The sequence below is a fragment of the Paraburkholderia sp. Cy-641 genome, from assembly GCF_011752945.1.
GTDB lineage: Bacteria > Pseudomonadota > Gammaproteobacteria > Burkholderiales > Burkholderiaceae > Paraburkholderia.
Genome location: NZ_VWWM01000052.1, coordinates 1 through 57,671, shown reverse-complemented (window position 1 = coordinate 57,671; position 57,671 = coordinate 1). Strand labels below are relative to the sequence as shown.

The 57,671-nt window shown below is 64.8% G+C and carries 43 protein-coding genes, 1 tRNA gene and 2 pseudogenes (1 of these 46 running past the window's edge); 22 read left to right on the top strand and 24 right to left on the bottom strand.

The window, feature by feature from the left end:
* Nucleotides 1-18: the start of a LysR family transcriptional regulator ArgP gene (locus F3J20_RS24535; RefSeq protein WP_167040349.1), read on the bottom strand. Its footprint begins 876 nt before the window's first position; the window shows 18 of its 894 coding nt (coding positions 1-18); its start codon is at nucleotides 16-18; its stop codon lies beyond the left edge, outside the window.
* 114 nt (nucleotides 19-132) lie between these two features.
* On the opposite strand from F3J20_RS24535, the gene F3J20_RS24530 reads away from it, so the two are divergent.
* Nucleotides 133-762: a LysE/ArgO family amino acid transporter gene (locus F3J20_RS24530; protein WP_167040351.1), complete on the top strand. Its 630-nt coding sequence runs from the start codon at nucleotides 133-135 to the stop codon at nucleotides 760-762.
* Nucleotides 763-843: 81 nt separating this feature from the next.
* Here F3J20_RS24530 and rfbC read toward each other — a convergent pair whose 3' ends face one another.
* The 5 genes from rfbC to F3J20_RS24505 form a co-directional block, all read right to left on the bottom strand.
* Nucleotides 844-1,395, bottom strand: a complete 552-nt coding sequence (rfbC, locus tag F3J20_RS24525) for a dTDP-4-dehydrorhamnose 3,5-epimerase (RefSeq protein WP_167040478.1) — start codon at nucleotides 1,393-1,395, stop codon at nucleotides 844-846.
* Between the two features lie 106 nt (nucleotides 1,396-1,501).
* On the bottom strand, nucleotides 1,502-2,494 hold the full coding sequence (locus tag F3J20_RS24520) for a helix-turn-helix domain-containing protein (protein ID WP_167040353.1): 993 nt from the start codon (nucleotides 2,492-2,494) through the stop codon (nucleotides 1,502-1,504).
* Between the two features lie 834 nt (nucleotides 2,495-3,328).
* On the bottom strand, nucleotides 3,329-9,214 hold the full coding sequence (gene uvrA, locus F3J20_RS24515; protein WP_167284785.1) for an excinuclease ABC subunit UvrA: 5,886 nt from the start codon (nucleotides 9,212-9,214) through the stop codon (nucleotides 3,329-3,331).
* A gap of 468 nt (nucleotides 9,215-9,682) precedes the next feature.
* Complete coding sequence (locus F3J20_RS24510; RefSeq protein ID WP_167040355.1) at nucleotides 9,683-10,600, bottom strand: LysR family transcriptional regulator; 918 nt, start codon at nucleotides 10,598-10,600, stop codon at nucleotides 9,683-9,685.
* A gap of 50 nt (nucleotides 10,601-10,650) precedes the next feature.
* Nucleotides 10,651-11,541 (bottom strand): LysR family transcriptional regulator, encoded by an 891-nt coding sequence (locus tag F3J20_RS24505; RefSeq protein WP_167040357.1) that lies wholly within the window; start codon nucleotides 11,539-11,541, stop codon nucleotides 10,651-10,653.
* A 121-nt stretch (nucleotides 11,542-11,662) separates the two neighbouring features.
* Here F3J20_RS24505 and F3J20_RS24500 point away from each other — a divergent pair, with 121 nt between their 5' ends.
* On the top strand, nucleotides 11,663-12,406 hold the full coding sequence (locus F3J20_RS24500) for an SDR family oxidoreductase (protein WP_167040359.1): 744 nt from the start codon (nucleotides 11,663-11,665) through the stop codon (nucleotides 12,404-12,406).
* A 76-nt stretch (nucleotides 12,407-12,482) separates the two neighbouring features.
* Here F3J20_RS24500 and F3J20_RS24495 read toward each other — a convergent pair whose 3' ends face one another.
* Together F3J20_RS24495 and F3J20_RS24490 are read right to left on the bottom strand one after the other, a co-directional pair.
* The gene (locus tag F3J20_RS24495) at nucleotides 12,483-13,508 is read right to left on the bottom strand and encodes an aldo/keto reductase (RefSeq protein ID WP_167284782.1); all 1,026 of its coding nucleotides are present in this window, start codon (nucleotides 13,506-13,508) and stop codon (nucleotides 12,483-12,485) included.
* Between the two features lie 90 nt (nucleotides 13,509-13,598).
* Complete coding sequence (locus F3J20_RS24490) at nucleotides 13,599-15,347, bottom strand: tetratricopeptide repeat-containing glycosyltransferase family protein (RefSeq protein ID WP_167284781.1); 1,749 nt, start codon at nucleotides 15,345-15,347, stop codon at nucleotides 13,599-13,601.
* A gap of 212 nt (nucleotides 15,348-15,559) precedes the next feature.
* Between F3J20_RS24490 and F3J20_RS24485 the strand changes: the two genes are divergently transcribed.
* Nucleotides 15,560-16,549 (top strand): chemotaxis protein, encoded by a 990-nt coding sequence (locus F3J20_RS24485; protein WP_167040365.1) that lies wholly within the window; start codon nucleotides 15,560-15,562, stop codon nucleotides 16,547-16,549.
* A 39-nt stretch (nucleotides 16,550-16,588) separates the two neighbouring features.
* Here the strand turns inward: F3J20_RS24485 and F3J20_RS24480 are convergent, their stop codons facing one another.
* Together F3J20_RS24480 and F3J20_RS24475 are read right to left on the bottom strand one after the other, a co-directional pair.
* On the bottom strand, nucleotides 16,589-17,695 hold the full coding sequence (locus tag F3J20_RS24480) for an asparaginase (protein WP_167284780.1): 1,107 nt from the start codon (nucleotides 17,693-17,695) through the stop codon (nucleotides 16,589-16,591).
* Between the two features lie 142 nt (nucleotides 17,696-17,837).
* Nucleotides 17,838-19,100, bottom strand: a complete 1,263-nt coding sequence (locus F3J20_RS24475) for an MFS transporter (protein WP_167284779.1) — start codon at nucleotides 19,098-19,100, stop codon at nucleotides 17,838-17,840.
* Between the two features lie 364 nt (nucleotides 19,101-19,464).
* On the opposite strand from F3J20_RS24475, the gene F3J20_RS24470 reads away from it, so the two are divergent.
* Nucleotides 19,465-20,397, top strand: a complete 933-nt coding sequence (locus F3J20_RS24470; RefSeq protein WP_167284778.1) for a hypothetical protein — start codon at nucleotides 19,465-19,467, stop codon at nucleotides 20,395-20,397.
* A 108-nt stretch (nucleotides 20,398-20,505) separates the two neighbouring features.
* Here F3J20_RS24470 and F3J20_RS24465 read toward each other — a convergent pair whose 3' ends face one another.
* Nucleotides 20,506-21,435 (bottom strand): LysR family transcriptional regulator, encoded by a 930-nt coding sequence (locus F3J20_RS24465; RefSeq protein ID WP_167040373.1) that lies wholly within the window; start codon nucleotides 21,433-21,435, stop codon nucleotides 20,506-20,508.
* Between the two features lie 117 nt (nucleotides 21,436-21,552).
* Between F3J20_RS24465 and F3J20_RS24460 the strand changes: the two genes are divergently transcribed.
* Nucleotides 21,553-22,296, top strand: a complete 744-nt coding sequence (locus tag F3J20_RS24460) for an SDR family oxidoreductase (RefSeq protein WP_205192724.1) — start codon at nucleotides 21,553-21,555, stop codon at nucleotides 22,294-22,296.
* Between the two features lie 60 nt (nucleotides 22,297-22,356).
* Nucleotides 22,357-23,253 carry an SDR family oxidoreductase gene (locus F3J20_RS24455; protein WP_167040377.1) on the top strand — a complete coding sequence of 299 codons (897 nt, stop codon included), beginning with the start codon at nucleotides 22,357-22,359 and terminating at the stop codon, nucleotides 23,251-23,253.
* 95 nt (nucleotides 23,254-23,348) lie between these two features.
* Here F3J20_RS24455 and F3J20_RS24450 read toward each other — a convergent pair whose 3' ends face one another.
* The 3 genes from F3J20_RS24450 to F3J20_RS24440 form a co-directional block, all read right to left on the bottom strand.
* A complete protein-coding gene (locus tag F3J20_RS24450) occupies nucleotides 23,349-24,710 on the bottom strand; it encodes an MFS transporter (RefSeq protein ID WP_167284776.1) in 1,362 nt (453 codons plus the stop codon).
* Nucleotides 24,707-26,095, bottom strand: coding sequence for an MFS transporter (locus F3J20_RS24445; protein ID WP_167040381.1), 1,389 nt, complete (start codon nucleotides 26,093-26,095; stop codon nucleotides 24,707-24,709). The genes F3J20_RS24450 and F3J20_RS24445 overlap by 4 nt, the downstream gene beginning before the upstream one ends.
* A 205-nt stretch (nucleotides 26,096-26,300) precedes the next feature.
* On the bottom strand, nucleotides 26,301-27,392 hold the full coding sequence (locus tag F3J20_RS24440) for a porin (RefSeq protein ID WP_167040383.1): 1,092 nt from the start codon (nucleotides 27,390-27,392) through the stop codon (nucleotides 26,301-26,303).
* Nucleotides 27,393-27,727: 335 nt separating this feature from the next.
* Here F3J20_RS24440 and F3J20_RS24435 point away from each other — a divergent pair, with 335 nt between their 5' ends.
* The 12 genes from F3J20_RS24435 (at nucleotide 27,728) to F3J20_RS24380 (ending at nucleotide 40,218) form a co-directional block, all read left to right on the top strand.
* The gene (locus tag F3J20_RS24435; protein ID WP_167040387.1) at nucleotides 27,728-28,306 is read left to right on the top strand and encodes a UbiX family flavin prenyltransferase; all 579 of its coding nucleotides are present in this window, start codon (nucleotides 27,728-27,730) and stop codon (nucleotides 28,304-28,306) included.
* Between the two features lie 202 nt (nucleotides 28,307-28,508).
* Nucleotides 28,509-29,696 carry an FAD-dependent monooxygenase gene (locus F3J20_RS24430; protein WP_167284775.1) on the top strand — a complete coding sequence of 396 codons (1,188 nt, stop codon included), beginning with the start codon at nucleotides 28,509-28,511 and terminating at the stop codon, nucleotides 29,694-29,696.
* A 65-nt stretch (nucleotides 29,697-29,761) separates the two neighbouring features.
* Nucleotides 29,762-30,298: a VOC family protein gene (locus F3J20_RS24425; RefSeq protein WP_167040482.1), complete on the top strand. Its 537-nt coding sequence runs from the start codon at nucleotides 29,762-29,764 to the stop codon at nucleotides 30,296-30,298.
* Nucleotides 30,295-31,650: a fumarylacetoacetase gene (gene fahA, locus F3J20_RS24420; protein WP_167284774.1), complete on the top strand. Its 1,356-nt coding sequence runs from the start codon at nucleotides 30,295-30,297 to the stop codon at nucleotides 31,648-31,650. The genes F3J20_RS24425 and fahA overlap by 4 nt, the downstream gene beginning before the upstream one ends.
* Nucleotides 31,651-31,653: 3 nt before the next feature.
* On the top strand, nucleotides 31,654-32,418 hold the full coding sequence (locus F3J20_RS24415) for an alpha/beta hydrolase (RefSeq protein WP_167284773.1): 765 nt from the start codon (nucleotides 31,654-31,656) through the stop codon (nucleotides 32,416-32,418).
* A gap of 119 nt (nucleotides 32,419-32,537) precedes the next feature.
* Entirely contained in the window at nucleotides 32,538-33,341 is an 804-nt protein-coding gene (locus F3J20_RS24410; protein WP_167284772.1) for a xanthine dehydrogenase family protein subunit M, read from the top strand.
* Nucleotides 33,342-33,368: 27 nt separating this feature from the next.
* On the top strand, nucleotides 33,369-33,830 hold the full coding sequence (locus tag F3J20_RS24405) for a carbon monoxide dehydrogenase subunit G (RefSeq protein ID WP_167040397.1): 462 nt from the start codon (nucleotides 33,369-33,371) through the stop codon (nucleotides 33,828-33,830).
* Nucleotides 33,831-33,863: 33 nt separating this feature from the next.
* Complete coding sequence (locus F3J20_RS24400) at nucleotides 33,864-34,373, top strand: (2Fe-2S)-binding protein (protein ID WP_167040399.1); 510 nt, start codon at nucleotides 33,864-33,866, stop codon at nucleotides 34,371-34,373.
* Nucleotides 34,370-36,721, top strand: coding sequence for a xanthine dehydrogenase family protein molybdopterin-binding subunit (locus F3J20_RS24395; protein WP_167284771.1), 2,352 nt, complete (start codon nucleotides 34,370-34,372; stop codon nucleotides 36,719-36,721). Before F3J20_RS24400 ends, F3J20_RS24395 begins: the two co-directional genes overlap by 4 nt.
* Entirely contained in the window at nucleotides 36,711-37,436 is a 726-nt protein-coding gene (locus F3J20_RS24390; RefSeq protein ID WP_167284770.1) for an enoyl-CoA hydratase/isomerase family protein, read from the top strand. The genes F3J20_RS24395 and F3J20_RS24390 overlap by 11 nt, the downstream gene beginning before the upstream one ends.
* 55 nt (nucleotides 37,437-37,491) lie before the next feature.
* Nucleotides 37,492-39,057 (top strand): UbiD family decarboxylase, encoded by a 1,566-nt coding sequence (locus F3J20_RS24385; RefSeq protein WP_167284769.1) that lies wholly within the window; start codon nucleotides 37,492-37,494, stop codon nucleotides 39,055-39,057.
* Between the two features lie 225 nt (nucleotides 39,058-39,282).
* Nucleotides 39,283-40,218: a LysR family transcriptional regulator gene (locus F3J20_RS24380; RefSeq protein ID WP_167040405.1), complete on the top strand. Its 936-nt coding sequence runs from the start codon at nucleotides 39,283-39,285 to the stop codon at nucleotides 40,216-40,218.
* 104 nt (nucleotides 40,219-40,322) lie between these two features.
* Here the strand turns inward: F3J20_RS24380 and F3J20_RS24375 are convergent, their stop codons facing one another.
* A complete protein-coding gene (locus tag F3J20_RS24375; RefSeq protein WP_167284768.1) occupies nucleotides 40,323-41,351 on the bottom strand; it encodes an XdhC family protein in 1,029 nt (342 codons plus the stop codon).
* Nucleotides 41,352-41,582: 231 nt separating this feature from the next.
* Complete coding sequence (locus tag F3J20_RS24370) at nucleotides 41,583-43,190, bottom strand: hypothetical protein (protein WP_167284767.1); 1,608 nt, start codon at nucleotides 43,188-43,190, stop codon at nucleotides 41,583-41,585.
* A 786-nt stretch (nucleotides 43,191-43,976) separates the two neighbouring features.
* Between F3J20_RS24370 and tssF the strand changes: the two genes are divergently transcribed.
* Entirely contained in the window at nucleotides 43,977-45,806 is a 1,830-nt protein-coding gene (gene tssF, locus F3J20_RS24365; protein ID WP_345889918.1) for a type VI secretion system baseplate subunit TssF, read from the top strand.
* A 5-nt stretch (nucleotides 45,807-45,811) separates the two neighbouring features.
* Here tssF and F3J20_RS24360 read toward each other — a convergent pair whose 3' ends face one another.
* The 4 genes and pseudogenes from F3J20_RS24360 to F3J20_RS32245 all read right to left on the bottom strand — a co-directional run.
* Nucleotides 45,812-46,063: a PAAR domain-containing protein gene (locus F3J20_RS24360; protein WP_167284784.1), complete on the bottom strand. Its 252-nt coding sequence runs from the start codon at nucleotides 46,061-46,063 to the stop codon at nucleotides 45,812-45,814.
* A gap of 8 nt (nucleotides 46,064-46,071) precedes the next feature.
* A complete protein-coding gene (locus F3J20_RS24355) occupies nucleotides 46,072-46,428 on the bottom strand; it encodes a lysozyme inhibitor LprI family protein (RefSeq protein WP_167284765.1) in 357 nt (118 codons plus the stop codon).
* 15 nt (nucleotides 46,429-46,443) lie between these two features.
* Nucleotides 46,444-47,754 (bottom strand): annotated as a pseudogene (locus tag F3J20_RS24350) (lytic transglycosylase domain-containing protein); the annotation flags it as partial.
* A pseudogene (locus F3J20_RS32245) lies at nucleotides 47,751-47,996 on the bottom strand (hypothetical protein); the annotation flags it as partial. The pseudogenes F3J20_RS24350 and F3J20_RS32245, both read right to left, overlap by 4 nt.
* A 602-nt stretch (nucleotides 47,997-48,598) precedes the next feature.
* On the opposite strand from F3J20_RS32245, the gene F3J20_RS24345 reads away from it, so the two are divergent.
* Together F3J20_RS24345 and F3J20_RS24340 are read left to right on the top strand one after the other, a co-directional pair.
* Nucleotides 48,599-49,819 (top strand): transglycosylase SLT domain-containing protein, encoded by a 1,221-nt coding sequence (locus F3J20_RS24345; protein ID WP_167284764.1) that lies wholly within the window; start codon nucleotides 48,599-48,601, stop codon nucleotides 49,817-49,819.
* A 516-nt stretch (nucleotides 49,820-50,335) separates the two neighbouring features.
* Nucleotides 50,336-50,974: a glutathione S-transferase family protein gene (locus tag F3J20_RS24340; RefSeq protein WP_167284763.1), complete on the top strand. Its 639-nt coding sequence runs from the start codon at nucleotides 50,336-50,338 to the stop codon at nucleotides 50,972-50,974.
* Nucleotides 50,975-51,326: 352 nt separating this feature from the next.
* Here F3J20_RS24340 and F3J20_RS24335 read toward each other — a convergent pair.
* The 4 genes from F3J20_RS24335 to acs form a co-directional block, all read right to left on the bottom strand.
* Nucleotides 51,327-51,417: transfer RNA gene (locus F3J20_RS24335), tRNA-Ser, on the bottom strand.
* A gap of 70 nt (nucleotides 51,418-51,487) precedes the next feature.
* Nucleotides 51,488-53,518, bottom strand: a complete 2,031-nt coding sequence (locus F3J20_RS24330; protein WP_167284762.1) for a sodium:solute symporter family protein — start codon at nucleotides 53,516-53,518, stop codon at nucleotides 51,488-51,490.
* 4 nt (nucleotides 53,519-53,522) lie between these two features.
* The gene (locus F3J20_RS24325; RefSeq protein ID WP_167284761.1) at nucleotides 53,523-53,927 is read right to left on the bottom strand and encodes a DUF4212 domain-containing protein; all 405 of its coding nucleotides are present in this window, start codon (nucleotides 53,925-53,927) and stop codon (nucleotides 53,523-53,525) included.
* Nucleotides 53,928-54,145: 218 nt separating this feature from the next.
* The gene (acs, locus tag F3J20_RS24320) at nucleotides 54,146-56,128 is read right to left on the bottom strand and encodes an acetate--CoA ligase (RefSeq protein WP_167284760.1); all 1,983 of its coding nucleotides are present in this window, start codon (nucleotides 56,126-56,128) and stop codon (nucleotides 54,146-54,148) included.
* A gap of 472 nt (nucleotides 56,129-56,600) precedes the next feature.
* Between acs and F3J20_RS24315 the strand changes: the two genes are divergently transcribed.
* On the top strand, nucleotides 56,601-57,494 hold the full coding sequence (locus tag F3J20_RS24315) for a DMT family transporter (RefSeq protein ID WP_167040423.1): 894 nt from the start codon (nucleotides 56,601-56,603) through the stop codon (nucleotides 57,492-57,494).
* Nucleotides 57,495-57,671: the final 177 nt, after the last annotated feature.

Genomic DNA, 57,671 nt, shown 5'->3' with positions numbered 1-57,671 from the left:
CAGCGCATAGTCCAGCATTAGCGTTCCTTAATCGACATTAAGTAAATTAGCTTCTCTTATGAGACGCGAAACCGCAGACTAGCGCGGTTCGGATTTTCCGTCCATTCCGTCTCTTCGTTTTCTGGATCGTTTATGAACTGGCTGTCTTTTTCTCATGGCGTTGCCCTGTGCGCCTCGCTGATCGTGACGATCGGCGCGCAGAACGCCTTCGTGCTGCGTCAGGGCATCATGCGCTCGCACATCGGCAAGATCGTGCTGCTGTGCACGCTGTCGGATTTCATTCTGATCGGCGCGGGCGTCGGCGGCGCCTCGGCGCTGATGGAGCGCTACCCGGTATTCGTTCACGCGATGCTCTATGTCGGGCTCGCGTATCTCGCGTGGTTCGGCATCAGCGCGCTGCGCCGCGCGCTGCGGCCCGGCCATGCGGTGCTCGACGGCGCGGCGGCCGACGGCGCGAACGGCGCAACGCCCGCGCAAGGCGCGCTGCCGATCGTCCTGATGACGCTCGCATTCACGTGGCTCAATCCGCACGTGTATCTGGACACCTTCCTGCTGATCGGCACGGCCGGCGCGCGCGAACCGGAAGGCGCGCGAGTCGCGTTCGCGATCGGCGCGATGACGGTCAGCGCGGTCTGGTTCCTTGCGCTCGGCTACGGTGCGCGGATGCTCGCACCGCTGTTTCGCCGCGCGACCGCATGGCGCGTGCTCGATGGCGCGATCGGCAGCATGGTGCTGCTGCTGGCGGTGACGCAGTTGCGTTGAGCGTGGGTGCGCCGTCGGTACACATTACGCGCTGCGCGCGGGTGCATGGGGGGCACGTCGAACCGCGCTGCGGTTCTCCCCTCACGCGATGTTTTCCGCCTCGTAGAGACGCCGGCCCGCGGCGTCCTTGCTGCCGAGAATCGGCTTGAAGTCGATCGGCCACTTGATGCCGATGTCGGGATCGGACCACAGCAGGCAACGCTCGAGTTCGGGAAACCAGTACTCGGTGGTCTTCCACACGCACTCGGCGACCTCCGACAGCACGACGAAACCCTGCGCGAAGCCGGGCGGCACCCAGATCTGCCGCTGGTTGGCGTCGCTCAGATATTCGCCGCTCCATTTGCCGAAGTTCGGCGAATTGAGGCGCACGTCGACCGCGACGTCGAATACCTCGCCGCGCACCACGCGCAACAGCCGCCCCTGCGGGCGCTGCACCTGGTAATGCAAGCCGCGCAGGACGCGGTAGACCGCGCGCAAGTGGCGGTCCTGCACGAAGTTGAAACCTTGCGCGACGTCGTCCGCAAATTCGTCGGCGCTGAAGCTCTCGAAGCAGAAGCCGAGTTCGTCGCCGAACACCTCCGGCTCGATGAGCTTCACCTCCGGCAATGCCGTCGACATGACCCTGTTGCCCATCGCCACTGTGCTCGCAAAAACGCTGGCTAGCGAAGACGCGGCCGCGCTCGACAGACGAAGCGCGGCCGCGTCGCGGGCGTGCGCGCCGGCACGCCAGGCAGTCATGTTACGCCTCGGTGGCGGCCCGGCTGCGGGCGCGATACTCGGTGGGCGACAGCGCCATGCGTTTGCGGAAAATCTTTGCGAGACGGTCGCCGTTGCCGGTGCCGCTGCGCCGCGCGATCTTGTCGACCGGCAATTCGGTCTCGGTCAGGAAGTTGCACGCAATGCGCAGCCGCACCTGCAGCAGATAATCCGACGGCGTGACCTGCATCTCGTGCTTGAAGCGGCGCAGGAAATTGCGCTCGCTCATCGCGGCGACCTGGGCGGCGTCGGCCACCGACACCGGGCGATCGCAGTTCGCCTCCATCCAGCGCGCGGCCGCGCGAATTTTTTCGGCGACGCTGAGCGTGCCGCCCTCGGCCGGCAGCGGCACCCACGTCGCGGCCATGCCGGGCATCACGCGGTCGGCGACGCTGCGCGCGAGTTCGGCGCCGAGATCGCGCTTGATGAACATCAGCGCACTGCGCGCGCAGTCGTTGCGGTCGTCGGCGGCGCTGAACGCGGCTTCGCCCGCGGCGGCGGCCGGATAACGGCCCATCATGCCGTCGTGCTCGGTCGGCCCGGCGGCTTCGAGCACGAGGCGGCCTTCGCCGATCGTCTCGATCGCCCGCGTGCGCGACTGCACCGCGCGCAACCAGTTGAGCAGGCGCTCGTCGCGCGCGGCCGCATGCGCGCCGTAGCCGCCCGCGATGAACAGCACGTCGAAGCCGCTGCCGAAGCGCGTGTCGATGCGGTCGGTCCAGATTCGCGCCGACGAGGAACTCGCGACGTTGCCGCCCTCCATCGACAGAAACTGCACTTCGTAGGGCGGGTCTTCGCCGCTGCGCGTATCCGCCAGTTCATTCGCGCTCTGGAACATCTCGACCACGGTGCCGGGCCCGAGCAGCCAGAAACCGTCGAACAGCAGAATGCCGATTCGCCGCGCTGCAGTACGGACATTCAAGGCCGGCGTGTGAAGCCATGTAATTCTCGTTGTATCAAGGTGCATTTGCGGCATGATCTTTCCCTAAACGGTCATACGTGGTGGACCCCGATGCCCCGTAACCGGACGGAACGAGAGAATGAATTATCACGGCCCGAATCAGCAACGATGCCGCTTAAACGATTAGGGTAATGTTAGCGGAATAGACCGCTATAGTAAATTTGAAAAATCTAATTTCCTCATGAAAGGCAATGTATGAGGAAATACGCTATTGATCGTTCGATATGAGTACGCCGCGCAGCCGCGCCGCCACGGCCAGCCAGCCTGATCGAGGCATTGCAGCACCCTGACGGATTCCCATATTCTGGCGTAAAGCCTTTACACAAGGCATTTTCGCGGATTCGGACAAACTTGCCGATAATGCGAAGCCGGCCGATTCGCGCACGGTCGCCCTCTTACCGAACGGCGCGAAATTGTTTCAAACATGAATCGAAAAATGACTCGATAATGACTGTCTAATCTGCATTTTTATTCGCAAATCGGGAATTAATAGCCCGAGCAATGGTCCGTATCGCCGATATATCCGCTCATCGTCAATTGGCATTTCAATTCGGATTTATTAGATGTCTGGAAATGTTTCAATTCTGAAACATCATGGCGCTTTTTCGTCTGATCTGAACGGATGAATACACTAACGCACTTAATAATCAGATGATTAGCTGCAATGCAGCAAAAGACGCCGGTTGACGCGTGAAAAAATGCGGTTGCAACCTCGAAACTTGCAACCGCACACAGCATGACCGCCGGAAAAACCAGGGGCGCCGCCGCAAAAAACGGCTTAGGCCGCGGGCGGGCGAGACCATTCCGGCCGCCTGCCCACGAACCGCGCCACCCCGCCCGACGTCGGGATCAGCCGTTCGTCCCCTCGCCGGCCAGTTCCGCTGCGCTTCGCGTGCGCGCCAGCACAGGCCTGAGCGCGGCGCCCGTGTGACTCGCCGCAATGCGCGACAGGCCTTCGGGGTCCGTCGCGGCGACGATCGTTCCGCCGCCCACGCCGCCTTCCGGGCCCAGATCGATGATCCAGTCCGCTTCGGCAATCACGTCGAGATCGTGCTCGATGACGACGACGCTATGCCCGCCGTCGACGAGACGATGCAGCACGCGGATCAGCTTCGCGACGTCGGCCATATGCAGACCGACCGTGGGCTCGTCGAGCACGTACAGCGTGTGCGGCGGCTTCTGGCCGCGCCGCGTGATGTCGTCGCGTACCTTGCTCAACTCGGTGACGAGCTTGATGCGCTGCGCCTCGCCGCCCGACAAGGTGGGCGACGGCTGGCCGAGCGTCAGATAGCCGAGCCCGACGTCCTTCATCAGTTGCAGCGGATGCCCGATGCTCGTGATCGACGCGAAGAACTCGACCGCTTCGTCGATTTCCATCGTCAGCACGTCGCCGATATTCTTGCCGCGCCACGTAACCGCGAGCGTCTCGGGATTGAAGCGCTGCCCATGACAGACGTCGCACGGCACCTTCACGTCGGGCAGGAAGCTCATGCCGATCGTGCGCACGCCCTGCCCCTCGCACGCGGGACAACGCCCTTCGCCGGTATTGAACGAGAAGCGCGACGCCGTATAGCCCCGCGCGCGCGCCTCGAGCGTGCCCGCGAACAGCTTGCGGATCGCGTCCCACACGCCGATGTAGGTCGCCGGACACGAGCGCGGTGTCTTGCCAATCGGCGTCTGATCGACTTCGAGCACGCGGTCGATGCTCTCCCAGCCGGTGACCGAATCGCAGCCCTGCCACGTATGCGTGACGTCGAGCGGCGCGCGCGGCGCCGAGCGCGCAAGCACGCTCGAACGCCGGTTCGCGGCGGGCTTCTGCTCGGCCGCAGCGCGCGCCCGGCGCGTAGCCGGCGACGACAGCACCGAACGCCCCACTGCGTCGAGCAGATTGGTCATCAGCACATCGCGCGCGAGCGTCGATTTGCCGGAGCCGCTGACGCCCGTCACCGCGACGAGCCGCGCAAGCGGAATGCCGACCGTGATGTCGCGCAGGTTGTGCAGCTTGCCGCCGTGCACGGTCAGCCAGCTCCCGGGCACGGCCGCCGCGCGCTTGCCCGGCGCAACGACTGCGCGGCGCGGCTGCAACGGATGCACGATCGGCTGCGCGAGGAAACGCCCGGTCAGCGAATCGGCTTGCGCGGACAGGTCCGCGACGCTGCCCTGCGCGATCAGCGACCCGCCGCGCTTGCCCGCGCCCGGCCCGATATCGATGATGTGATCGGCGCGCCGGATCGTGTCCTCGTCATGCTCGACGACGACGAGCGTATTGCCCTTGTCGCCGAGCTTGCGCAGCGCGTTGAGCAGAATCTGGTTGTCGCGCGGATGCAGGCCGATGGTCGGCTCGTCGAGCACATAGCAGACGCCCTGCAGGTTGCTGCCGAGCTGCGCGGCGAGCCGGATGCGCTGCGCTTCGCCGCCCGACAGGCTCGGCGCCGCGCGGTCGAGGCTCAGATAGCCGAGCCCGACCTCTTCGAGAAACTGCAGACGGCTGCCGATTTCGCTGACCACGTCGCGCGCGATTTCCGCGTCGCGCCCCGTCATTTCGAGCGTGCCGATCCACGCGCGCGTGTCGGACACGGTCCATTGCGCGACGTCGACGATCGCGTGCGAGTCGAACGTGACCGCGCGCGCGACCGGGTTCAGACGCGTGCCCGCGCAATCCGGACACGGTTCGTCGGCGAGCCCTTCCGGCTCCTGCTCCTCGGACGGCAAGCTCTGCTCGCGGCCGCGATTGTCGTCGACGACGATCGTGTCGTCGTAGGCGGCACGCTGTTCGCGCGTGAGCGACAGGCCCGTGCCGACACAGCTCGTACACCAGCCATGCTTGCTGTTGTACGAGAACATGCGCGGATCGAGTTCGGGGTAGCTCGTGCCGCACACCGGGCACGCGCGCCTGGTGGACAGCACCTTCACGTCGCCAAGCTTCGCGGTGGAGCGGCCGCCGGCGATCGCATCGTGCAAGCCGTCGAGCGGCGCAAGCAGATGCATGACGCCCTTGCCGATGTCGAGCGTCTGGTCGAGCGCCGCGCGCAGTTCGGCTTCGTGATCGGCCGACACGACGAGATCGGTCACCGGCAATTCGATCGTATGCTCGCGGAAGCGGTCGAGCTTCGGCCACGGATCGACCGGCACGAACTCGCCGTCGACACGCAAATGCGTATTGCCGCGCGCCTTCGCCCACTTGGCGAGATCGGTATAGACGCCCTTGCGGTTCACGACGAGCGGCGCAAGGAAACCGACGTGCTGCCCCTTGTGATCGCGCAGCAACTGCGCGGCAATCGACTCGACGCTTTGCGACGTGACCGGCGTGCCGTCGTGCACACAGTGCTGCAAGCCGAGCTTCACATACAGGAGACGCAGGAAGTGCCACACCTCCGAGGTCGTCGCGACAGTACTCTTGCGCCCGCCGCGCGAGAGGCGCTGCTCGATCGCGACGGTCGGCGGAATGCCGTACACGGCATCGACCTCGGGCCGCCCGGCCGGCTGCACGATCGAGCGCGCATAAGCGTTGAGCGATTCGAGATAACGCCGCTGGCCTTCGTGGAACAGGATGTCGAACGCGAGCGTCGATTTGCCCGACCCCGACACGCCGGTGATTACGTTGAACTTGCCGTGCGGAATGTCGACGTCGAGCGCCTTGAGGTTGTGCTCGCGCGCATTGACGATGCGCACCACGTCCTCGCCTTCCACGGCCCGGCGCGCGCGCGCCGCGCTCAGTGCCTTCTGTAGCGGCACGCCGTGCGAACCGGCTTCGTCCGCCGTGCTGCCCGCGGCGCTCATTGCGTCCATCGCGCGGTCGTATTGCAGCAGCGCCTCGCCGGTATGCGATTCCGCGCAAGCCTTGACCTCGTCCGGCGTGCCCGCGCACAGCACGCGGCCGCCGCCGTCGCCGCCTTCGGGACCGAGGTCGATGATCCAGTCGGCCGCGCGGATCACGTCGAGATTGTGCTCGATCACGATCAGCGAATGGCCGCTCGCGAGCAGCTTGCCGAACGCCTGCATCAGCTTCGCGATGTCGTCGAAATGCAGGCCCGTGGTCGGCTCGTCGAACATGAAGAGGCGCTTCGGCAATGCCTGCTTCGCGCCGCGCGCGCTACGCGCCTGCGCCGATTCCGCGAGAAAGCCCGCCAGCTTGAGGCGCTGCGCCTCGCCGCCCGATAACGTGGGCACCGGCTGGCCGAGCTTCACGTATTCGAGGCCCACGTCGACGATCGGCTGCAGCACGCGCAATACTTCGGCATCTCTCGCGAAGTAAGCGGCGGCCTCGCTGACGGTCAACTCCAGCACGTCGGCAATGCTCAGCGCACGCGCCGGCTCCCCTCGCTCGATCTTCACTTCGAGCAGTTCCGCGCGATAACGCCGGCCGTCGCAATCGGGGCAGCGCAGATACACGTCGGAGAGGAACTGCATTTCGATATGCTCGAAGCCCGAGCCGCCGCAGGTCGGGCAGCGGCCGTCGCCCGAGTTGAAGCTGAACATGCCGGGGCCGTAGCCGCGCTGCTGCGCGAGCGGCGCCTTCGAGAACAGCTTGCGAATTTCGTCGAACGCGCCGACGTAGCTGGCCGGATTCGAGCGCGCGGTTTTGCCGATCGGCGACTGGTCGACGAACACGACGTCGGTGACCTGGTCCGCGCCCTTGAGCGCCTTGAACGCGCCCGGCGCTTCGGTGGCGAGGCCGAAATGCCGCGCCATGGCCGGATACAGCACGTCCTGCAGCAGCGTCGATTTGCCGGAGCCCGACACGCCCGTCACGCAAACGAGCCGCTCCAGCGGAATCTCCACCGTGACGTCGCGCAGATTGTGCTCGCGCGCGCCTTCGAGCACGATGCGCGGCGTGCCGGCCTCGACCGGACGGCGCGACCAGTGCGCGGCGTCCGCAACATGCCGGCGGCCGCCGAGGTATTCGCCCGTGAGCGTGCCCGACGAGCGAATCGCCTGCGGCGCGCCGTCGAAGATGATCGAGCCGCCGCGCTCGCCCGGCCCCGGCCCCATGTCGATCAGCCGGTCGGCCGCGAGCATCACCGACGGATCATGCTCGACCACGACGAGCGTATTACCCGCGTCGCGCAGCCGGTGCATCGCCTCGACGATGCGGTTCAAGTCGCGCGGATGCAGGCCGATGCTCGGCTCGTCGAGCACGAACAGCGTCTTGGTGAGCGAGGTGCCGAGCGCCGTGGTCAGGTTGATGCGCTGCACCTCGCCGCCCGACAGCGTGCGGCTTTGCCGGTCGAGCGTCAGATAGCCGAGGCCGACGTCGCACAGATACTTCAGGCGCGTGCGCACTTCGGCGAGCAGCAGCTTCAGCGCGTCGTCGAGCAGCGCGCTCGGCAAGGTGATGTCGTCGAAGAAGCGGCGGATGCGCTCGATCGGCATCAGCATGAGGTCGTGCACGGTCAGGCCCGGCAGCGCTTCGAGCTGGGCGCGCGACCAGTGCACGCCGTGCGGCATGAAACGCCGCGCGAGCGCGAGCACGTCGTTGGCATTCGCCTTGCTGCCGAGACGCCAGAGCAGCGACTCGGTTTTCAGACGCGCGCCGCCGCAGGTTTCGCATGGCGTGTAGCTGCGGTACTTCGACAACAGCACGCGGATATGCATCTTGTACGCCTTCGATTCGAGATACTCGAAGAAGCGTTTGACGCCGTACCAGTGGCTTTGCCATTTGCCGTTCCAGTCCGGCGAACCGTTGATGACCCAGTGGCGCTCGGCGTCGGTCAGCTCGCCCCATGGCGTGTCGCGGCGGATGTCGGCCTTCGCCGCATAGCGCATCAGATCGTCCTGGCACTCCTTCCATGCGGGCGTCTGCATCGGCTTGATCGCGCCTTCGCGCAGCGTCTTGCGCGCGTCGGGAATCACGAGCCCGAGGTCGACGCCGATCACGCGGCCAAAGCCGCGGCAGACGTCGCACGCGCCATAGGCCGAGTTGAACGAGAACAGCGCCGGCTGCGGGTCCGCATAACGCAGATCGCTTTCGGGGCTGTGCAGGCCGGTCGAGAAGCGCCAGATGTGCGGCTCGGCGGCCTGCCCCAGCGGCTCGTCCGGCGCGGCCGGCAGCACGTAGATATTGACGCGCCCGCCGCCGCGCTTGAGCGACGCCTCGATCGCCTCGACCACGCGCGCCTTGTCGACCGAGCGCAGCCGGAAGCGGTCGGCCACCACGTCGAGCAGCTTGCGCCGGCCGGTGGGCGACTCGACTTCGCGCTGCGCCTGCACGCGCGTATAGCCGCTCGCCGACAGCCATTGCTCGACTTCCTGCTCGGACGCCGATTCCGGCAGCTCGACCGGAAACGTGACGACGAGCCGCGGCTCGTCTTGCGCGGTGCGTTCGAGCAGTTCCGCGTAGATCGTCTCCGGCGTGTCGTGTCGCACCGGCAGCGCGGTCTGCCGGTCGAACAGCTCGGCCGCGCGCGCGTAGAGCAGCTTCAGATGGTCGTTGAGTTCCGTCATCGTGCCGACCGTGGAGCGCGAGCTGCGCACCGGGTTGGTCTGGTCGATCGCAATCGCGGGCGGCACGCCGTCCACGCGATCGACCTGCGGCCGGTCCATGCGGTCGAGGAACTGCCGCGCGTAGGCGCTGAAGGTTTCGACGTAGCGGCGCTGGCCTTCCGCGTACAGCGTGTCGAACACGAGGCTCGACTTGCCCGAGCCGGACGGCCCGGTGACGACTGTCATTTCGCCGGTGCGCACGTCGAGATCGACGTTCTTGAGATTGTGCTGGCGCGCGCCGCGAATCCGGATGGTGCCCTGGGGTTTGCCGTGCGTGCCGCCGGTGGTGCCGTGGCTTGCACCGACGCCTGATTCCTGAGCTGTGTCGTTAGATGACAATTTTTCCGACCGTCTGAATGAGTGGAATGGGTGGGCCACCTCTCACGGCCCTATTGCAGCCTTCTCGCAACCGTCTCGCAGCCTTCTCGCAGCCTTCTCGCGGCCACGTAAGTCCGGTGCGGCCCCGGTCACGCGCCGGGCAGTCCCGCGCCGAACGCGGGAGCCTGCGCGGCGCACCGCAAGCCTGGTTGCAACGGGATACTATACTGTATGTTTATACAGTTTTCCATGACGCGGCCCGGCCCGCTTGCGAGCCTTGCCGGATCGGGATGGCGGGCGGGCAAAACCCTGCCCGCGACACGGGCACGACACGGGCACGACACGACACCGCTTCCAGCCAACCGCGCACGCCATCCGCGCGCAACCGGTCCCGCGCACCGCCTAAGCCGTCAGATCGAGCCCCCGCACGAGCCGTTCGGCAAGCCGCGGCTGCCGCAACTGGTCGAGCCACCACGTCAGCGCGCGCCCCTCGTGGTCGCCGCGCCACGCGACATAGAGCACGTTCGGCTCGCGCGGATCGGCGGTCTCCTTTTCGATCAGCTCGCCGCGTTGCAACAGCGACGCCACGCGCTCGCGCGGCAGCCAGCCGACGCCGAGGCCGTCGCGCTGCGCGAGAATCTTCGCGCGCATGCCCGGCAACGCGAGCGAGGCCTGGCCGCCGATCACGCCATACGCGCGGCCCGCGCCCGCGCGCGACGAATCGGCCACCACCACCGCGCGATGCGCGCTGATCCGCTCGCGGCTGAGCGGCTCCTCGGCGGCCGCGAGCGGATGACGCGGCGACACCGCGAACACCCACTCCATCACGCCGAGTTCGAACCAGCGCAGGCCGGCAATCGCGGGTGGCTCGTTGGTCGCGCCGACGATCAGGTCGGCGCGGCCGTCGCGCAGCGCCTCCCATGTGCCGCCGAGCACTTCGTGCGTGAAGCGCAGCCGCACGCCAGAGCCGAGCGCATCGAACGCGCGCACCACCGGCATCAGCAGCTCGAATTCGAGGACTTCGTCCGTCACGACCCACAGCCGGTCTTCCCAGCCGCTCGCGATCTGCTTCACGCGCTGCGTCATGCGCGCCATGTCGAGCAGCAGACGCGCGGCTTCGTCGGCGAGCAGCTGGCCGGCCGGCGTCAGTTGCAGCCGGTAGCGGCGCCGGTCGAACAGCAGCGCGTCGAAACGCGCTTCCAGTTGCCGCGCGGCATGCGAAACCGTCGAGGGCGCCTTGCCCAGCCGCGCCGCCGCGCGCGACAGGCTGCCGGTCGCGCGGATCGCGTCGAGCAGGGCCAGTTCGTCTTCCGACAGCATGTGCGATTCCCTCGAATGAGTGCGCCGCCGACGATGGTAGCGCAAGCCGCTCAGCCCACCGCCTCGAAAATATCCCTGAGCCACTGCGCGAACGCGCGCACCCGCGACGACAACTGCCGGCTCTGCGGATACAGCACCGACACCGGCAACGTCGGCGGCGGAAACTCGGCGAGCAGGATGCGCAGACGCCCCGCCGCGAGGTCCGCCTCGACGCGATAGCGCGGCACCTGGACGATGCCGAGCCCGGCGAGCGCGGCGCCCGCGTAGAGATCGGCGCCCGTCACCGAGACCGCCGACGGCAGCATGATCGCGCGGTCGTGTCCGTCGACGCGGAATTCGAGCGGCACCGGCTTGCCGGTCGCGCTCGACACGTAGTTGACCGCGCGATGCGCGGACAGCGCCGCGAGGTCCGCCGGCTCGCCGTACGCGGCAAGGTAGGCCGGACTCGCGACCGTGACCTGCTGCAGCTGCGCGACGCGCCGCCCGACCATCGACGAATCCTGCAGATTGCCCGCGCGCAGCACGCAATCGACGCCCTCGCGCACCAGATCGACGAAGCGGTCGTCCTCGCCGATCACGAGCTCGATGCCGGGAAAGCGTTCGAGAAACGCGGGCAGCGCCGGCACCACGAAGTGCCGCGCGAGCGTGCCCTGCACGTTCACGCGCAACAGCCCCTTCGGCGCGAGATTCGAAAACGAGCCCTCGGCCTCCTCCATGTCGGCGATCAGGCGCACGCAGCGCTCGTAGTACGCCGCGCCGTCGGGCGTGAGCCGCACCGTGCGCGTGGTACGCTCCAGCAGCCGCGCGCCGAGCCGCTCCTCCATGCGCTGCATCAGATTGGTGACGGTCGCGCGCGGAATGCGCAGGTCGTCGGCCGCGCGCGTGAAGCTCTGCCGCTCGGCAATCCGCACGAACACCCGCATTTCCTCGAAACGATCCATAATCGACGCTCACCAATTATTAAAGCAAATGGAATGATGATGGCGAGTCTAGCGCGATTATCTACGCGCCGAAAGCGCTCATGATTCCCTCTCCATCACCCCTACTGTGAGGACACGCATCATGAACACGAGCAACACGAGCCGGGTCGCCATCGTCACGGGCGCCTCGCGCGGCATCGGCAGCGCGATTGCGCAGCGGCTTGCGAAGGACGGCTTCGCGGTCGCCGTCAACTACGCGTCGAGCGCGGGCGAAGCCGAGGCGCTCGTCGCCGCGATCAGGGACGCGGGCGGCAAGGCGGCCGCAGTGAAGGCAGATGTCTCGAACCCCGACGACGTGCGCCGCATGTTCGAGCACACCGAGCAGCAGCTCGGCAAGGTGGACGTGCTCGTCAACAACGCGGGCGTGATGAAGCTCGCGCCGATCGCCGAGGCTCAGGACGCGATGTTCGAGCAGACTTTCGACATCAACGTGCGCGGCACCTTCAACACGCTGCGCGAAGCGGCCGCGCGCCTGAACGACGGCGGCCGCGTGATCAATTTCTCGACCAGCGTGCTGGCGCTGAACCTGCCGGGCTACGGGGTCTACGTCGCGACGAAAGCGGCCGTCGAGGCGTTCACGCGCGTGTTCGCGAAGGAACTGCGCGGGCGCAACATCACGGTGAACGCGGTCGCGCCGGGTCCGATCGCGACCGCGCTGTTCCTCGAAGGCAAAACCGAGGAGCAGATCGCCAACTTCGCGAAGATGCCGCCGCTGCAACGGCTCGGCGAGCCGGACGACATTGCGTCGGTGGTGGCGTTTCTGGCCGGGCCCGATGCGGCGTGGGTCAACGGCCAGGTGTTGCGGGCGAACGGCGGGCTGGTTTGATAGCTGAGTTGATAGCGGTTTTTTGATAACGGGTTTGACGGCGCGGTGCCTCCGGTTCGAGCGCCGCGCCCCTCGCTCAAACCGCCTTCGGATTGCGCTCCGCGAATCCTTCCTGATGCCAGTACGGATAGGCGGGCCGCACGGCGCTCGCCGCGTCGAGCCTCGCGACCTGCTCCGGCGTCAGATTCCAGCCGACCGCGCCGAGGTTCTGCCGCAACTGTTCCTCGTTGCGCGCGCCGATCAGCACCGTCGCGACGGTCGGCCGTTGCTGCAGCCAGTTCAGCGCGATCTGCGGCACGGTCTTGCCGGTCTCGGCGGCGACTTCGTCGAGCGCATCGAGCACGCGGAACAGATAGTCTTCCGGCACCGGCGGCCCCATGTCGGCGGTCTTGTGCAGCCGGCTCGTTTCCGGCAGCGGCTGGCCGCGCCTGAGCTTGCCGGTCAGGCGCCCCCAGCCGAGCGGACTCCACACGACCGCGCCAACGCCCTGATCGGCGCCGAGCGGCATCAGCTCCCACTCGTAATCGCGGCCGATCAGCGAGTAGTAGGTCTGATTCGCAACGTAGCGCGGATAGCCGTAGCGGTCCGCGAGATCGAGCGACTTCATCAGATGCCAGCCGGAAAAATTCGACACGCCGGTATAGCGGATCTTGCCCGCGCGCACGAGGTCGTCGAGCGTGGACAGCACTTCGGCGATCGGCGTTTTCGCGTCGAAGCCGTGCAACTGGAACAGGTCGATGTAATCGGTTTGCAGGCGCCTGAGCGCCGCGTCGACGGCCTCGATCAGATGGAAGCGCGACGAGCCGACGCTGTTCGGCCCGTCGTCGACACGGAAGGTCGCTTTCGTCGAGATGATGGCCTTGTCGCGCTTGCCCTTGAGCGCCTCGCCGAGCACCGATTCGGACACGCCCCTCGAATAGCTGTCGGCGCTGTCGAACATCGTGACACCCGCGTCGAAGCAGATGTCGATCAGACGCCGCGCTTCGGCGACGTCGGTCGCGCCCCACGCCTGAAAAAATTCGCCCTTGCCGCCGAACGTACCCGTGCCGAAACTCAACACCGGCACCTTGAAACCCGATGCACCCAGATGTCTGTATTCCATTGAAGAATCTCCGTGGCATTGCCGTCGATGAACGGGGGTTCAGTCTACGCGCTGCGTGGCAACGCTGCGCCCAACGGGCATACGCTGCGACTACGCGCCGCGCCCCGCTCCGCTTATCCCGGCCAGCGCCTCGCGCACCGCGTCGATCACGCTGTCCCAGTCGCCGAGCGCCGGCTGCCTGAAGAGGCGCGCGTGCGGATACCACGGCGTGTCGCTGCGTTCGAGCAGCCAGCGCCAGCAGGTGTCGAAGCGGTTCAGAATCCACACGGGCCGGCCGAGCGCGCCGGCCAGATGCGCGGTGGACGTGTCGACCGAGATCACGAGATCGAGATTGGCGACGAGCGCGGCCGTGTCGGCGAAATCGTGCAGCAGGCCCGTGTAATCGGCGACACGGTCGCGAAGCGCGCTCTCTGCGAGTTGCTGGGCGGCCACGCCCTTCTGCACGCTGAAGAAGCGCACGTTCGGCACATCGAGAAGCGGCGCGAAACGCTCGAACGCGAGCGAACGGCGCGCGTCGATCTTGCGCAGTTCGGCGACGTGCGCGCGGTTTTCGCCAGCCCAGACGAGGCCGACCTTCAGGTGCTTCAGTTGCGTCTCTGGTTGCTCCGCCGCATCGGCACCGGCATCGATGCGTTCGCGCCATGCGCTCACCGCCGCGGCATCGGCGAACAGATAAGGTGTGGCCGATGGAATGCTCGTCTCGTCGGTGCGCAGCGCAAGCGGCAGGCTCAGCAGCGGACAATGACAATCGAACGGCGGCAACGGCTGCCCCGCTTCGATCAACTGGTCGACACCGTCGAGCGTCGACAGAAGCCGCCGCAGCGGCGCCGGCACTTCGAGCACGACCTTCGCGCCGAGCCGCGCGACGCTCGACGCATAGCGGCAGAACTGCAGCGTATCGCCGAGACCCTGCTCCGCGTGCAGCAGAATCGTCTTGCCGTCGAGCGGAAAATCGCCGAGCCATGAAGGCTGCGCGAACTCGCGCTTGCCGGCCTGGATGCGGCGGCGCTCCCAGCGCCATTCGTAGGCCCGCCAGCCCGCCTCGAAGCGCCCCATCTGCAACAGACACAGCGCCTGATTCCAGTGCGTTTCCGCCGCGGCGGGATTCAGCGCGAGCGCGCGCTCATAACTTGCCAGCGCGTCTTCGTGACGGTTCAGATCGATCTGCGCGAGACCGAGGTTGTTCCATGCATCGACGAAACCCGGCGCCAGGTCCAGCGCACGCCGATAACTGCGCTCCGCTTCGAGAGGCCGGTTCAGATCGCCGAGCGCATTGCCGCGATTGCTCCACGCGTCGGGGTAAGCCGGCTGCAACGCAAGCGCGCGTTCGCAGCTGTCGAGCGCGTCGGCCGCGCGGCCGAGATCGCGCAGCACGCACGCGCGATTGTTCCAGGCCACCGCGAAATCCGGCGCGAGCGCAAGCGCGCGCTCGAAGCTCGCCAGTGCATCGAGCGGCCGGCTCAGTGCGGCGAGCGCATTGCCGCGATGATTCAGCGCATCGGCGAACTTCGGCTGCAAGGCGAGCGCGCGTTCGGCGCTCGCGAGCGCTTCGCCGTGACGCTGCAAGACATTCAGCGCGTAGGCGAGATTCGAATGCACGGCTGCCTGCTTCGGGTTGACGGCCAACGCCTTGTTGAGCAGATCGGTACCTTCCTGCACGCGCCCCGTCTGCAATGCAAGCTCGCCGAGCCAGCGCAACACGTCGCCATGTTTGGGCTTGAGTTCGAGAATCTCGCGATACAGCTCTTCCGCTTCGACGAGCGCGCCATTGTGCTGAAGCGCGACGGCTTGCCGAAGCATGTGATCCAACTGTTGCGGCAGACTGGCGGGCTTGCTCATGCGGGACGGGAATCGAAAGTTCGCAATATCGTGAAGCGGTATCGCGACGCAAGCGTCTTGCTGGACGCGGCGCACGGCAAGACCGCGAGAAGCGCCCGATTATCGCTGAATTTTCCGCAAGCGCCGCCGATAACCCGTAGACAAGCCAGGCGCCAGGGCACCCCGACGACAACATGGCGCACGACTCGCACCGCAACCCTGGAGAGAATCCGATGGCAGACGAACACCGTGCCAACCACGAGCGCAACACCGAACGCAGCAACCTGACGAGTTCGAACAAGTTCGAACTGCTGCTGTACCGCCTCGGCTGCGTGCCGGGCAGCGACGCGCACGAGCTATATGGCATCAACGTCTTCAAGGTGCGCGAAATCTCGACGATGCCGCCCGTCACGCCGATCGCGGGCGCCTCGCCGTTCGTGATGGGCGCGGTCGACATTCGCGGGCAGATCATTCCGGTGATCGACCTGCCGCGCCTGATGGGCTGCGAACCGACGCGCGGCCTGAACATCCTGCTCGTGACCGAGTTCGCGCGCTCGACCCAGGCGTTCGCGGTCGAGGAAGTCGACGACATCGTGCGGCTCGAATGGAACCAGGTGCTGTCCGCCGACGGCGCGGCGAGCGGCAAGCTCGTCACGAGCATCGCGCGCATCGACGGCAATACCGGCGATTCGCGGCTCGCCCAGGTGATCGACGTCGAGCAGGTGTTGCGCGACGTGTTTCCGTCGCAACACCCGAGCGTCGATCCGAAATCGGTCGGCGAAGTGCTCGGCATTCGCCGCGGCGCGAAGATTCTCGCCGCCGACGACTCCGGCTTCGCGCGCAAGCTGATCGAGCAGGCGCTCAGCGCGATCGGCGCGGACTACATCATGACGAAGACCGGCGAGGAAGCGTGGGCCGCGTTGCAGCAGGTCGCGCGCGAGGCGCAACAGAACGGCACGCGCGCGAAGGACAGCATCGCGCTCGTGCTGACCGATCTGGAGATGCCGGAAATGGACGGCTTCATGCTCACGCGACAGATCAAGGCCGACGAGCGCACGCGCGATATTCCGGTCATCATCCACTCCTCGCTGACGGGCGCGGCCAATGAAGCGCACGTGAAGAACGCGGGCGCCAACGGTTATGTCGCGAAATTCGCGGCGGCCGAACTGGCCGATGCGATCCGTCATGCGCTGGGCGGCGCGGCCGCGAAAGCGGCGGCTTGACCACCTCCGCCGCGCGCACCGCCGCGTGCCCTGGTGCACTTACCGGTGCGCGGTCAGCCCGACCGACAACACCATGCGGCCGATCTCGACACCCATCGTATTGAGCCGCTTCGGCGCATGAAAACCGTCGAGCTTCGCGCGCTGCTCCGCCGTCCCGAGATCGAGCAGCGCGAGGAGTTCGGCGCTCACCGCATAGAGCGCGGCGACGTTGCCGTCCTCGATTTTCACGGCGATACCGAGCGCGCCGTTCGCGCCGAGGCGCGCGGTCTGCGGCGACGCGCGCACGCCGATCGCATAGCTGCCGTCGGCGCCGAGCTTGCCGACCAGCGCGCCGCCGAAGGCCTGCATCAGCAGCGTGCAGAAACGGCCCTCGCCGCCCACCAGTTCCGGGTATGACGTCATCGCGCGATAAATGCGCGCGAGCGCGACCGTGCGCGGCGTCACGTCAGTTGCCCCCGAGGTTGCCCCTGAGGCGACTTCGTCTTCGGCCGCGGCGAGCTTCGCAAACAGACGCGCGAGCCGGTCGAGCGGAAAGGCCGGCGTCGGCAGATTGCAGCCGTCGATCGCCCATTGCACGCCGTCGTCGGGCAGATCGCAGACGCTCGCGACCGTCTGCTTCACGCGCACCTGCAACGGATGCCCGGGTAGTTCGTACCCCGCGAGCGCCGCACCGATCGAACGCGCGCCGGCCAGCATGCCCGCGTGCTTGCCGGAGCAGTTGCTGCACACGCCGCTGGGCGTGAAGCCGCGCCGCAGCCAGTCGGCGTACACCGCTTCCGACAGCGGCGGATGACCGCCGCAGCGCAGGTCCGCCTCGCTCGCGCGCGCCTTCGCGAGCATGCTGCGCGCGCGGTCGATATGGCGCGGCTCGCTGCTGTGCGATGCGCACATCAGCGCGAGATCGGCGTCATCGAAACCGCAGTGCTCGAGCGCGCCGGTCTCGACGACCGCGAGCGCCTGTGCCGGTTTCGCCGCCGAGCGCGCGAGCGTCATACGCGCGGGATCGCCGAACGAGTACAGCAGGCGGCCGCTCGCATCGACGACGGCGACATGCGCGAGATGCGTGTTCTCGACCGACGCGCCGCGATAGATCGTCGCCGCGACCGGCGCAGCATGTGCAACGGGATGCCCCTCGGACAGGCTCATGCGTGGTCTCCTCCTGTTGGCTCACCCGGTGCGTCGGCACGATGGATGAACTCGCGGTTTTATCGATGTTTCGCTCGACACGCGGCGCAAGCCCGACGCCCGGGCAGCAATACTCAACAGCACGCGGCGCACGCCGCAACACTCAGGCGCTCGCCGCCAGTTCCTCTTCGCGCTCCAGCTTCCGCGTGCGCCGCAGTTCCGGAAAAAGCCGCATCCACAGCAACGCGATCGCGATCGTCGCGACGCCGCCGACCAGCACGGCCGGTTGCGCGCCCCACCAGCCCGCGGTCAGGCCCGATTCGAATTCGCCCAATTGATTCGAGGTCCCGATGAACAGCGAATTGACCGCGTTGACGCGGCCGAGCATTTCATCGGGCGTGCGCAACTGCACGAGCGAAAGCCGCACGACGACGCTGATCGTGTCCGATGCGCCGAGTATCATCAGCGCGATCAGCGACACGATGAACTGATGCGAGAGCCCGAACATGATCGTCGCGATGCCGAACGCGATCACGCCGCCGAACATCGCCGCGCCGGGCCGCTCGCGCAGCGGGAAATGCGCGAGCCAGATCGTGCCCGCGAGCGCGCCGATCGCGGTGCCCGAGCGCAGCAGGCCGAGGCCGATCGGCCCCGCGTGCAGCACGTCGCGCGCGAAGATCGGCAAAAGCGCGGTCGCGCCGCCGAACAGCACTGCGAACAGATCGAGCGAGAGCGCGCCGAGAATCACGGGCTCCTTGCGAATGAACGCGATGCCCGAGAAGATCGATTCCAGCGTGACGGGCGCGCGGCTCGCCGGCTTGAGCTGCAGCGGAATGGTCCACACCGCGACGGCGGCGGCCGCGAACGACAGCGTGCAGGCAAGATAGGCCGCACCCGGTCCGACGCCGTACAGCAGGCCGCCGAGCGCGGGGCCGGCGATCTGCGCGGTCTGATTCGCGGAGGTGGACCACGCGGTGGCCTTCGGCAACTGGCCGCGCGGCACCACGGCCGGCAGCAGCGACGACACCGCCGGCGATTCGAACGCGCGCGCCGCTCCCGCGCAGGCGGCCAGCACGTAGATGACCGGCGCGCTGATCCAGCCGCCGAACGTGCCGAGCGCGAACAGTAAGGCGGCGACGCCTTCGAGGCTCTGGCAGACGGCGGCGATGCGGCGGCGATCGTAGCGATCGGCGACGTGGCCGACGACGAGCGTCAGCAGGAACATCGGCAGGAATTGCGCGAGGCCGACGAGGCCGAGCGCGAATGCGCTATGGGTCAGCGCATAGACGTGCCAGCCCATCGCGACGGCGAGCATCTGGAACGACAGCGAGGACAGGATGCGGGTGCACCAGAAACGCTGGAAAGGCGGGTGTTTCGGCAGGCTGAAAGACGGGGAATCGGCGGGATCGACGGGGGCGGGTGACATCGGTGACTGGTTCGTTACGTGATGCGCGGTAGGTAGCTCGCGATGGCTCGCGGTGGCCTGAATGGGGCGGCGCTAGTTTAGAGCAAGACGGCATGACGTGCCGGAAGCGGGATCGGGCGGGGCCCGCCGGACTGGCGTTCCGCTCCGCTTCCTGCCCCGCCGGCGCCGCGCGCGGAACTCAGGTGCGCCGATTATGGCACGGCCGAAAACGGGCGCGCGCAACGAGGCTGCGCGGATTCACGAAGTCCTCATTCAATCTCGGGTACGCTGCGGGATGCGGCTTGTGCAATAGCCGCCTCGCAGTAAGCGGACTTGCTCCGGCAAGACGACGAAGTTTCAATCATCTGGATGGAGGGTATCGACTGTGGCTACCGAGAATGGCGGTTCGCTGTATGTCCTGCAGGCACGTCCACCGGCGATCATCGCCCTGTGGCCCGACGGTTCGCACGAAGTGGTCGTCGCGAATCTGACGCGCACGCCCGACGGCATCAAGGTCGACGTCGAGAACCAGATCGTCTATTGGACCAACATGGGCAGCGGCATCCATCTGATCGACGGCGATCCGGTGCCCGGCGCGGTGCCGCCGAACGACGGCACGATCGAAAGCGCGAAGCTCGACGGCAGCGAACATCGCGTGCTGGTGCCCGCCGGCGTCGCGGGCACGCCGAAGGAACTCGTGCTCGACAAGGAAGGCGGCTTTCTGTACTGGTGCGATCGCGAAGGCATGCGCGTGATGCGCGCGCGCACGGACGGCAGCGAAGTCACCGAACTCGTGCGCACCGGCAACTTCCCCGCCGATACCGGCGACGCGACGCGCCATTGCGTGGGCATCGCCCTCGACAAGCCGAACGGCCATCTCTACTGGACGCAGAAGGGGCCGCCCGATGCGGGCGAAGGCCGCATCTTCCGCGCCGGCCTCGATCTGCCGGCCGGCGCGCAGCCCGATGCGCGCCCCGACCTCGAATGCCTGCTCGATCAGTTGCCCGAACCGATCGATCTCGATATCGACCATCGCGACAGCATGCTCTACTGGACCGATCGCGGCGACGACACGCACGACGGCAATACGCTGAATCGCGCGAAGATCACCGCGGCGGGGCTCGCCGATCACGAGGTGCTCGCGCGCGATCTGCAGGAAGGCATCGGCGTGTCGCTCGACCCGCGCGGGCGCCGTGCCTTCGTGACCGATCTCGGCGGCAACGTGCGGGAGCTGAACATCGACACGAAGCACGAATCGCATTTCACGACGATCGCGCACCTCGGCGCGCTGACCGGAATCGATTACGCGGATCTTTAAGCGCGACCGGCCGGGACGACCCGCGGTATCCGGGCCGTCGTCCCGGCTTGCCGGGACACGCGGGCGCGGCACCACGCGCCCGCCATGTGCAACGCAGCTCTCTAAGCCCTAATCGCTGCCGTCGCGCCGCAGCCTCAGCACGGTCGTCATGTACTCCGTCGCGAAGTCGATAAACGCTTTCACGCGCAGCGGCATTCTGCGCTGCACGGGGTAAATGATCTGCGCGGGCAGCGACTTCGCGCGCCATTGCGGCAGCACCCGCACGAGGCGCCCCGAGACCAGGTCTTCCTCGACGAGCCATTCCGGCAGCACCGCGATGCCGAGTCCCATGCGCACCGCCTCGCGCATGCTCGTCACGCCCTCGGTGATGAACACGGGCTCGACCTGCAGAATCTGCGTCGAATTCCGCGAATACAGCGTGACCTCGCGCGCGCCGCCGAACTGATCGCTGGCGAGCGCGATCCACGGCAGCGCGTCGAGCCCTTCGGGCCGGGTGGGAATCGGGTGGTCTTTCAGAAACGGCGGAGACGCGACGAGGTAGCGCCTGATCTCGCCGAGCGAGCGCGCCACGACGCGCTCGTCAATCAGTGCGCCCGCGAGAATGCCGGCGTCACATCCCTCTTCGATCATGTGCAGCGGCCGGTTCGAATACCCCAGCTCCATGCGCACGGCCGGATGTGCCTGAATAAAGCTGCTGATGAGCCGGCTGATGACGGACTGGCCGAAATCGATCGTCGAAAACACCCGGATATTGCCGCTCAGCTCGGTCTGGTCGTTGCTGAGCCGCTGCGCCGATTCCTCGGCCAGCGACAGCAAGGCCCGCGCGTCGGCCAGCAACTGATGCCCGACTTCGGTGAGGCTCATGCGATGCGTATCGCGACGCAGCAGCACGGCGCCGCATTGATCTTCGAGCGAGCGCAACTGGCGGCTCAAGGTGGGCTGGCTCAGGCGCAGCTTGCGCGCCGCAGCGGAGATGCTGCCGCTGTCCACGATGGCGACGAAGGCGCGCAACAGGTTGAGGTCGTCGAATATGCTCATACGCTGGAAGCATAACCCATATACTGGTCATACGGCTACCGTGGAGGTCCGGACGGCGCGATGATTCACCCATCGCATCGATCACAGATCAATCACCCCGTCAGAAGGAGCCTCACCATGACCACCCAAGCCAAAGTCGCCATCGTTACCGGAGCATCGCGCGGCATCGGCGCCTCGATCGCGAAGCGCCTCGCTGCGGACGGCTTCGCCGTCGTCGTCAACTACGCGGGCCGCGCGGCCGACGCGCAGGACGTCGTGGCATCGATCGAAGCCGCGGGCGGCCGCGCCACCGCGATTCAGGCCGACGTCTCGGTGCCCGCGCAGGTCGCCGCGATGTTCGACCAGGCCGTCACGCTGTTCGGCGGCGTCGACGTCGTCGTGAACAACGCGGGCATCATGCAGCCGGGTCTCGTGCCGCTCGTCGATACCGACGACGCTCTGTTCGACCGCCTCATCGCGATCAACCTCAAGGGTACGTTCAACACGCTGCGCGTGGCCGCGAAAAAACTGCGCAGCGGCGGGCGCATCGTCAACTTCTCGAGCAGCGCGACGGCACTCGCGATGCCGGGCTATTCCGTCTACGCCGCCACGAAGTCGGCCGTCGAAACGATGACGAACATCTTCGCGAAGGAACTGCGCGGCCGCAACATCACCGTGAATGCGGTCGCTCCCGGACCGACCGCCACCGAGCTGTTCCTCAAGGACAAGACGCCCGAGCAGATCGAGCGCCTCGCGAAGATGCCGCCGCTCGAACGCCTCGGCCAGCCCGACGACATCTCGGCCGTGGTCGCGTTCCTCGCCAGCGACGCGGCCAGCTGGGTCGACGGTCAGACGCTGCGCGTGAACGGCGGCATCATCTAAGCCGTCCTTCGCGTCGCCTCGACTCATCACCCTGAACTCATTGCAAGCAAGGAGCCCGACATGAAAAACATCATCGTCGTGACCGGTGCATCGAGCGGCTTTGGGCGCCTGAGCGCCGAAGCGCTCGCGAAGGCCGGCCATATCGTCTACGCGTCGATGCGCGCCACCACGGGACGCAACGCGCCGACCGTCGCGCAGATGGCGGCATTCTCGCAACAGCATGGTGTCGATCTGCGCACCGTCGAACTCGACGTGCTCTCGCAGGAATCGGTCGACGCCGGCATTGCGCAGATCATCGCCGAACACGGCCGCATCGACGTCATCGTCCACAACGCGGGCCATATGGCCTTCGGTCCCGCCGAAGCGTTCACGCCGGAGCAATTCGCGCAGCTCTACGACGTCAACGTGCTCGGCACGCAGCGTGTGAATCGCGCGGTGCTGCCGCAGATGCGCAAGCAGAAGCGTGGTCTCGTCGCCTGGGTGTCGAGCAGCAGCTCGGCGGGCGGCACGCCGCCCTATCTCGCACCGTATTTCGCGGCGAAGGCGGCGATGGATTCGATCGCGGTTCAATATGCGCGCGAACTGTCGGGCTGGGGCATCGAGACGTCGATCATCGTGCCGGGCGCCTTTACTTCCGGCACCAACCACTTCGCGCATGCGGGCCGTCCCGCCGATGAAAGCGTGCTCGAAGCGTACGAAAGCGGACCGAACGCCGGGCTCGGCGAGCGCATCCAGCAGGCCTTCGCCGCGATCGTGCCGGCCGATGCCGATGTCGGACTCGTGGCGCAGGCGCTCGTCGACGTGGTCGATGCGCCGGCGGGACAGCGGCCGTTCCGCGTGCACGTGGACCCGGCGCAGGACGGCGCGGACGTCGGCTTTGCCGTGCTCGATCGCCTCAGGGCGGAGATGCTGCAGCGAGTCGGGATGGCGGAGTTGTTGAAGCCGCGGGTGTATTGAGCCTGTGTTTTAGACCGCTCGCAAAGAGGCAACGGCATGCGCCGTTGCCTCTTTGTTTTTTTGGGTGATCCGCACCGAAGCGGACGGCATTCCGGTCACGCAATCGACCGGCCCATCACGCGCCGCCGGTTCCAGCCGAGCCACACCGCCAGCAAAGCGATGAAGACGAAAACGCCGGACACGTTCGCGAAGAGGCTCGCAACCGGCAGATTCATCGCCAGCAGCACGCCGCCAAGCACGGACCCGATGACCGACCCCAGCTTGCCGACGCCGATCGCCGAGCCGACCCCGGCCGAGCGCAGCAAGGTCGGATAAAGCATGCCCGCGACCGCATAGAGCGCGAACTGGCTGCCGATCACGCAGACACCGCTCGCGAACGACGCGGCATACAGCCAGACAGCCGGCATCGGCATGCCCAGCGATACGCACACCGGCAAACCGAGCAGCGCGAGCAGCAGGATCACGACAACGCCGTAGCGGTCCACGTAGCGGCTCAGCGCGAGCGCGCCAACCGTGCCGCCGACCGGAAACATCATCGCGGCCTTCGCCGCGTGAGCCGCCGGCAGCGCGCTCATGCTGAACAGGATCGGCAGCCAGTTCTGCAAAAACTGCAACGCTAGCGAATTCAGAATGAAAAGCGCCCACAGCAAAGGCGTCACGGAAACGAGGCCGTTGCCGAACAGCGCAAGCGGCGTCGCCCGGATACGCTGTTCGTCGTGGACGAGGTAGCGCGCGTACGGGCCAGGGTCGGCGGCGTCCGAACCGAGACGGCGCACGATGCGGGCGATCTCCCGTGGGGCGCGTCCGTTGAGAATCAGAAAGCGGATGGACTCCGGCAACACGGCGAACGACACGACGGCCACTGCGACGGCCGCCACTCCGCCAAGCTCGAAAAGAACCGGCCAGCCGAAGCGCGGCAACAGCCAAGACGCGATCGCGCCGCCACCGCCGGCGCCAATCGAGAAGCCTGAAAACATCAGCGTGATCCATGTCGCGCGGCGCGCCTTGGGCGCGTATTCGGAAACCAGCGCAACGGTATTCGGCACCACGCCGCCCATGCCGATGCCGGCCAGAAAGCGCAGTACGGTCAATTGATCGAGCGAGGTCGCGAAGCTGCACGCAAAGGTCAGGATGCCAAACCACAGCGCGCCGTAGATGATCGTCAAACGTCGTCCTATGCGATCGCCCATGAAGCCGAGCAGTAACGAGCCCACCAGCACGCCGGCGAGACCGTAGCCGAAGACATGGCCGAATTCCGCGGGCTTGACGTGCCACGCGTGAATCAGCGTCGGCGCCGCATACGCTGCGGCAACCTGATCGTAGCCGTCGATCAGCACGATCAGAAAACACCATGCGATCAGGCGCAGCGCAAAGCCGCGCAATCTTTGCTGCTCGATGAGGGCCGAAACGTCGATAGCGCGCCCGGTCTGCGGGACCGTTCGTGAGAGGCCGTTCATCGCGAATCGCCGAGTGCCGAACGCATCTCCTTGACGCGCGCGTCCTCTTGCTTGTGCTCGTCGCCGAATCGCGCGCGATACAGCACCGCGAGCACGGCCGAGAAAATCGCCGCGACGAGGAACAGCCCGGACGCGGCGTAGAACATCCGCGCAATCGGCAGATGCATCGACAGCAGAATTCCGCCGATTACGGGCCCCGATACCGAGCCGATCTTGCCGACCGAAATCGCACTGCCGACGCCCGCCGAGCGGAACGACGTCGGGTAGATCATGCCGGCCACCGCATACAGGCCATATTGCGCGCCGACCACGCAGAAGCCGGTCGCAAACACGGCGAACATCAGCCACGCCTCGGACATGCCATGGCCGAGGAAGGCGACGACAGGACAGCCGATCGCCGGCAGGGAGATGATCGCGAGCACACCGTGACGGTCGACGAAACGGCACAGGATCAAGCCGCCGAGCACGCCGCCCACCGAGAACATCGTCGTGATGAGACCGGCGCTCTGCGGATTGATGCCGACGCCTTCCATCAGGATCGGCAGCCAGTTCTGCAGAAAATACAGCGCCATCGAATTGACGATGAAGACGATCCACAGGAGCGGCGTGATCGCACGCAGGCCGTCGGAGAAAATCAGCTTGAGCACGAAGCGCTTCTTTTCCTGCACTTCGCCGGGCACGAACAGCGCGTCGGCCGGCAGCGCAAGCTCGGGACGCAGGCGCGCAACGAGCTGGCGCACCGTTTCGATGCTGCGCCGGCGCACCACCAGCAGCTTGGCCGACTCCGGCAACATCACCGCCAGCAGCAGCGCGACCGCGAGCGAGCCGATACCGCCCACCACGAACATCACGGGCCAGCCATAGCGATGAATCAGCGCGGACGAAACGATGCCGCCCGACCCCGCGCCGATCGAAAAACCGGAGAACATCAAGGTCACCCAGGTGGCGCGCAATCTTTTGGGCGCGTATTCGGCGACCAGCGCGACCGAATTCGGCACCACCCCGCCCATGCCGAGCCCGGCAATGAAACGCAGCAGCATCAGGTCCTGCAACGAAGTCGCCCAGACGGACAGGAGCGTCAGCGCGCCGAAGAACAGGCTGCCCGACACGATGGCGCGCTTGCGGCCGAAGCGGTCGCCGAAATAGCCGAAGATGAACGAGCCGATCAGCGTGCCGAACAGCCCCGCGCCGAAGACCGCCCCGAAGCCGCCGCGCGCGACATGCCACTCCTTGACGATGGCCGGCGCGGCGAACGAGACCGCGGTCTGATCGTAGCCGTCCATCAGCATGATGAGGAAGCACCAGAACAGCAAGCCGATGGCGAAACGTCCTGTCTTCTGCTCTTCGATGAGTGTCGAGATGTTAAATGTACGGTCTGCTTGCATGTGCGTTCCAAAATGCCGGTCAGACGGCGGCGCTGCCGCGCGCCGCCCCTCTGTTCTTACTTCCCGTCGACGCCATCGCCGGGAGCCTCAATATACGGCCCGCGAGCGGGCGGCAGAATCAAAAAATCCCGATGATCCCATCGAAATAGCTGAAGAACGTTGCACCGCGCGGCCTGCCCGCCAGATGGCCGGCGCGCGCGACGCGTCAAAACATCTGATTGATACCGATGCGCCCAACCGTCTGCGCACTCGAACTCGACGTCTGGTAACCGAACTGCTGCGCGTGGGCATTCGGGCCCGACGCGCGCTGCACGCCGACGCCCGCGTAAATCTGCGTGCGCTTGGACAGGTAGTGCGTGAGAAACAGGTTGTACTGGTTGTACGTGAGCCCGTCGAACATCGAGCGGTTATACGAAATGCCGAGGATGTAGAAGCGCTTGCCGCCGCTCAGGTCGATGTTGACGCCGGCCTGGTAGTTGCGCTCCGAGATCGAGCCCTGCGAGTTTTCGAGCTTCACGTCGGTGAAAGTAAGGTGCGGCACGAAGTAGCCCACCGCAACGGAGCCGCCGAGCGCAATCGTGCTGTAACGATCGGCGTTGAACAGCGTGCCCGGCTTGAGCGTCTGCCCGAGCACCGAGGTCACGCCGAAGATACCGTTCAGATCGGCGGTGCGGTCGTGCGACATCGAATACGCCGCGCCCAGTTTCACCGCGCCGTTTTCGTAGTGCGCGCCGATGCTGTACTGACGCCCGTCGCTGAAATTCGGCTGATTGCCGAAGCTGTTCATCACGCCGGCTTGGAAGCCGCGGTAATTGATCGTCTCGTAGCTGACGGAATTGTCGAGCGCCCGCGTGTTCGCGAGCCCGTCCAGATTGCCGACCGTATAGAACGACGAGATGCCCGGCACCGAGTTGTTCAGCGCGCCCACGTACTGGTACACGTAGTCGGGAATGTGCCCGAGGCTCAGCGAGCCGAAGCGGTCGTTGCTGATGCCGACGTACGCGTCGCGGTTGAAGAAGCTCGTCGGATTGATCTGCGCGCCGGTGTTGGTCAGAAAACCCGATTCGAGCCGCGCAAACACCGTGTTGCCGCCGCCGATGTCTTCCTTGATCAGGAACCCGAAGCGGTCCGGCGTGCGCTTGCCCGCCGACTGCTGATACAGATGCGACCCGTGCGAATTCGAAACGAAATCGACACCCACATCGACGCTGCCGTACAGCGTCACCGATGATTGCGCGAACGCCGGGCACCCCAGCACGAACGCACAGCTACCCAACAACAAGCTCGTCGTTTTCAAAAAATGTCTCCAATGTCTTTCTTATCGCCGACCGCCTGTTTGCGGACCGATCCCCACCTGGCCTGCGCGCGGGCCCGTTCGCCGCGCGCCTGGCTGTCTCTTTAAGCTGCCTTGAGTTACCTTTACGCCAGAGGTTGCCGAGAGTGTAGCCAATGGATTCAGGCTTTTGAATCGTGAATTCTTTATCAATCCATCGAACAAAACGAATAAAGTCTTTAACGATCGGTAAAAACACCAGGAGAGCGCGATTAATCAATGCGCGCGCTTCTATTAGATGAAACCCGGTGCTAACATCCGCCGCGTCGAGATTATGGATTGGCGTTCGGGAGACTCCTATGAATGGGAAAGGCATGCCGCCGCGGCGCATGGTGGTCGGAATCAGCGGCGCCTCGGGCGTCATCTACGGCGTGCGGCTGCTGCAGCTTCTGCGCAAGCTCGAGATCGAAACCCACCTCGTGATGAGCCGCTCGGCGCAGGTCACGCTGGCCCACGAATCGGACTACAACGTCGCCGACATCCGCGCGATGGCAAGCGTTTGCCACTCGAACACCGACATCGGCGCGTCGATTTCGAGCGGCTCGTTTCCGGTGCTGGGCATGATCGTCGCGCCCTGCTCCATCAAGACCCTCGCGGAAATCAGCACCGGCATGACGAGCGGCCTGCTCGCGCGCGCCGCCGACGTCACGCTGAAGGAGCGCCGCCGTCTCGTGCTGATGGTGCGCGAAACGCCGCTGCATCTGGGCCATCTGCGCAGCATGACGGCCGTCACGGAAGCGGGCGCGATCGTCTATCCGCCCGTGCCCGCGTTCTACGCGAACCCCGAGTCGCTGACCGACATGGTCGACCACACGCTCGGCCGCGTGCTCGACCTGTTCGGGCTCGACAGCGCGACGGTGCATCGCTGGGGCATGTAAGCGCGCGGCCGGCTTATCGCCGGCCGTGCGCGAATTATCAAAATTCAGTGATGATTCATTCGGATTAATTTGCTTCTTTCGTGCGATTCGCTGGATTAAAGTAATTCCCGATTCCAGCGGATTTACCACTGACAAATATTATCGATTGCCTGATAGGCAATTTCGATAAGAATCGCCCATTACGAAAAGGTCGAATCGTCGAATGAAGATAGTTATTGCAGGCGCCGGTATCGGCGGATTGACGGCCGCCGCCGCGTTATTGAAAAAGGGTTTCGACGTCACGGTGTTCGAGCAGGCCCAGGAACTCAAGGAGATCGGCGCCGGCGTGCAGCTGAGTCCGAATGCCACGCGCGTGCTGTATCAGCTCGGCGTGGGCGATGCGCTCGACGGGCTCGCGTGCGAACCGCTCGGCAAGCGCGTGCGTCTGTGGAACACCGGCCAGAGCTGGCGTCTGTTCGATCTCGGTACGCAATCGCGGGCACTCTACGGCTATCCGTACTTCACGCTGCATCGCGCCGACCTGCACCAGAAGCTCGCCGATGTGGTCCGCGCGCTCAAGCCCGACGCGATCCGCCTCAATCACAAGGTGGAAAGCTTCTCGCAACAGGACGGCAAGGTGCGCGTGCAGGCCGTCGGCGGCGAAACCTGCGAAGGCGATCTGCTGGTCGGCGCGGACGGCGTGCATTCGCGCGTGCGGCGCGCGCTGTTCGGTCCCGACGAACCGGTCTTCTCCGGCGTGATGGCATGGCGCGGCGTGATCGACGCGAGCAAGCTGCCCGAGCATCTGCGCGAGCCGTACGGCGCGAACTGGGTCGGCCCGGGCGCGCACGTCATCCACTATCCGCTGCGCGGCAACAACCTGATCAATTTCGTCGGCGCCGTCGAGAAGTCGGGCTGGCAGGTCGAATCGTGGTCGGAGCGCGGCACGCTCGAAGAATGTCTCGGCGACTTCGCGGGCTGGCACGACGACGTGCGCACGCTGATCTCCGCGATCGACATTCCGTACAAGTGGGCACTGATGGTGCGCGAGCCGATGCCGCGCTGGAGCCTCGGCCACGCGACGCTGCTCGGCGATGCCTGCCACCCTACGCTGCCGTTTCTCGCGCAGGGCGCCTGCATGGCGATCGAGGACGGTTATCTGCTCGCGCGCTGCCTCGAACGCCATGCGCGCGACGTGCCCGCGGCGCTGCAACGCTACGAGGCGCTGCGGCTCGAACGCACCGCGAAAGTCGTGCGCGGGTCGGCGGCCAATGCGACGCGCTTTCACAATCCGCAGCTCGCGCACGCGGAAGGCGCGGCCGCGTATGTGGACCGCGAATGGAGCGAGGAGCGCGTGAAGGAGCGCTACAACTGGCTGTTCGAATACAACGTCGACACGCTCGAAGTTTGATCCGCACGGGCGCCGCCTCCGACGCGGCCCCGTACGACCCCGCCCAACAAGGAGACACCGTGTCCATCGCCCCTACTCGCCCGGCGCCCGTGCTCGGCCTGCATCACTTCGCCTGGCGCTGCCGCGACGCCGAGGAAACGCGTCACTTCTACGAAGACCTCCTCGGCCTGCCGCTCGTTCACGTGATCCGGCTCGACCACGTGCCGAGCACGGGCGAATACTGCCCCTACGTGCACCTGTTCTTCGAAATGGCCGACGGCTCGAACATCGCCTTCTTCGATCTCGGCGACGCCACGGCCGCGCTGCCGTCGCCGAACACGCCCGCGTGGGTCAATCACATCGCCCTGCGGCTCGGCGCGCCCGAACAGCTCGAAGCGATGAAGGCGCGCCTGCTCGAGCACGGCATCGACGTGCTCGGCGTGACCGACCATCACTTCGTTCGCTCGATCTACTTTTTCGATCCGAACGGCTTGCGTGTCGAACTGACGGTGCCCGTCGCGCCCGCCGAGGAACTGGCAGGCTATAGAATGCGGGCCCGGCCGGCGCTCGACGCCTGGACCGCTGAAAAGAACCAGGCCGTTCCGGAGACACGCGGCGCATGAGCACGCTCAATTTCACGCATGATCCGGCGCGGCACAGCTGGATCGAATCGGCGAATGCCGCCGACACCGATTTCCCGATCCAGAATCTGCCGTTCGGCACGTTCGAGCGCGACGGCGAACAGCGCACCGGCGTCGCGATCGGCGATCGTGTCGTCGATCTGCGCGCACTGCAGCGTATGGCGCTGCTCGACGGCGACGCGGCGCTTGCCTGCGCATCCGCCAGCGAGGCGACGCTCAACGCATTGATGGCGCTCGACGTCCGCCATGCGAGCGCCCTGCGCGGCGCATTGTCGAACCTGCTGAAACACGACGCGCCCGCGCGTGCGCGGCTCGAAGCGTCGCTCGATGCGGTGCTGCCGCGCATGAGCGAGGTGACGCCGGCGCTGCCTTGCACGATCGGCGACTACACGGACTTTCTGACCTCGTTGCATCACACCGAGCGCCACGGCCGCTACAAGGGCCTCGCCGTGCCGCTGCCGCCCGCCTTCAAGTCGCTGCCGATCGCCTATCACGGCCGCGCGTCGTCGCTGCGCGCGAGCGGCGGCGAGGTACGGCGGCCGCACGGCCAGTATCGCGACGCGCACGGCAACGTGTGCTTCGGGCCCGCGCCGATGCTCGACTTCGAACTCGAACTGGCCGCCGTGATCGGACGCGGCAACGCACTGACGCAACCCATTCCGGTCGACGAGGCACGCGCGCATATTTTCGGCTACTGCCTGCTCAACGACTGGTCGGCCAAGAGCATTCAATGGTTCGAGCAGGTGCTCGGACCGTTCCTCGGCAAGAGTTTTCATTCGAGCGTGTCGCCGTGGATCGTCACCGAGGAAGCGCTCGCGCCGTTTCGCAAGGCCCCGCCTCGGCGCGCGGCCGACGACCCCGCGATCCTGCCGCATCTTCACGGCGCACACGACCAGCAGCACGGCGGCCTGCATCTCGAACTGTTCGCGCATCTGTCGACGGCGGCCATGCGCCGCGAGCGCATCACGGCGGCGCGCATCACGCAGACTCACCTCGACAATCTGTACTGGACGTTCGCGCAGATGGTCGCGCATCACACGAGCAACGGCTGCAATCTGCGCACGGGCGACCTGCTCGGCAGCGGCACGATTTCAGGCGCGAGCGATGCCGCGCGCGCCTGCCTGACCGAACTGAGCGAAGCGGGCAAGCAGCCCATCGCGCTGCCGGGCGGCGAATCGCGCATCGAACTCGAAGACGGCGACGAGATCGTGCTGAGCGCGCGCGCGAGCGCACCGGGCGCCGTATCGATCGGCTTCGGCGAATGCCGCGGACGCATCGCGCCGGCCTTGCCCTACCCTCAACCGGCAGACGCCGCCGCGCACGGAGCGCACTGAATCATGACGACGCTCAACGGTTTCACGCAATTCGGCGACGGTCCGCATAAAGTCATCGTGCTGAACGGCTGGTTCGGCAGCTCGGTCGACTGGCACGCGCTCACGCCGGCACTCGATCCCGAGCGCTTCGGCTACGCGTTCTTCGACTATCGCGGCTACGGGCTGTCGCACGAGATCGACGGTGCCTTTAGCTTCGACGAAGTCGCCGGCGACGTGCTCGCGCTCGCCGATCATCTCGGCTGGCCGCGCTTCAGCCTGATCGGCCATTCGATGGGCGGCATGGCGATGCAGCGCGTCCTGCTCGCCGCGCCGGAACGCATCGTGAAGATGGCCGGCGTATCGGCGGTACCCGCGTGCGGCTCGCGCATGGACGACACGCGTCTCGCGATGTTTTCCGCCGCCGTCGACGACGTCGCGAAGCGCGCGGGCATCATCCACTTTTCGACGGGCAGCCGGCACGCGGCGCGCTGGAGCGCCAATCTCGCCCAGCAATCGCAACGCGAGTCGCGGCGCGAAGCGTTCGCCGCCTATCTGCCGCACTGGGCCACCGGCGACTTCGCCGCGCAGGTCGAGGGCAACCCGACGCCCGTGAAGCTGTTCGTCGGCGAACACGATCCGGCCATCACCGTGGACCTGATGACGCGCACGTGGCTGAAGTGGTATCCCAACGCCACGTTGGAAAGCTTGCCCAATGCGGGACACTATGCGATGTACGAAGTGCCGGTGGCACTCGCCACCGCACTGGAGAACTGGCTCGCCGAGCCCTAACGAACGAACCAACGAACCAACGAACCAACGGACCGCCCATGCGGCAGTCAGGCATGCCCGTACGGACGCAGCGACGAACTGACGGACCAACAAACGACGGGCATGCCGCAGGAGACACTATGTACGACACCACCTATCTGCGCGCGACCTCGCTGGCCGAGGCGGTCGGCTGGCTGCGCGAGCATGACGAAGCGCGGCCGCTATCGGGCGGCATGACCCTGATTCCCACGCTCAAGCAGCGCCTCGCGGCACCGTCGCATCTGATCGATCTCACGCGGATCGACGCGCTGCGCGGCATCGAGGTGCGCGGCGACGTCCTGCGCATCGGTGCGCTGACCAAGCATGCCGAAGTGGCCAACTCGAACGTCGTACGCGAAGCAATTCCGGCGCTCGCTCATCTGGCGAGCCTGATCGCCGATCCGCAGGTGCGCAACCGCGGCACGATGGGCGGCTCGGTCGCCAACAACGATCCCGCCGCCGACTACCCCGCCGCCGTGCTCGGTCTGAACGCGCACGTCGTCACCTCGTCGCAGCGGCGCATTCCCGCCGACGCGTTTTTCATCGACACGTTCGAGACCGCGCTCGCCGCCGACGAGCTGATCGTCGCGATCGAGCTGGCGATTCCGCGCCGGGCCGCCTATGCGAAGTACCGGCATCCGGCGTCCGGCTACGCGGTGGCCGGCGTGTTCATCGCGCAGTACGACGACGCGATGCGCGTCGCCGTGACCGGCGCGGGCGCCTCGGTGTTCCGCTGGTTCGACGCCGAGACCGCGTTGCAGCAGAACCTGGCGCCCGCGGCGCTCGAACCGCTGTCTGTCGAGCGCGACACGCTGCCCGACGACGACAACGCTTCCGCGTCGTATCGCGCGCATCTGATCGAAACTTATACCCGCCGCGCACTGCAGGCGCTGCTCGCGTCGTAACGGCGCGCGCTCATCGAGGAGACAAGGATGGAATTCACCGGATCGCAAACCATCGCGGCATCGCGCGAACAGGTATGGCAAGGACTCAACGACGCAGCCGTGTTGCAGGAATGCGTGCCTGGATGCGAGTCGTTCGAGGCCGATAGCGAAGACCAGTACAAGGCGGTCGTGGTGGCATCGGTCGGGCCCGTGAAGGCGCGCTTCAAGGGCACGCTCGAACTGTCGGAACGCGACGCGCCGAACGGCTACCGGATCGTCGGCCAGGGCGAAGGCGGCATCGCGGGCTTCGGCAAGATGACCGCCACCGTGACGCTCGCCGATGCCGAGGACGGCACGCTTCTGACCTACGTGGCCGAAGCGCAGGTCGGCGGCAAGCTGGCCCAGATCGGCTCGCGCCTCGTCACCTCGGTGGCGAACAAGCTCGCCGCCGAATTCTTCAAGCGTTTCAACGCGACGATGAGCGCGGCCAGCCAGAACGCCGGCCAATGAGCGCTTCGCAAGCACAGGACACACAGGTGAACCATGGTTGAAGTCCAATTGCAGGTCAACGGCGCGGACGTCCGGCACGAGGTGCCCGACAACACGCTGCTGGTCGAATTCCTGCGCGAGCACTTGCGCCTGACCGGCACGCACGTCGGTTGCGATACGAGCCAGTGCGGCGCGTGCACGGTCCATCTCGACGGTCATGCGGTCAAGTCCTGCACCGTGCTCGCCGCGCAGGCGAGCGGCGGGCAGGTGGTCACGGTGGAAGGTCTCAATGCGCAGTGCGGCGGCAAGCTGCACCCGGTGCAGAATGCCTTCGTTCAATGCCACGGCCTGCAATGTGGCTTCTGCACGCCGGGCATGATCATGGCGAGCGCGTTCTATCTGCGCGAGGAACCGGCGCTCGACCAGGCGAGCATCAGCCACGCGCTGGAAGGCAATATCTGCCGTTGCACCGGTTACGTGAACATCATCGAGGCGGTTCGTCACGCGGCGCGCGAGATGTACCCCGATGCGCCGTTCGCGCGTACGGAGGCACACCCGTCATGATCGGCAAACCGATACCTCGCGTCGAAGACCAGCGCTTCGTCACCGGCAACGGGCAGTACACCGACGATATCCACGTCGACGGACAGCTGCACGCGGCATTTCTGCGCTCGCCGCACGCGCACGCGGTGCTGCGTTCGATCGACACCAGCGCGGCGAGCGAAGCGCCCGGCGTGATCGCGGTGCTGGTCGGCCAGCAGTATCTCGACGACGGCTTCCAGGGCATCGACCATGTACCGAATCCCGTCGATGCGGTCGACGCGACGAAGAAGGCCTTCCTCACCTCGCTGACGGGCTCCATCTTCAACCAGCTTCATCTGCCGCTGCCAGTCGATCGCGTGCGCTACGTCGGCGAGGCGATCGCCATGGTGATCGCGCAAACGCCGCAGCAGGCGCGCAACGCATCGGAGCTGATCGAGGTCGATTACGACCCGCTCGACGCCGTCATCAACGGCCACGACGCGCTGCGGCCCGAGGCGCCGCAACTGTGGGACGGGGCCCCCGGCAACCTCTGCTTCCAGACGCAGATCGGCGAGCGCAACGCGGCCCGCGAGATCATCGCGCGGGCCGATCACGTGGTACAGCGCGAGTTCCATCACAGCCGGCTCGTCAATTGCCAGATGGAGCCGCGCAGCGCAATCGGCGCTTACGACGCGGCCACGGATGCTTACACGCTGATCTCCGGCAGCCAGGGCGCCGTGCGCCAGCAACTGTGCCTCGCCGCCGCGCTGAAGGTGCCCACCGCGCGCCTGCGCGTGGTGTGTCCCGATACCGGCGGCGGCTTCGGGCCGCGCTCATTCGTCTACGTCGAGCAGTTGGCCGTGCTATGGGCCGCGCGCCGCATCGGGCGGCCGGTCAAATGGACCAGCGATCGCAGCGAAGCCTTCCTCGCCGATTACCAGGGACGCGATGCGATTATCCGCTCGACGATCGGCTTTTCGAAAGACGGCCGCATACTTGCCATCGACAACGAATGGATCGGCAACGTCGGCGCGCATACGGTCTCCTATGTGCCGATGTCGAACGGCACGCGCATCATGACGACCGTCTACGACGTGCCGGTCGCCGCCGTGCACGTGAGCGCGGTGCTGAGCAACACGGTGCCGACGGCGCCGTATCGCGGCGCAGGCCGTCCCGAGGCGACGCATGTGATCGAGCGCATGCTCGATCTCGCCGCCGCCGAACTGCGCATCGACCGCGCGGAAATCCGCCGCCGCAATCTCGTGCCGCACGACAAGCTGCCCTATCGCAGTCCGATGGGCCTCACGTACGACAGCGGCGACTTCGCGCGCAACATGGCGCGCGCCCTGACGCTCGCGCAATGGGACAGCTTCGAGGCACGCCGCGCGCAGTCGCGCGCGAACGGACGGCTGCGCGGCATCGGGCTTGCCAACTACATCGAGTCGCCGGTCGGCGCGCCGCGCGAACGCATCGAGCTGACCGTGCGCACGGACGGCAGCGTCGATATCGTGTCGGGCACGCAATCGACGGGCCAGGGCCACGAGACCACCTTTGCGCAGGTGATCGCGCATCATCTCGGCGTACCGATGGAAGCCGTCAAGCTGCGCACCGGCGACACCGCGTTCGTGAGCGTCGGCGGCGGCAGCCACTCCGACCGCACGATGCGGCTAGGCGGCATGCTGCTCGTCGATACCGCGCAGCAGATCATCGCCATCGGCAGGCAGGTGGCCGCGACGCTGCTCGATGCGGACGCCGCCGGCATCGCCTTCGCCGACGCCCACTTCACGGCGCCATCCGGCGGCAAACGGGCGAGTCTCGCCGACATCGCCCGGCACGTCGCGCAGCACGGACTGCCCGGCGACCCGTCGCTCAGAAAGCTGTACGCCTGCGCGGAGGTCAACACGCGCGTGCCCGCGCATCCGACCGGCGCGGCCGTCTGCGAACTCGAGGTGGACCCCGACACCGGCATCGTGCAACTCGTCAACTACACCTCGGTCGACGACGTCGGCCAGCCGATCAACCCGCTGATCGTCGAGGGCCAGGTGCACGGCGGTCTCGCGCAGGGCATCGGCCAGGCGCTGTCCGAAGGCTTCTACGTGGACCGCGAAACGGGACAGGTGCTGACCGGCTCGTACATGGACTACGGCATGCCGCGCGCCGGCGTGATCCCGCCGCTCAACGTCGAGCTGACGGAAGACCCGACCCACGGCAATCCGCTGCGTGTCAAAGGCGGCGGAGAAAGCGGCATCACGCCGGCCACGGCGACGATCTTCAACGCGCTGGCCGACGCGCTCAGCGAGCACGGCAGCGACGAACTCGCGATGCCGGCCACGCCGAAGGTCATCTGGGAATACATTCATCGCGCACAAGGAGGCGCTCATGTCGACTGAATCCATCGCTATTCGCCGTGAAGGGGCGCTGCTCGAAGTGGTGCTCGACAGGCCCGGGAACGGCAACCTGATCGACCAGGCGATGAGCGAGGCGATCATCGCCGCCGTCACCACGCTCGACGACGAGACGAAGCTCGTGCGCATCGTCAGCAGCGGCAAGGACTTCTGCAAGGGACGCCAGTCGCCGATGCCGCCCGCCGGCGCGAAGCCGTCGGCGGAAACCTTGCGCCGCGTGGTCGCGGCTCCGCCGCTCGCGCTCTACGACGCGCTGAAGGCCGTGCGCGTGCCGGTCGTGGCCGTCGTGCGCGGCGAGGCGATCGGCGTGGGCTGCGCGCTCGCGGGCGTTTGCGACGTCGCGCTCGCCGCCGACGACGCAGTCTTCCAGATTCCCGAAATGGAACGCGACATTCCGCCGACGCTCGTGATGTCGGCGCTGATCGGCCGCGTGCCCGTCAAGACGGTGGCGCACATGGTGTTGAGCCGCGCGCGGCTCTCCGCGCAGGAAGCACTGACGGCGGGGCTCGTGAGCCGCGTCGTCGCGGCGGCCGCGCTCGACGCCGAAGTCGCCGCGCTAACCGAAACGCTGCTCGGCTGCAGCGCGGTCACGCTGCGCGCCGTCAAGCAGTTCCTGCAGCTCGCGCCGGACATGTCCGACGCGGGTTCGAGCGGCTTTGCCGCCCACCTGGCGGCCACCGCGCTGTCGGCACGCTTCTGAGCGCTGCCGAGCGCTGCCGATCTCCACGCGCCCTCTCGCGCACAAGGACACAACATTGAGACCCAAGACCCTCATCGCTTCAACCGCGCAAGGCGCGGAGCTGCCCGACCTCGAACGCTTCCGGCTGCGGCGTTTTCTCGAATCGCTCGACGCGACGGAACTCGAACGCCATGACGAACCGGTCGATCTCGCCGACGTCGCCGGCATCATGGAAGGCAATCCGCGCGCGGTCTGGTTCGCACGACCGTCGGGCGGCGCTGTCTCGCTCGCGGGCAGCGTGGCCGCGAGCCGCTCGCGCCTCGCCCAGGCATTCGACACGACGCCCGGAGGGCTGCTCGAAACCGTGCGCGACCGTCTGCGCACCAAAGGCAAGCTCGTCGAGGTAAGCCGCGCGCAGGCGCCCGTGCAGCAGATCGTGCTGACCGGCGACGACTGCGATTTCACGGCGCTGCCCGTGCATCTGCAACACGATCTGGACGGCGCGCCGTATATTTCGGCGTCGATCGATTTCGCCGTCGATCCCGACACGGGCTGGACCAATGTCGGCATTCGCCGGCTGATGCTGCGCGGGCGCCGTACCGCGGGCATCGACCTCGTGGCGCCGTCCGATCTGCGCGCGATCTCGATGGCCCATTCGAAGCGCGGCGAGCGCCTGCCGATCGCCTTCGCGGTCGGCACGCATCCGATCGACCACGTCGGCGCGACCATGCGCATTCCCGCCGACGAACTGGAACTCGTCGCGGCATTGCGCGGCGCGCCGCTCGGCGTCGTCAAATGCGTGACCAACGATCTGCTCGTGCCGGCCGATGCGGAATTCATTCTCGAAGGCTATCTCGACGAGCGCGGCCACGCGGAACCCGAAGGACCGTATGGCGAGTTTCTCGGCTACTACGGCGGCATCAAGACGAACCCGGTCTTTCATCTGACGGCCATCACGCATCGCAAGGACGCCGTGTTCCAGACCTGCACGATCGGCGGGCGCACGATGGCGCGCACCGATACGGCGCAACTGGCCGCGCTGCGCACCGAAGTGACGGTATGGCGCGCGCTCGAAACGGCCGTGCGCGAAATCCGGGCGGTGTATGCGAGCCCGGCCACGGGCGGCATGTTCAACGTGCGCGTCGCGATGCAGCAGCGCGTGCCCGGCGAAGCGCACAACGCGATCGCCGCCGTGTTCGCGTCGCTCGCCAACGTCAAGCACGTCTTCGTGGTCGATCCCGACATCGATATCTTTTCCGACGAGCAGATGGATTGGGCGCTCGCCACGCGCTTCCAGGCCGATCGCGATCTCGTGATGCACAGCGGCATGCGCGCGATGCCGCTCGATCCGTCGCTGGCCGGTGCGGCGGTGACGGCCAAAGTCGGCTTCGATCTGACGTTGCCGCTGCTGCGCCCGGGTGAACAGCGCAATCTCGAACATCGCGTGCCGACGCCGCCCGCGCTCACGGGCACGCGCTTCGATTCGCTCGAAGCCGCGCTGGAACACGGCCCCAAGCGCTTCACCGAACTGATGTCGGCGACGGGAACCCGCGACGGCCGCGAAGTCGTGCGCTGGCTCGAAGATACCGGCGCGACGCGCGCGATCGTCCGCGACGAGGAAGGGCGGTATGCGTTTGCGTGAGCGGGGGTGAGTCTGCGGGAGTCGGGTCATGTCCCTCGGGTCATGACTCCCGGGTCATGACCCGGCTCGCCCGGCACCGCGACGCGGCGGCGGTTGCGCCACGCCCGAGCGCCGCGTCGCGGCACACGCCTGCCGCGAGTCGGGTGTTGTCCCGGTCGCGGATAACCCTGCGCGGCGATAAAATCCAGGCAGCCCTATCGTGCCCTGCTTCAAGGATCGCCGCAGATGAATCTCTCCCTCAAACAACTCAAGGTCTTTCTCGGCGTGGCGAACGCATCGAGCTTCACGAAGACCGCACAAAGCATGCACCTGAGTCAGGCAGCGCTGAGCGCGATCATCCGCGAGCTCGAAACGCAGCTCAATTGCCGGTTGTTCGAGCGCACCACGCGCACTGTCGCATTGACGGAAGCGGGCCGGCTGTTCTATCCGACGGCGATGAAAATCGTCGAGACGCTCGAGAAGTCCGTGGTCGAACTCAACGAGCTGGGCCGGCAAAAGAAGGCATCGCTGCTGCTCGGCTGCACGCCGATGATCGGCGCGAGCCTGATGCCGCAAGTGCTGGCGCGTTTCGCCGAGATCGAGCCGCACGCGCAGATCGAACTCGTCGACCGGCCGCCCAGCGAGTTGCTGAAGATGGTCGAGGAAGGCGATCTCGACGCAGCGTTCGGGATCTTCTTCTCGCAACTGTCCGGCATCGATCGCGTACCGATTTTTCCGACCCGGCTCGTCGTCGTGTCGTCGGCGCTTCATGGTGCGAACGGCATCGGCAACGTGCCGCGCGATGGCGTGCCGTGGCGCGCGCTCGAAGGGTTGCCGCTCATCACGCTGCCGAAGGACAACCCGCTGCAACGGCTGATCGAAGCATCGCTGTCGAAGGAGGACGTGACGACAGGACGGCGCACGGTCGTCGGCCATTTGCAGACCGCCATCGCCATGGCGCACGAAGGACTCGGCGTGGCGATCATGCCTTCGTTCTGCGAACATATCTGCCGTCACTATCAGGTGCGTATCGACGCGATCCGGCCGGAAGTGGAATTTTCGTTCTATCGGATCACGCGCAGCGGCCGCGATACGCTCCCCGCTCTCGATCAATTCACGCAGATGTTCGCGGCGGCGGCCCAGTTGAGTCCGCTAGCCCAGTTCACCGATCCGGTTCATTGACGCGGAGCGCCGACCCGGTTCTTCGACCCGATTCTCCGGCTCGGCGCTCCGGACAATGCGGCTCACGCCCGGCGAGCCGCGCATGACTCAGACGCTTCGCGTCCCTATGCGAAACACGCGGGCCCCGTTTCGGCAGGCGATGCCATGCCTCGCGCCGCTTTCGCCACCGCGACCTGCGACGAGGGCGACATGGCGACGCCGTTCTTCACCGCCGTCACTTCCGCCAGAATCGATACGGCGATCTCGGGTGGTGTCCTGCTGCCGATATAAATCCCAACCGGCCCGCGCAGCCGCGCCAGTTCCGTCGCGTCGAGATCGAACTCCCCGAGCCTTTCGCGCCGTGCCGCGTTGTTGCGTCGCGAGCCCAATGCGCCGACGTAGAAAGCACGCGTTTTCAACGCTTCCATCAGCGCGAGATCGTCGAGCTTCGGATCATGCGTGAGCGCGATCACCGCACAACGTTCGTCGAGCTTCATGTCGAGCACGGCATCGTCGGGCATCGAACGGATCAGCGTGGTGCCGGGCAGATTCCATGCTTCCGTGTACTCTTCACGCGGATCGCACACCGTCACCTGATAATCGAGTCCGACCGCGATGTTGCACAGGTAGCGCGACAGTTGCCCCGCGCCGATCACGAGCATCCGGTAGCGCGGTCCGTGTATCGTCACGAGACGCTGGTCGTTGCAGTCCACGCCGTCGGTCATCCGCGCGGGGCCGAGACGCGCGGCGCCCGTTGCCATGTCGAGCGTGCGCGCCACGAGACGCCCCGACTCGACGGCATAGCACAGCTCGGCGATACCGCTCGCCTCCGTCAGCGGTTCGAGCACCAGTTGAATCGTCCCGCCGCACGGCAGGCCGAAACGATGCGCTTCGTCGGCCGTGATGCCATATTTGACGACCTCGGGCTTCGTCTTCTCAATGCCGCGCCGGCGCACGCGATCGATCAGATCGTCCTCGATGCAGCCGCCGGACACGGAGCCCACCACGGTGCCGTCGTCGCGCACCACGAGCATCGCCCCCTCGGGCCGCGGTGACGACCCCCACGTCCTGACCACCGTCACGAGCAACGCGCGATGCCCCTGTTCGAGCCATCGCGCGCTCGATTTCAATACTTCGAGATTGACACTGTCCACTAGCGATACCTGAATCGTCGTGAATCGACGACAGGTAGTTTAATGGTCGGTTTCAACAAGGAGAAACGGGGAATATCGATCAAGCGATCGAAAATGCTGAAGAGTGGCATCGGCTATTTGCCGATCGCGGCCAAGCAAGCCGGCACTCACCCCAGACGCAGCCGCCCTGCCCTTGACATCGGGCAGCATCGGCTGCGAATGGAGCACACTGCCTGCACCTGCACGCGCCGATCAGTTGTCCGGATGATTCGCCGTGAAGCTCGTAAATGCACTGTAGGCCGGATTCAGCGGAGAACCGTTGAGCATGATGCCGTACGTCTCGTCGCCGCTATCGAGCACGTAGTACATCACGGCCTGGATATTGTGCGTCTTGCGGTTCTGATAGAACTCGCCGAGCTGCGTCGTAATGTAGTTCGCACGATAAGTCTCGGTTTGCTCCGGCCCCGTGTTCCATTCGCTGATGATGAACGGCACGCCATAGCGGGCCTTGCAGTAGATCGGCAGATCGAAGCCCGGACCCGCGCCGTCCGTGCCGATGGAAAACGCATCGCCGTACACCTCGTAGTTGTGCCACGTGGTGATGTCCCAGCGCACGGTCGGATAGCCGCCGCTGCCATCGGGCTGCATGCCGTCCCACAACGCATCCGCGGCGCCGACATCGGCCACGCAAAAGTTGATGGCGCATTGCGCGGACGGCTGCACCGACTTCACGCCGTCGATCATGCCGCGCATCACGCCGCGCATCACCGGCCAGTTCGCGTTGTTGAAGTCGGATGCTTTCGTCCCGGCATAGGTGAAGCTGACCACGGTCGCGTTCTGTCTCGTCAGCTCGTTGCCGCATTCGTAGAGGGTCACGCCATACGGCTTCAGTGCGCTGGCGATCGTCCGGGCCACCGTGTAGCCCTGGCTATAAGCCGCCGACTCGCCATTCAGCAGATTGTTGTTGGCGTCGTACACCCCCTGATTGATCATCACGAGCAACGTGATGCCGGCCGACTGAAAAGCCTGCGCGAGATTGACCACCGCATTCAACTGGGTCGGATCGCTGCTGCAGCCGACGCGATAGCTGGTGCAGCCCATGCCCTTCAGAATCGACACGAGTTGTTGCGGCGTGTAGGCGTAGTCGGGGTGACCGTTCATGCCATAGAACATGCCGGGGGACTGCGTGACCGCGAGGCGCGGATCGCTGCAAGCCAGCCATTGGGCGGCGACGTCCGCATTGACGTAGTACTGGCCGCCGGTTCCGCAATGCCAAACCTTGCCGCCGTACCACAGGACGAGCGACACGTTGTACGTGTTGCCGACCGGCGAGCCGTTCCGGTAGATAGAGCCGTTGACGAGCGTCCAGATCGCGCCCGCCTTGTCGATGATGTACGGCGACGCCGGCAGCGTGGTGCCGTCGGCCGAGGTGCCGCCAAGGCGCGGATCGTTGCAGGCCACCCAGTTCGAGCCAGTCCATTGGTAGAACTGACCACCGGTTCCCTCGTGATAGATACTGCTGCCATACCACAGGACGAGCGTGACGTTATAGGTGTCCTGAGCTTTCTCGCCGTTGCGATAGACCGATCCCTGCGACAGCGTCCAGACGGCGCCGGTGTTGTCCGTGATCGACGTGGCGGGCGGAATGGAGATGCTGCTCGCGGCGTCCGCGTTCGCGCGTGTCGCCGGATTAGCCGCGGTGCCGGGAGAACTGGAAGAACCCGATGAGCCAGGAGAAGCCGAGGCATCCGAAGTCTTGCCGCTACCGTCTCCGGATGCGCCGCCACCGCCACATGCGCTCAAAAGATAGCTTGCACTGAGTGCCGTCAGGCCGCCGATAAATTGACGTCGTTTTACCATGTGGAGTAATGTCCAAGGTCGGGAAAAATCCCGATAAAAAGGCTGAAAGGTATTTGCTGAGATTCGGACCGACAGTGCAAAAAGGCTTGAGGAAATAACTCGTCAACCCTTGAAAGCGCGCTGTCCTGAAGTGCTGGGAACGCACATCTCTGATGTCCGATTGGACCGGGGCTCGCGAAAACCGCTTTTCGCGATGGTCCAGATTGACAGGTGCTGGTGCGCAAGTGCTCGCGACTACAAACTCGCGAAAACTTTACCGATTACAAAATAAAAGTGTCATTTTACGGAAAAATATTCCCATAAACGCTGCAACCGGCGTAAATCGTACCCCGAACATGCCGAGCAGCCTAGAAAAAACGACAGTTGCATCCCAAAAAGGTTATATCTTGCTCAGAATGAAAGAGCTCGCAAAGATTCGTACTATCAACAGAGGATCAGAAGTCTGATACGCGCGAAACTTTCGGACTTCGACCCTGTATAGTCGGCGGCGGACAGCGCGGATGCAAATTGAGGATCGGTCTGTTATGGCCTATTCAATGTATTTGTGTGGCGGATGGGTAGGTGCAGTAGCGAAATTCGTAATCGAATTGAATTGAAATGAGTGAAAGAAATTCGCTGCCGGTGGAAGAGGTCATTCATTTGGATGCCTGTCATTCTCGCCGAGTTGCTTGAGCAATTCGGCAGCGGCCCGATGGCAGCAGAAGCGATCAATGCGGCGGCGCAGGCCCGACAAACGTTGAACGGGCAACCTTCGGCTACCATGGCGGCCGGAGTAAATAAAGCCGCGTGGACCACGCCGCACCCGATATGCTTGAAAAACTACGCAGCTATTACGAACAGGAACTCGGTCTGCTCGGCAACCAGCTTGACGGATTCGGCCGAAAGTACCCCCGGGCCGCCGCGCGGCTAAGTATCTCTGGTAGCGACTCCGAAGACTTGTACGTGCAACGGCTCATGCACGCGTTCGCGTTGCTCGCCGCGCGCGCTCGCCTGGAACTGGAAAACGGTGCACCGCAATTTTCGGGAGCCCTGCTGGATATACTGCACCCGCATTACCTGCGCCCCTTTCCCGCCAGTTCTATTGCGCGTCTTGAGTTTGTCGAGCCGCCATCTGCGCCGGTTGTCATCAAGCGCGGGACACCACTGACGAGCCCCGACGGCGGGCTGCGCTTTCGCACGGCGTACGACGTAACGGCTGCGCCTTTCCGCATTGCGGATGCGCGCGTGTCTCCTGGCACGGTTGCGCCAAACCGCGCCAGCCTGTCGCCCGACACCACCCTGATTGTGTCCATTACGTTCGAACCATCGAGCGTGGGAATGGGACTCGCCGCTGCCATGCCGGGCGTCGTCCGCATTCATCTGACCGGACAACCTCAGACTGTCGCGGCACTGAGCGACACACTGCTGCTGCGCACACGGCAGGCATTCGTCGAAGCTGACGGCTCAGGACACTGGACGCCGCTCGATCGTATTCCGCTGACGGCGGCAGGTTTTGCGGCCGAAGACGCGCTACTGCCCGACGACGGCCCCGCCGAATCATTCGTGCGCCCGTTGCTCGAATACACCGCCTTCCCGCAGAAGTTCGACTTCGTCGATATCAACGCCGCCGCGCTGCTGCGCTCCGGCATGACGCGCCATGCTCGTCGCCTCACCCTGCATCTCACCGCCAGCCTGCATCCCGACAGCCGCCCGGCGCAAGCCCTCGCCGGTCTGTCGCGACACCATTTCCGACTGTTCTGTACGCCTGTCGTCAACCTGTTCGAGCAGGTAGATGTGACAGCCCGGCGCGAAGAACTCCTCGTCGAATACCCGGTCGTGCCAGTGCCGCAAAAGCCTTCGACCCACGAAATCTACGCGATCAACAACGTCCGCGATGCGGTGGGCGGGAAAGTGATTCCGCCTTACAACGCACTCGCACACACGATAGCGAAACCAGGCCCCCCCGGACGTTACTGGCTGAAGCGAACCGATGAATATCAGGCCCGCAACCATCCGGGTCACGAAACGTCACTGATCCTGCTGCAGGAAGACGGAAAAGCGGCCAAGCAATGCCCCGAGCAAATCCAGATCGACGTGACGTGCACCAATCGCGATCTGCCCGCGCACCTGAGTATCGGCGACCCGGCCGGGGACCTGCGCAATGAAAAGGGTTCGGTGGCGAGCCGGGTCACACTGCTGCGCAAGCCGACGCACACGTTCCGCCCGGTGAACGAGGAAGATGCGCGCATGCGCGTCATTGCGCTGACGACGCCGAATCCGACCCAACTGGGCGCCGAGGGATGGGCCGAACTCACGCGAATCCTGCGTCAATGCATGCCGCCAGGCGCGCAGGTGCAGCACGTTGATGCAGTGTCGTTTGTGCGCGGGAGAAGGTTGCAGCAGATGTTTCCCGGCAAGCCGAATTCGTCAATCGTATCGGGGCTGGAAATCACGCTCTCACTCGACGAACACGCGTTCGCCGAGCACAGCATGGCTGCCTTCATCGGTGTCATCGACCGGTATTTTGCACGCTACGCGCCAACGACCAGCTTTACGCAACTCGTCGTGCTTTCGAAATCGAACGGCTCGGAGATCCGGCGCTGCCCGTTCCGCGCCGGGCGCCTGCACCTGCTGTAAGGCTGTCAGATCAGGCTTGATATCAGATGGCAGCCGCACGTTGCCCGGTGACCGTGCCGGGCAATCGGAATACCATTGTCCTTCATCGTTGGATCGCCTTCCTCGATCACGTTTGGCGACACGTCGGGATGCTGCGGACAGGAGACGCGGTCTCCCTTGCGCGCGACATAGCGTCCCTCGAAGCGCATGCTTGTTGAGCCGGTTTCTACCTTGCCGCCATGGTCGGTGTCGTCGTCGATACGTATTAAATTCATCATATCGGCCACTATTTCTCGAGAAGAGTTTTCAGATAATCAACTCGCTGTTTGGTGATCGTAACGAGACAGTCTTTTGTAATTAGGCTAGAGCCAGCCCCTTGAGATTGCGAAGCCTCGACTGCAATATAAACATTGCACTGCTTTTCCCTATAATTGAGCCAAGCCTTCTGCGATTGCTCAAACTCACTCTTGTATTGCGTGGTCGCATATAGCTTCTGATAAATCACATTAAGTTCTTTCTTTGATTTGTCAAGATTAAAGTTTGCACAAGACAAATCATCATATACATTCCCACCGCCGGCGCACGCTTCAGCAAACGAACTTAGAGGCAGCAATAGAAACACCCAAAAAATTATTTTTTTCACAGAATCCTCAACAGATTAATGATTGTATGACTCTGGAAGCTCTATGGCATACGGAGTTGGCCTAAAAGGCATCAGTCCTTGCGTTGTTCCGTGCACATGAACCGCATGCCCCGCCCCATACCTGTACCCAGTAATGTTTGCTTGATGCGTGACATCTTCAACCCACGCTCTTGTTGCGTCCGAGGCCTCATCTAAAACATACGGATTCGCATAACTCAGATTATTTCCAACTAGAGAAGCTCCCCCGTTAGCCCTATCTTGCAAGTGAGCGACAACCATAGCCCTTACCCTCGAAGGAACTCGACTCTCGGGAACATTCTGCACACTCCCATAAGCACTCGGTCTCGGAGCATTAATATCTGAAAATTGCCATCTTTCATTAATTACACCTCTAATAGTGCCCCAGTTTTGACGCCCAGACATCACGCGGTTTAATATGGTGTCAACAACCGCCCCAGCCTGCTTTCCTAAATTGTCGTCATCCAAGCTCGTTGCAACCTCAGTTGCGGTTACTTTAATCAGATCATCTACATCTTGATCAGACAATCGAAGAATTCTTGTTTGATCACCATTTGATGAAAAATTCCCGACGATTCCAACCGGATGGAAATGCCACGGCGTCGGGTCTTTCGGGAAACCCTCAATCCCTACTGCCTGATCCCACCACTGCAGCTTCCCGATTCGCTCGATCTCCGACTTCCACAGCCATAGTAGCTTTTTCATCAACGGCGAAAGTTCTTCCCACTTGCCGAGACCGCCGCCCCATTCGCTCTCAGATCGCACCACCAGATGTGAAATTGCGTCGGCCATCCACGGCGTTTCCTGCGCGTGCTGCAACTCCTGCGCCGTCACCTTGCCATCATGGTTCGCGTCAATTGCCTTCTCGAGCCGGGTGATTAAGTCCCCTGCATTCACCATCAAGGCACTCGGTTCAAATTCCGACTTGTCTTCGCCAACCAAAAACTGTTCCGATGCGTAAATGTATCGCTTGAGCATATCGACAGGCTTGAAGCTGCTATTGTCGACCAGTTCGAAGCCCGGCCAGTCCCACGGACCACACATCCGAGTAAGCGGGTGATTATCTTCGCACACCCAGCCTTGCCGGGTTGATCCGTCCTTGGCTCCGATGGTGATGTTCCACCAGTGGTTGCCCTTGTCGTCAATCGCGAGATTACCAGCACCCAGCTTGCTCAGATCGACGCGCCTGAATACATCGCGGAAGTCCGCGCCCGGCCCCTTCGCGTTGGAAAAACTCAGCGGGAAATTTGTCCATCCCCTGACGACAGCAGTGGTCGTCGTGTTCGCGAGTTTTGCGTCAACCCATAGTTGCCGTCCGTCTGTTTGATCCAGAGTGTGACGGCCTGCAGCATCAGCGCACCGAGCTTGATCTGCGTGTCGTAAGTCGACGCCGCATCGACGGTCACCTCGTAGTTGCGTCCGAGCCGGGCATTGATCTTGGCATACAAAGGAACCAGCCAGTCTTTACCAACCGGCGTGTCGAGTTTGGCAAGACGATCGGCTTGCGCGTAGCCGGTGTTCAGCGCCGTGTCCAGTGCCTGGGAAGCCATGCGTTACCCCGTTCGTGCTTGAATTGCGCATTCGGCCACTGCAACTGCAAGTGGCCGGCACCGCGTGTTTTATTCGATGAAAAAGGAAAATTTGACCGGATAATCTGTCCGTCGGCAAATAAGACAAAGCAGCGAAAAACCCTGCCTCATCGCGCAGGGATAATATCAAAACCAGTGTTGCATGACTGTAGAGCAATGATGATTCTTGACAGTTACGGCATCGGCACATCCAGTTGATGCAAGTGGCATTTATTTCGCGTCCAACCGGCCGGTGCAAACGGGAATATCGAAGCGTCCTTTTTGAGGCCTGTCACCGGTATCCGACTATTCCAGATGGCGTATCCTGAATCGGAGAAATGCAGTGACCTATATGAATTGCCCCATTCACATCAATAGCTTCCGGTCCAGCACTCAACGCCCGATATGCACGGCAGATACTCCGCCATTTAACAATCCCTATTGTCCGGCACGATTCAGTGCCTCAATTCTTCGATAAAATCCCACTGCGGAAATCAGGTGCGAGATGAAGAATTCAAGCGAATAGAACGTGATGGACGCAGTGAATATCGCGAACTATTCCACTCGCACCGGCCAATAAAATCATGCAGCATCGAAAATTTGCCTTTCTCACCCCATGTCTGCGCTCGCGTCTGATTCAGATCGCGATGTTGTATGCGATACCCGCCATTACCCATGCCGACTGCATAGACGATGCGGCATCGTTTCAACACGTCAACGTGGGTCTCATGCGTGCCATTGCCCAGGTCGAATCGGGTACGCAAACCCACGTCATTAACCGCAACAGCGATGGAACGTTCGATATCGGACTCATGCAGATCAACAGCTCGTGGCTGCCGCGGCTCGCTCGCGAGGGCATTTCGGAGCAGAGCCTGTTCGATCCGTGTACGAATGCGTATGTGGGCGCATGGATACTCTCGGAGAATATCCGGCAGTACGGCCCGACGTGGAGCGCGATTGGCGCCTATAACGCATCGTCGCCCGAGAAGCGGCTCGCCTATGCCCGCAAGGTGTACGCCACCGCGCAATCCATCGCCAGCTCGCCGGACTCGCCCATGCCCATTCTTCCGCCGTCCTATGTTCCGCCCGAAACGTACAACCCTTTCGCGCCCCTGGAGGTCAACCAGGTCAAGATGAGCGCGCCGCGAGGTGTGCAAGCCGCACCGGCTCCGGCAACGGCGGCGTCTGCCGTTGCGCCGGCTACGCCCGGCTCCTATAACTTCGGCTGGACCATAACCGGAGCGGATGCGGCGAAACCCGTGCAGGTTTTCGACGACGGAACCAAGGTCTACGTCCAGTTCGGCGACCTGAAACACGTGCCGGCCATCTTCGCGGATACGCCACGCGGACGTGTCGTGCTGCGCTGGGAAGCGCAACCGCCCTACGCGATCATTTCGTCGCCGGAGCGCAAGCTGATCTTCCAGATCGGCTCAGCCGAAGCTATTGCACAACGGACAGCCGTTGGCGCAGCAACTGGAACGGCGACTGCGCAGGCGCAGGCCATGGCGGCATCGGCAGCCGGCGTGGTTGCTGCTTCGAAGACCGCTGCGGCGCGCGGGGCAGCCGGGGCGTCGACGGATGCACTCTGGTACATCACCACGTCGTCAACGGCCAAGACAGCCCCAATACCTGCCGCGACTTTGCCTGCGCCGCAGGCCACCATGGGGACGCCGCAGGCTTTGCCGGTGAGCGCACAGCAAACGGCGCCGCAAGCGGCACAAAGGACGGACGCCAGCCATATGCCGGCATCCAAGCCACCGGCAGCCTCCCCCGGAACAAGCGCCCTGTGGTACGTCACGAAGTGATCCTCCGCAGCGTAGAAACGCGGGGGCTGCGGTGCCATCGACCTGACGGCGTTCGAGTGTTCTGAGTGACGGGGACAATTCCATCTGAAGGCATGTCGCGCCATCACCCGTGAGATGCAGGCAAGCGCATCCGCACAATGAGTCGAAGCGACCCCACATCTGCATTCGCGAATAGGGGTGACGGTTTGCTAGCCGGCTTGATAACCGATTGCTGAGCCGAAAAACAAAAACCCCGTCAATCATTGGATTGACGGGGTTTTGATGTTCTGTCCCGGTGGACCTTGAATGACGAAAGTGGGCAATTCGTTTACGCTATAACCCTCTCGTGACTGGGTACCCGTAGGACTTGAAACTCAGGCCGAGCGGCTCAATGCCAGACTGGCATCCGTCGCAACAATCCCTATTCTGCGACGGAGCAAAAATCAGGCGCAAAACCGTCGCTTTAATCGGAATTTGCGCGACCGCGTAAATCCCGTTCTATTTGAGCATCGATTGCACTGTCGCGAGCTGATGACTATGGCCGAGAAATTAACCATCTGGACGCTTGATTGGGTACCCGAAGGCCCCCGTGGATTTGTGCGCGACCTACGTTTGCGATGGGCTGCGGAGGAAGCAGGCCTTGCCTATGATGTGTGCTCTATCCCGTTCGAGGGTCGCGAGACAAACCATCTCGACCGTCAGCCTTTCGGGCAGGTTCCGTTTCTGACGGATGGCAATATCGAAATCTTTGAGAGTGGCGCGGGGCTGCTGCATCTTGCCCGAAAAAGCGAAAAACTCATACCGCGCGATCCTGTCGGAGAAGCCCAAACGCTTCAATGGACGATCGCCGCACTCAACTCGATCGAGATGGTGTCAGTTCCCTGGTGGTTCCTGGAAGTGACCGGCGCTAAGGACAACGGTCTAACCGGCTGGCTGGAAAGCCGCCTCGACCACATGGAGCGCATCCTCAGGGAGCGAGAATGGCTGGCCGCCGACCGGTTCACTGTCGCGGACCTGCTGATGGCCGATGTTCTCCGCGTTGCAAAAGTTCGCTCTTTCGGAAATCGACCGGCGGCGGAATCCTATGTGGCTCGAATCACGGAGCGCCCCGCGTTCAGGAAAGCCTATGCCGATCAGATGGCGCACTTCGCTGCGGCAGGCAAGGCCCGGCGCTAAGCTTTTGACCGCTCTTTGTCGCGGAAATCCTGAGTGAACGCGCGCCCTTAAGCAAGCCAAGGTGAGGTACAGGAAGCCATACCGGACCCGGCATACGTACGCGTCCATGATGCTTTCAGCGGGAGAGCATCCCATGTGGGTAGCTCGACAGATGAGGCACGCTAATCAGAACACCGCGGTACGTATTGACGCACGTTGGATGCCAGGCGCGGGCCCAGATGCAGGAGGTAGAGCGGTGGAAAAATTTGCAGCGGACATGCTGCGATTGCCGTGCGATTCAGAGCCGAAACAAGCCCCAAATAGCTGAATAAATCGCAGCGTGATTTTAGAGCCTTGATTTATAAGGGTACGCTGGCGGAGAGAGGGGGATTCGAACCCCCGATAGGCTATTAACCTATACACGCTTTCCAGGCGTGCGACTTAAACCACTCATCCATCTCTCCGGCGGGGAGCCGAATTATAGCAAACTTCGCGCCTTCCGCTACACCCCTGCCCCACGTCCTCGCAAACCGCCTAAGGATGGCGAATATAGTCCACTAGCGCGATCGTATAAGCATCCGCTTTGCGATCGATCAGACTCACCCCGATCGCCACCAGAAACCCCGCCGGCACGCCGAACACACCTGAGCTGATCGGCTCGATGCCGAACCAGCGCGCACCCGTGAAGCCCGTCATCTGCGTGAAGAACGGGTAGGTCGAGACAATGTAGTAGATGCACACGACGAGCCCCGCCACCATGCCCGCCACCGCGCCGAGCCGCGTCGTGCGTTTCCAGAACACGCCGAGCACGAGCACCGGGAACAGGCTCGACGCCGCCAGCGAAAACGCCGCGCCGACGAGGAACAGGATGTTCCCCGTATTCAACGACGCCACGTACGACGCAAACAGCGCCACCCCGAGCAGCAGAATCTTCGAGATCGTCACGCGCCGCTGGCTCGACGCATTCGGATCGACCATGTGGTAGTACACGTCGTGCGACAGCGCGTTCGCGATCGTCAGCAGCAAACCGTCGGCGGTCGACAGCGCCGCCGCCAGCGCCCCCGCCGCGATCAAGCCCGACATCACATACGGCAACCCCGCGATCTCGGGCGCCGCCAGCACGACCATGTCCGGCTGCATCTGAATCTCGCTCCAGCGCACGATGCCGTCGCCGTTCGTATCGGCGAGGCTGATCAGGCTCGGCTCGACCTTGCGCCATTGCGTAAGCCATTGCGGCAGATCGGCAAAGTGATGGCCGATGAGACTGGTCAGAATCTCGTACTTGATCAGCACGGCCAGCACCGGCACGGTCAGATAGAACAGCGCCACAAAAAAGAGCGTCCAGCCGACCGAGCGGCGCGCCGACGCAACCGACGTCGTCGTGTTGTAGCGCGTGAGAATATGCGGCAGGCTCGCCGTGCCGAGCGACAGACACAGCAGCAGCGACAGAAAATTACGCACATGCGTGCTGCGGTCTTCGTCGCCGACAGCGGGAAACGGTTCGTGCATCGGCACCGGCGCGGCCGCACGCATCAGCATGTCGTCGCGCTGCTGGGTCCAGACGATCTGCGCGGCTGCGGCATCGCGCGGAAACTGTTCGAGCGCGCGCTCGCGCTCCTTGATCTCGCGCAGCGGACCATTGTGGCGGCGGAGATCCGCGACTTCCTGCGTGAGCCGCTGCTTCTCGTCGACGAACGATTGCGGCAGCATATCGAGCCGCAGTTGCATCAGCGCGGCGCGGCGTCGATAGTCGTCGCGCACGCGCTGTTCGAGCGGCGCGTCGCGCACCTGTTTCTCGAGCCCTTCCATGCGCTCCATCAAGCGTCCGTAGCTGACTTGCGGCACCCAGCCGAGGCCGTCCTTGTGCGCGATCATCGATACCGGGATCAGGATCGCCGCGATCAGGATGATGTACTGCGCGACCTGGGTCCACGTGACCGCGCGCATACCGCCGAGAAACGAGCACACGAGAATGCCCGCGAGTCCGCAGAAAATGCCGACCGCGAAATCGACGCCGATAAAGCGCGTCGCGATCAAACCCACGCCCTGAATCTGCGCGACCAGGTAAACGAACGAGCACAGGATCGCGGCGAGCGCCGCGAGGCCGCGCACCGCGTTGCTCGAAAAGCGCGTGCCGAGAAAATCGGGAATCGTGTAGCGCGCGAGCTTGCGCACATACGGCGCGAGCAGGAACGCGACGAGGCAGTAGCCGCCGGTCCAGCCCATCAGATACGCGAGGCCGTCGTAGCCGGTCGCGTAGATCGAGCCGGCGAGGCCGATGAACGACGCGGCCGAGAGCCAGTCGGCCGCGGTCGCCATGCCGTTGAACGCCGACGGCACGCGCCGCCCCGCCACGTAGTATTCGACCAGATCGGACGTGCGCGACAGCACGCCGATCACCGCATACACCGCGATCGGCACGAACAGGAACACATAGCCGATCCACACGCCGGGCCCCGTGCGGCGCTCGATGCGCCACATCACGTAGACGAACAGCAGGAAGCCGAGCGTATAGAACGCGTACGAGCGGATCAGCCGATGCGTGAGCCGGTTCGCGAGGTTCATCGGCTCAGCGTCCGCGCGCGGCCGGCGCGCTCGCGCCCGCCGTGGTGTTCGCGGTGGAATCGGCGGCGGCCCGCTGCGTCGCGTCCGCTTCGAACGCGCGCTGCAACTGGCGATCGGCGCGCTGCATCAGCACGATATACACGACGATCAGCGCAAGGTAGATCAGGATCGCGCCCTGCGCGCCGAAATAGAACGGCAGCCTGAAGCCCGCGACGCGCACCTGTTCGAGCGCGGGCGCGAGCAGCGGCACGACGAACGACACGATGAAGCCGAGCGTCATCAGCGCGGCGATCAGCGCGAGATTGAAACGCCAGTACTTGCGATGCGCAAGCGCCATCGCCGCCGAGACCGGTGGCGGTTCGGGCGCGGGGTTCAGCGTGGCGTGAGAGGGACGGTGCGGCGCGGCCATGCGCCTATGTATCAAAAAGGTATCGGCGAGGCAATCGGGATTGTCCGCGCGAGGATGCCGGTCAAGCGGGTTGGTTCGCTCCGGCTCGCTTGACCCCGGCTATTCGAATCAGCAGCGAACGGGGCCGCGCATCGCACGCGCAAGCGGATCGACCGGCAGACTGACACCCGCCCGCCGCCCGCTTGCACAGCCCCGCTCATGACATCCCCAACGCCGCGTCAAAGCGACTCGCCGAGCTGATCGAGAATCGCCGGATTCTCGAGCGTCGACACGTCCTGCGTGATCGCCTCGCCCTTCGCGAGCGAGCGCAGCAGACGGCGCATGATCTTGCCCGAACGCGTCTTCGGCAGGTTCTCGCCGAAGCGGATGTCCTTCGGTTTCGCGATCGGACCGATCTCCTTGCCGACCCAGTTGCGCAGTTCGTTGGCGAGCTTCGTGGCCTCTTCGCCTTGCGGACGCGCGCCCTTCAGCACGACGAACGCGCACACCGCTTCGCCGGTCGTCGCATCGGGACGCCCCACCACGGCAGCCTCGGCGACGAGCGGATTCGACACGAGCGCCGACTCGATCTCCATCGTTCCGAGCCGGTGGCCCGACACGTTCAGCACGTCGTCGATGCGGCCCATGATCGTGAAGTAGCCGGTTTCCTTGTCGCGCACCGCGCCGTCGCCGGCGAGGTAGAGCTTGCCGCCGAGTTCCTCGGGGAAATAGCTCTTCTTGTAGCGGTCCGGGTCGCCCCACACGTTGCGCAGCATCGAGGGCCACGGACGCTTCACGACCAGAATGCCGCCCTGCCCGTTCGGCACGTCCTGGCCGGTTTCGTCGACGACCGCCGCCATGATGCCCGGCAGCGGCAGCGTGCACGAACCCGGCACGAGCGGCGTCGCGCCCGGCAGCGGCGTAATCATGTGGCCGCCGGTCTCGGTCTGCCACCACGTATCGACGATCGGGCAGCGGCCACCGCCGACGTTCTCGTAGTACCACACCCACGCTTCCGGATTGATCGGCTCGCCGACCGTGCCGATGATGCGCAAGGTCGACAGGTCGTGGCTCTTCGGATGCACTTTCGCATCGGCCTCGGAGAACTTGATGAGCGAACGGATCGCGGTCGGCGCCGTATAGAACAGCGTGACCTTGTGCTTCGCGATCATCTGCCAGAAACGACCGGCGTCCGGATACGTCGGCACGCCTTCGAACACGACCTGGGTGCCGCCGAGCGTGAGCGGTCCGTACGTGATGTAGCTATGGCCCGTGATCCAGCCGATGTCGGCGGTACACCAGAACACGTCGGACGGCTTCCAGTCGAAGGTCCACTTCAGCGTCTGCGCGGCCCACAGCAGATAGCCGCCGGTGCTGTGCTGCACGCCCTTCGGCTTGCCGGTCGAGCCCGACGTATAGAGAATGAAGAGCGGATGCTCGGCGTCGACCCACTCGGGCGCGCACTGATCCGACTCGGCCTGCGCGAGTTCGTGCATCCACAGGTCGCGCCCTTCGTTCCATGCGACCTTGCCGCCGGTGCGCCTGTACACGATCACGCTCGTGACCTTCTCGCAGCCGCCGAGCGCGAGCGCTTCGTCGGCGATGTTCTTGAGCGGCAAGGCCTTGCCGCCGCGCATCTGTTCGTCGGACGTGATGAGCGCGACGGCGCCGACATCGACGAGCCGTTCGTTGAGCGACTTCGACGAGAAGCCGCCGAACACCACCGAGTGCGTCGCGCCAATGCGCGCGCAGGCCTGCATCGCGACGATGCCCTCGATCGACATCGGCATATAGATGACGACCGGATCGCCTTTCTTCACGCCGCGTTTTTTCAGCGCATTCGCAAAGCGCGATACGCGTTGCAGCAGGTCCCGATAGGTGACGTTGGTGACGGCGCCGTCGTCGGCCTCGAACACGATCGCGACGCGCTCGCCATGGCCAGCCTCGACGTGACGGTCGAGGCTGTTGTACGACGCGTTCAGCTGGCCGTCTTCGAACCACGCGTAGAACGGTGCCTTCGATTCGTCGAGCACCTTCGTGAACGGCTTGTGCCAGCTCAGCGTCTCCTTCGCGAGACGCCCCCAGAAGCCTTCGTAATCGCGCTCCGCTTCGGCGGCGAGCGCCCGGTACGCATCCATGCCGGAGATCGTGGCGCCCTTCGCCGTTTCGGCTGAGGGCGGAAAAACGCGGCTTTCCTGAAGAACCGATTCAATCGCAGACATCGACAGCCCCTTGGTGAAAATAAACGTAAAACCCTGACCGGCGCGCAGGCGCGCCCTATCCTGTTGAAGCCGCAACGAACGACCGTGTGCTGCGATGCCATGCCGCGATGCCGTCACGCGTACCCGTGCGGCAACGCAGCATTCATGCGCGCCATGCAGGCCGGCCGTTGCGCCTGAACGCTGATGTTCAAACATAAGCGCTGCAACTTACCGGCCACTTACGCGCGCGGCTTCGGCACACAGGCGAAAACCCTTAGACGCCGGACGCGGCATGCTGCGTTAGCGCATCGAGTGCTGCATGCGACGAGCACGCCGCATACCGCGGCCCCGCAGGCATGCAACGCTTTGGCCGGGCACCCGCCACGCCGCCGCAGCGCCCCGCCGCAGTTGCTCGTGGTTGCCCGTCCTTCCCTTTACGCTCGCTCGCACGGTCTCTTACAATGCTAACTGAACTAGCCGCCCGGATTCCAGCTTGAATCGCTACGCCCTGCTTCTCATTACCTCGATGCTGCTCGTCGGCAGCAATGTCGGTATCGGCAAATCGATCGTCGCCTTCGTCCCTGTTCCCCTGTTCGCGCTGCTGCGTTTCGTCATCGCAATGGCCGTGCTGGGGCCGCTGCTGCGCGTCGCCAAACTGCGCCGCGTCAAGCGCGATGAATGGATCAACCTGTTTTTGCAGGCACTGTTCGGCACCTTCGGGTTTACGCTGTTGATGCTCAACGGCGTCGCGCGCACGAGCGCGGTCGCGGCCGGGGTCATCACGAGCACGATTCCGGCGGTCGTCGCGCTGCTGTCGTGGCTGATTCTCAAGGAGCGGCCCAATGGCCGCGCGCTCGCGTCGATCGCGCTGGCGATCGCCGGCGTCGTCGTGATCAATCTCGCGCACGCCGACAAGGGCGCGGGCAGCCCGGGTTCGTTCGCGGGCAACCTGATGGTGCTCGGCGCGGTGTGCTGCGAATCGGTCTATATCATCCTGTCGCGCCGTCTCACGCAAACGCTCGCGCCGCTCGACATCTGCGCCTACACCCACCTGTTCGGCCTGCTGCTGATGCTGCCGCTCGGCATCGGCACGTTCGCGCATTTCGACTATCGCGCGGTGCCGGCGAGCATCTGGATGCTGGTGCTGTGGTACGGGCTGTCGGCCAGCATCTTCTCGTTCTGGCTCTGGATGAAAGGCATCCGCCACGTGCCCGGCAGTCTCGCGGGCGTCTTCAGCGCGGTGCTGCCGGTGGCGGCGGCGCTCTACGGCATCGTGTTTCTCGGCGAGCGGCCCACGCTCGCGCACGGCATCGCGCTCGCCTGCGTGATCACCGGCATCGGGCTCGCGAGCCTCAAGGCGAAGCGCGTGCCGCCGGTCGCCTCGTAGCGCCGCCCGCCCGGCGGCCCCGGCGCCGCTCATCTGCCCGCCATGCGGCGGCCGATCCGACCGACGCTGTACAATAGCGCGCCCGATGCGAGTTTGCGGCCCTTCATGGCCGCGCACCGCGTCGTCGGCGCCTGGCCTGCGTGCCGGGTAAGCGCTCGGGCCCGCTGCCCGAGACGC

Bases quoted from the DNA above. Each gene is read 5' to 3' on its own strand.
- F3J20_RS24430 (WP_167284775.1), top strand. From the start codon at position 28,509: ATGAAGATAGTTATTGCAGGCGCCGGTATCGGCGGATTGACGGCCGCC.
- F3J20_RS24530 (WP_167040351.1), top strand. From the start codon at position 133: ATGAACTGGCTGTCTTTTTCTCATGGCGTTGCCCTGTGCGCCTCGCTG.
- F3J20_RS24490 (WP_167284781.1), bottom strand. From the start codon at position 15,347: ATGAGCAAGCCCGCCAGTCTGCCGCAACAGTTGGATCACATGCTTCGG.
- rfbC (WP_167040478.1), bottom strand. From the start codon at position 1,395: ATGGGCAACAGGGTCATGTCGACGGCATTGCCGGAGGTGAAGCTCATC.
- F3J20_RS24390 (WP_167284770.1), top strand. From the start codon at position 36,711: ATGTCGACTGAATCCATCGCTATTCGCCGTGAAGGGGCGCTGCTCGAA.
- F3J20_RS24495 (WP_167284782.1), bottom strand. From the start codon at position 13,508: ATGGAATACAGACATCTGGGTGCATCGGGTTTCAAGGTGCCGGTGTTG.
- F3J20_RS24505 (WP_167040357.1), bottom strand. From the start codon at position 11,541: ATGGATCGTTTCGAGGAAATGCGGGTGTTCGTGCGGATTGCCGAGCGG.
- F3J20_RS24485 (WP_167040365.1), top strand. From the start codon at position 15,560: ATGGCAGACGAACACCGTGCCAACCACGAGCGCAACACCGAACGCAGC.
- F3J20_RS24410 (WP_167284772.1), top strand. From the start codon at position 32,538: ATGTACGACACCACCTATCTGCGCGCGACCTCGCTGGCCGAGGCGGTC.
- F3J20_RS24450 (WP_167284776.1), bottom strand. From the start codon at position 24,710: ATGAACGGCCTCTCACGAACGGTCCCGCAGACCGGGCGCGCTATCGAC.
- F3J20_RS24325 (WP_167284761.1), bottom strand. From the start codon at position 53,927: ATGGCCGCGCCGCACCGTCCCTCTCACGCCACGCTGAACCCCGCGCCC.
- F3J20_RS24340 (WP_167284763.1), top strand. From the start codon at position 50,336: ATGGCCGAGAAATTAACCATCTGGACGCTTGATTGGGTACCCGAAGGC.
- acs (WP_167284760.1), bottom strand. From the start codon at position 56,128: ATGTCTGCGATTGAATCGGTTCTTCAGGAAAGCCGCGTTTTTCCGCCC.
- F3J20_RS24510 (WP_167040355.1), bottom strand. From the start codon at position 10,600: ATGCTGTCGGAAGACGAACTGGCCCTGCTCGACGCGATCCGCGCGACC.
- F3J20_RS24500 (WP_167040359.1), top strand. From the start codon at position 11,663: ATGAACACGAGCAACACGAGCCGGGTCGCCATCGTCACGGGCGCCTCG.
- F3J20_RS24345 (WP_167284764.1), top strand. From the start codon at position 48,599: ATGCAGCATCGAAAATTTGCCTTTCTCACCCCATGTCTGCGCTCGCGT.
- F3J20_RS24460 (WP_205192724.1), top strand. From the start codon at position 21,553: ATGACCACCCAAGCCAAAGTCGCCATCGTTACCGGAGCATCGCGCGGC.
- F3J20_RS24400 (WP_167040399.1), top strand. From the start codon at position 33,864: ATGGTTGAAGTCCAATTGCAGGTCAACGGCGCGGACGTCCGGCACGAG.
- F3J20_RS24520 (WP_167040353.1), bottom strand. From the start codon at position 2,494: ATGCCGCAAATGCACCTTGATACAACGAGAATTACATGGCTTCACACG.
- fahA (WP_167284774.1), top strand. From the start codon at position 30,295: ATGAGCACGCTCAATTTCACGCATGATCCGGCGCGGCACAGCTGGATC.
- F3J20_RS24380 (WP_167040405.1), top strand. From the start codon at position 39,283: ATGAATCTCTCCCTCAAACAACTCAAGGTCTTTCTCGGCGTGGCGAAC.
- F3J20_RS24415 (WP_167284773.1), top strand. From the start codon at position 31,654: ATGACGACGCTCAACGGTTTCACGCAATTCGGCGACGGTCCGCATAAA.
- F3J20_RS24445 (WP_167040381.1), bottom strand. From the start codon at position 26,095: ATGCAAGCAGACCGTACATTTAACATCTCGACACTCATCGAAGAGCAG.
- F3J20_RS24465 (WP_167040373.1), bottom strand. From the start codon at position 21,435: ATGAGCATATTCGACGACCTCAACCTGTTGCGCGCCTTCGTCGCCATC.
- F3J20_RS24330 (WP_167284762.1), bottom strand. From the start codon at position 53,518: ATGAACCTCGCGAACCGGCTCACGCATCGGCTGATCCGCTCGTACGCG.
- F3J20_RS24480 (WP_167284780.1), bottom strand. From the start codon at position 17,695: ATGAGCCTGTCCGAGGGGCATCCCGTTGCACATGCTGCGCCGGTCGCG.
- F3J20_RS24360 (WP_167284784.1), bottom strand. From the start codon at position 46,063: ATGATGAATTTAATACGTATCGACGACGACACCGACCATGGCGGCAAG.
- F3J20_RS24435 (WP_167040387.1), top strand. From the start codon at position 27,728: ATGAATGGGAAAGGCATGCCGCCGCGGCGCATGGTGGTCGGAATCAGC.
- F3J20_RS24405 (WP_167040397.1), top strand. From the start codon at position 33,369: ATGGAATTCACCGGATCGCAAACCATCGCGGCATCGCGCGAACAGGTA.
- F3J20_RS24370 (WP_167284767.1), bottom strand. From the start codon at position 43,190: ATGGTAAAACGACGTCAATTTATCGGCGGCCTGACGGCACTCAGTGCA.
- F3J20_RS24455 (WP_167040377.1), top strand. From the start codon at position 22,357: ATGAAAAACATCATCGTCGTGACCGGTGCATCGAGCGGCTTTGGGCGC.
- F3J20_RS24475 (WP_167284779.1), bottom strand. From the start codon at position 19,100: ATGTCACCCGCCCCCGTCGATCCCGCCGATTCCCCGTCTTTCAGCCTG.
- F3J20_RS24395 (WP_167284771.1), top strand. From the start codon at position 34,370: ATGATCGGCAAACCGATACCTCGCGTCGAAGACCAGCGCTTCGTCACC.